Below are 56624 nucleotides of genomic sequence, written 5' to 3' on the forward strand. Positions count from 1 at the left end.
ATCCATCAGGGATTTGTTGTCGCTGGATTCATCCACCTGCGCCCAGGCAAACAGGCCCAGCGCGGAAATCCAGTTGGAAGGCAGATACGAGTTCGCCACCACGCCGCCGTAGCTTGGCATATCGACGGTGGAGCGTTTTTCGATGCGGTTTTGCTGCTTGTCGAGGAAGCGCAGCGGTGCCCAAACCATCAGGCCCGCGAGCAGTACAATCGCCACGCTCTTCACGCGGTGGCCGCGCGTTTGCAGCTGTTTAAGCAGCGTGTAGCGGCAGGTGTTGCTCCAGATAAGCACCAGCGGGATTGCGCTTACCAGCACCATCCACAGCACGAAGTGGTAGCCGACAATCTCTTTTGAGAGGTCGATATCCGTGGTCATTACCGACGCGATGATGCCGTAACCGATAACCACGTTGAGGAATGTCATGTAGTAGCTTGCGCCTACGGAGCACAGCACGACGAAGGTAGTAAGGACTCGCCAGGCCAGGCGGCCAAACAGCGAAAGTACCCGCAGGAGGAAGAAAGTGACTAATACCGTGGCACACATTTCCGCAACGGCGGCAAACGCTTTCCAGGCGTTAAGATCATGCGCTAATCCGTCAAAACGGTGATAAAAAACCGAGATGTTCAAAAACAGGCCGATGTATACCGCTAACAGAAAGCATAATTTCTGCTGGGTCATCGATTTAATGTAATTCATTCAGGGTGTCCTGGCGCAAAAAATAGAAGACGTATAAAACGTTACTCAGACAATCCTTAAGACAATGAGTTCTCTCAGAAAGAAAGCGTTGGTTCGAATCGGGATGATTCTTAGGCCTGGCAGGAGCCACGGCGCGGGCTAGTAGAGCACAGAGGTCATAAAAAGTATCGTCCAAAAACGCGAAATACCCATAAATTTACACATTCCATCGATAATCAGCACGATTAAATAATAAACAACGGCACGCTTACTCGCTTTCCAGAAAAACAGATAAAAAAAACCGCCGGGCGCTAACCCAGCGGCATCTTTACGGTGCTACCTATTTTCAGGCGTGAGCGTGTTCGTGCTGCACGGTTTCACGCGCCGGCTGGCGAATGGTGGTGGACAGCGCGAGGGAGAGAATCAGCAGGGCGAAGATCACGCAGAAGGTGACGTAGAAGCCGCCGAACAGCGAGGCGATAATTGACCCGCAGATGCTGCCGATGCCGAAGCCCAGATAAATCACCCCGTAGTTTTTAGTCAGGTTGTTCAGGCCGAAGAACTCGCTTACCAGCGAAGGATAAACGGTGATGGTGCCGCCGAAGTTAAAGGCGACGCAGGCGATTGCCGCAAAGAAGGTCGCTTCGTTCAGCGGCGCGAACAGCAGTGCTGCCATCCCCACCAGGGAAATGACCTGGCCCAGGGTAATCACGCGGATGCGGGCAATTTTGTCGGACAGGATGCCCAGCACCAGGCGGCCGCTCAGGTTAGCAATCGCAATCACGGTCACGGCGTTCGCGGCGGACTCGGCGGTCAAATGCACCATGCCCTGCGCAATATCCTTCGCCACGCCAATGACGTACAGGCCGCTCATGCAGGCGGTCAGGAACATCACCGCCAGCATCCAGTACTGCGGTTTACGCATAGATTCTGCCAGGGTGTAGTCTTTTTCGGTTACGCCGTTGACGGTCTGCGCTTCGTGAACCGGCGCGTCTTTCATAAGCGTTGCGCCGAACAGAATCATCACCATCGCCAGCGCGCCCCAGATCATAAAGGTGTTTTCCAGGCCGTAGGTCGCCAGAAGATGGGTGTCGATGTATTTAAAGCCGAGGCTGCCAAGGCCGTAAGAGCCAATCGCAAAGGCGGAGATAAGCCCTTTACGCTCCGGGAACCACTTCACGCAGTTGGACAGCGTTAACAGGTAGCCCGCGCCGTCCGCAAGCCCAACCAGCACGCCCGCGCTCAGCCATAGCATAATCAGGTTGTTTGAATGCGCGGTGAGGAAGAAGCCCACGCCCAGCAGCACGCCCGCCGCCATCGTGACCTTACGCACGCCGAAGCGTTCCTGCAACTTACCGGCAACGGATGAAGAGATAGCAAGCCCGAGGCTTAACAGGCCGAAGGAGAAAGCGACCTGGCTAATCGGTTCGTTGAGCTTTTCGGATAACGCGCTGTTGAACAGGCTCCAGGTATAAACGGACCCCAACGCGAACTGGGTAATGATTGTCCCGATAAGGGTTAACCAGCGAGTACGGTTGTATTGAGCAGTATTCATGGCAGATGTCCTGCAAATCTAAGGGAAGTTATCTGCCGACTAGGTTAACGAAGCGCATTTTATTCCAGGAGAAAACGGCATGAAGTGCCCCACACGCGGAATGAAATGCATCCCAGCGGGAATGAATGACCTTAATTCATCATTATGATGAATGTATGTGAGCGATCACTATCAATGAAAGGCGCGCAAATGCTGTATACACAATGTTAAATTATACTGTGACGAGGTTAACAAAATGGGCATTTTGTTGATGGTTAGGGTGGGATGGCGGATTGGGCGGGATGTCGGATGGCGCTGCGCTTATCCGACCTACAGGTCGCCGCCGGTCGAATTCGTAGGCCGGGTAAGCACCTCTGGATGTCGGATGGCGCTGCGCTTATCCGACCTACAGGTCGCCGCCGGTCGAATTCGTAGGCCGGGTAAGCACCTCTGGATGTCGGATAGCGCTGCGCTTATCCGACCTACAGGTCGCCGCCGGTCGAATTCGTAGGCCGGGTAAGCACCTCTGGATGTCGGATGGCGCTGCGTTTATCCGACCTACGGGCCGCCGCCGGTCGAATTCGTAGGCCGGGTAAGCGCAGCGCCACCCGGCGTAATTGCTAATGTGCGACACAAAAAAGTAAGCGAGTACTTACTTTTTTACTACATGAACCCTCAAAACCGCGCGCTGACCCCGAGGTTGTACATATACCCTTCGCCGGTGGAAAGCCCTTCGGCCTGCGACATTGACGCGAACGCCGCGACGTTTTTGCCTATTGGCACGTCGGCCCCGACGGTGACGTCCGTCCAGCTGGTGTCCTGCGCGCTTGCCGCGTTCGGGCGCGACCCCATCTGCGCTTTCCAGATATTGTCGCCATACTGGTGGTTGTAGCTCACCTGCGCCCACGGGCGAAGGTAGCCGACGGAAGAATCCAGCCGCCAGCCGACGGTGGAAACGCTGGCGTGCCAGAGCTGGTCGTTGTAGCGTGAGGCTATCACGCTGTCGCCGTACTCGTTGTAGATGCCGGTTGAGCTGCCGTCCCAGCTGTATTCTGCGGTCGGGCCGGTGGTAATGTTGCCCATTACCGGGAACGTCCAGCCGATGCCGAGGCGTGCATTGTCGCCGAGAGCGCTATCATTACCGGCGGAATAATTAAGGCCCGGCGAGTTGTCCAAAGCCTGCGAAGAATTAATGCGTTCGGCGAGAATATCGTTATAGCTTGGCGCGCGCTCGCTGTCCCAGGTATAACGGTCCTGCCCGTCACCCGTTGATTCATCAGCAATATATTCTTGCTGCCACGCCAGGACGTGGCCAGCATGAAGCAGGCATAAAAAAGCCAGCGCCGTTTCAAGAGCCACACGGCGACCACTGCGTATAGAAGATATAGTCATCAACCGACTCCAGAGAAGAGCCAAATCCGGCGTTATTTTTAGTGTTTTTGACGGGCTTGCGGATACCCCTGAATTAACTATTGTCTCTTTATCAGGCACGTCAAGCTGGCTCACAACTATTTATCAGAGGGAACAGACTATGCAGCGATGCGGATGGGTTACACAGGACCCGCTTTACCTTGAATACCACGATAAGGAATGGGGCGTGCCGGTCACGGACGGGCAAAAACTGTTCGAGATGATCTGCCTGGAAGGCCAGCAGGCGGGGCTGTCGTGGATAACCGTACTGAAGAAGCGCGAAAACTATCGCCGCTGCTTTAAAAACTTCGATCCGCAGGCCGTGGCGCTTTTCCGCCAGGAAGATATCGACGAGCTGGTGCTGGATGCGGGAATTATCCGCCATCGCGGCAAAATCGAGGCGATCGTCAACAACGCCAAAGCGTACCTGGCGATGGAAGCGAACGGCGAGAAATTCCCCGAATTCGTCTGGTCGTTTGTGGATAACAAGCCGCAGGTAACCAACGCCGCTACGATGGCGGAAATCGCCACCACCACCCCCGATTCCGACGCGCTCTCAAAGGCGTTAAAAAAGCGCGGCTTTAAGTTTGTTGGCTCAACCATCTGCTACTCGTTTATGCAGGCGTGCGGGCTGGTGAACGATCACGTCACCGCGTGTTTCTGCCACCCAGACAACCACAAATGATTCGCCCGCTGCTCGCCGGTGAAATGGACGTGCTGATCGCGCTGTGGCTTGCCAGCACTATCCACGCGCACCCGTTTATCGCTGAAACCTACTGGCGGGAAAGCGAGTCGATCGTGCGCAACGTTTATATCCCGCAGTCGCAGACCTGGGTTTACGAAGAGCAGGGGCGCGTCGTCGGGTTTATCAGCATTCTGGACGAACGTTTTGTCGGCGCGCTGTTTGTTGACGAGCGTTACAGCGGCCAAGGCGTCGGCGGCGCGCTTATCGGCCATGTCAAAGCGCGCTTCCCGGAGCTGAGTCTTGAGGTATATCAGAAGAACCAGCGGGCGGTGCATTTCTACCATAAACAGGGCTTTCGCATTGAAGAAAGCGCCTGGCAGGAGGAAACGCGCCACCCGACGTGGATTATGGGCTGGCGGGTGGATCGAATGCCGTAACGGTCGGCACCGGGCCGGTGTATTTTTCGGCCCATACTAAAGACGAGTTTGCCGCACAGCCGTTAGCCAGCCGCGACGTGGGAATATCCAGCGTCAGCACGTTTACCGCGCCGTTTTTACACAGCTTATCGCCGTCCAGATCGGGCCAGGCGCCTTCATGGATGCAGACCACGCCGGGCTTGATGCCGTCGGTGATCAGCGCCCCGACCAGCACCTGGCCGCGGTGGTTCCAGACGCGCACCAGGTCGCCGTCGCTGATCCCGCGGGATTTTGCGTCCTGCGGGTGCAGCGTCAGCGGTTCGCGCCCGGCGATAGCATATTTATCCCGCAGCGCCGCATAGTTGAGCTGGCTGTGCAGACGGTGCGCCGGGTGCGCGGAAAGCAGCTGAAGCTGGTCTTTTTCGGCGTTGCCCTGCCATTCGTCCGGCTCAAGCCAGGTTGGGTGCGGCGGGCAATCGCCGTAGCCGAAAGCGGCGATGCGCTCGGAATAAATTTCGATTTTCCCGCTCGGGGTTTTTAACGGATTAGCTTGCGGATCGGCGCGGAAATCGCTGAAGCGAACAAAATCGTTATTCTTCTCGCTTTCCGGCATTTCTATCAGCCGGTTAGCTTCCCAAAATTCGCTAAAGTTCGGCAGCGTAACCTGCTGCGCCGCGCCCCGGCTTTGCGCCATCTCATAGAAGCTTTCCAGCCACTGCATCTCGCTTTTCTCTTCGGTAAAGCGCGCGCCGCCGCCCTGCTCCCACAGCTCGCTGAGCGCGGCAAAAACGTCAAAATCGTTGCGCGCTTCGCCCTGCGACGCGACAACCTGCTTCATCGGCACCAGATGCTGGTTGCTGTAGTCGCCGGTCATCGTCATGTCGTTGCGCTCAAACGAGGTGGTAATCGGCAGCACGATATCCGCGTGCTTTGCCGCCGCCGTCCAGAAGCATTCGGAAATCACCACCAGCTCCGGCTTTTGCCAGGCCTTAATCAGGCGGTTGGTGTCCTGATGATGGGTAAAGTTACCGCCGCCCGCCCACCACAGCATGCGGATGTCCGGGAAGGTTTTTTCCATGCCGTTGTGCTGATAGCGCGCGCCGGGGTTTTCCAGCGCCTCAACGATGCGCGCGACGGGAATTTTTTCCACCGCGTCCGTGCCGCCCGCGACCATACCCTGGAGGGAACCGGGCACCGCCGCACGCCTCGTCGGGTTGCCGCCGTTGGCAAAGTGGTAGGAAAGCCCGAAGCCCGCGCCGGGCGTGCCAATCTGCCCGAGCATGGCCGCCAGCGTCACCAGCATCCAGTGCTTCTGCTCGCCGTACTGCTGGCGCTGCATTCCCCAGCCCGACATCAGCATGGTGCGGTTGCTGCTAAACAGCTGCGCCAGATATTCGATGGTCTGTACCGGCACGCCGCAGATTTTCGCCGCCCAGTCGGCGTTCTTCGGCTGGCCGTCGGTTTCGCCCATCAGGTAGGCGCAGAATTTATCGAAGCCGTAGGTGCAGCGCTGCAGGAAGTCCGCGTCGTGCCAGCCGTGCCTGACCAGCGTGTGGGCGATGCCGAGCATCAGCGCCACGTCGGTGCCCATATTCGGGGCGATCCACTGGACGCGTTCGCCAAAGAAATCCACCGTTTCCGATCTCATCGGATCGATGGCGATCACCGTTTTGCCGCTGTTTTTCAGCTGCTCGAAATACTTCACGCCCTGCTCGTCGCTGGCGTTCCAGGCAATTTTCAGCGTGTTCAGCGGGTTAGCGCTCCACAGCACCACCACATCGCTGTGTTCCAACACCAGCGGCCAGCTGGTTTGCTGCTGGTAAACCTCATTGGAGCCGACGACATACGGCATGATCACCTGCGCCGCGCCGGTGGAATAATCCCCCAGGTGGCCGGTGTAGCCGCCCGCGAGGCTCATATAACGCTGTAGCAACGTCGCGGCTTTGTGCAGGATCCCGTTCGAACGCCAGCCGTAAGAACCGGCAAAGATAGAGGCCGGACCATAACTTGAGCGAATACGTTGATGCTGCTGATGAATCAGTTTTAAGGCCTCGTCCCAGCTAATGCGCACGTACTCATCCTCGCCGCGCACGCCCTGAGGCGCATCCGGCGACGCCAGAAAACCCTTACGCGCCATCGGAAACTGCACGCGTGCCTTGCTGTGTACCTGATCGGGAACGGCCTGCTGAAGGGAGTTTTCATGAGCGGTTTCCAGCGCGCCTTTCGAACCAAGCACGCGTTCGCCGTCGGTTTCGACCAGCATTGGGCCCCAGTGGGCGGCGGTTAAAACCTGTTTAATTGTCGAGGATGTCTTAGCCAATTCGGGCTCCGGTGTTTGCAGGTGGCGGCCTGTGGCCGCTCAATATTGTTTACAAATTTCAGACGACTCTGGGGAAATTTCTACACATTCACACGGCATAATCAACCGCCGCTTAGACAGCGCGTCACAGCTCTATAATTCACAAAGGAAATGAGATGAAAAATCGCGTCATGATTGCCGCCCTGGTTTGCGGCACGTTAGCAGTTTCTGGCTGTACGACCAACCCCTACACGGGCGAAAGAGAAGCGGGTAAATCCGGAATCGGTGCCGGGCTTGGCTCGCTGGTCGGCGCGGGCGTTGGCGTATTGTCATCCTCTAAAAAAGATCGCGGCAAGGGCGCGCTGATTGGCGCGGCGGCCGGTGCGGCGCTCGGCGGCGGCGTCGGCTATTACATGGACGCGCAGGAAGCCAAACTGCGCGACAAAATGCAGGGAACGGGCGTGAGCGTGACGCGAAACGGCGACAATATCGTGCTGAATATGCCAAACAACGTCACCTTCGACAGCAGCAGCGCAACGCTTAAGCCTGCGGGCGCGAACACCCTGACCGGCGTGGCGATGGTGCTGAAAGAGTATCCAAAAACCGCCGTTAACATTGTGGGCTACACCGACAGCACCGGCAGCCAGGAGCTGAACATGAAGCTCTCCCAGCAGCGTGCCGACGGCGTGGGCAGCGCGCTGATTACCCAGGGCGTGGACGCCAGCCGCGTGCGCACCACCGGCGCAGGCCCGGCGAACCCAATCGCCAGCAACAGCACCGCCGAAGGCAAGGCGCAAAACCGTCGCGTAGAGATTACGCTAAGCCCGCTTTCCTAAAAATCGGCGGATGGCGTTTCACTTATCCGCCCTACGCGTTCCCATAACGTAGGGTGGATAAGCGCAAGCGCCATCCACCAACAGCCGCCAAATTTTATGTTACTCTCCAGAAAGTTACCCCCTCCTGGAGACGGACATGAACGGCAAGGCTGCGCGCCCCACGATAAGCGACGTCGCGAAAGCGGCAAAAACCGGTAAAACCAGCGTTTCCCGCTATCTGAACGGCGAGCAGAGCGTGCTGTCCGACGACCTGCGCACCCGCATCGAAACCGCCATCGCCGACCTCGACTATCGCCCAAACCAGATGGCGCGCGGGCTGAAGCGTGGCCGCACCCGCCTGATTGGCCTGATCATCGCCGACATAACCAACCCCTACTCCGTTGACGTGCTGAGCGGCATCGAGGCCGCCTGCCGTGAAAAGGGCTTTACGCCGTTGGTCTGTAACACCAATAACGAGTTAGACCAGGAGCTGCACTACCTCGATCTGCTGCGCAGCTACCAGGTGGAGGGCATCGTGGTAAACGCCGTCGGCATGCGCGAAGAGGGCTTAAACCGGCTTCAGCAGTCGGCGCTGCCGATGGTGCTAATCGACCGCAAAATCCCGGATTTTGCCTGCGACGTCGTAGGGCTGGATAACATTCAGGCGGCGACAACCGCCACCGAACACCTTGTCGAACAAGGCTTTGAAGCGATTCTGTTTTTAAGCGAGCCGCTCGGCATGGTCAACACCCGCCGCGAGCGTCTGCGCGCCTTTCGCAGCACCCTCGATCGCTACCCCGGCATCGTGGCGGAAAACGCCGAAATCCCGCTGCACGAGGCCGACGCGTTGGACAACACGCTGCGCCAGTTCCACACGCAGCACCGCGGCATGCGCAAAGCGGTGATCTCCGCCAACGGCGCGCTCACTTTGCAGGTTGCCCGCTCCCTGCGCCGCATCGGCCTGCACTGGGGCAGCGATATCGGCCTGCTCGGCTTCGACGAACTCGAATGGGCGGAGCTTGCGGGCGTAGGCATCACCACCCTCAAACAGCCGACGTGGCAGATTGGCTACGCCGCGCTTGAGCAGGTCGTCCGGCGCATTGACGGGGCCGCAGACGGCGTGCGCGAACAGGTCTTTTCCGGCGAGCTCATCATCCGCGGCTCCACCGCCCGCTAAATATTTTCTTCGTGATAGCGATCATAAATTCAGCACGGCTGGCTTCTCTTTGGAACCGGTTCCATCTAGCGTAATAGTTATGTTATGTAGCTGTTACCGTGATGGAGCTTTCCATGTCGCGCAAAATCTTTGTCGTTACCGCCGCCTACGGGCATGACCGCATCGCCGCGCTTGGCGGGCAGCAGGCGCTGCTGCCGATTATCGCCGGGGCCGGGGCAGACGGCGTAGAAATCCGCCGCGAGCTGTTGAGCAATAGCCAGCTGGATGCCCTGCCGGAGCTGGCGCAGCAGATTGCAAACCACGGGCTTGAGGCCTGCTATTCCGCGCCGGAGCCGCTGTTCGCCGAAGACGGCAGGCTCAACCCGTTAATCCCCTCTTTGCTACGTGAAGCAGACCTGCTCAACGCGGGCTGGCTGAAGCTTTCGCTCGGCGAGTTTCGCGGCAGCCAGCAGTTTTCGCTCCTGCAGCAGTGGCTTGCGCAAAGCGACGTCACGCTGGTGGTCGAAAACGATCAGACCGCCTGCGGGAAGCTCGCCCCGATGCAGCGCTTCCAGGCCGCGAGCGGCGCGCTAAATCTGCCCGTGAAGCTAACCTTTGATATGGCCAACTGGCTTTGGGTGGACGACTCGCCCGAAGCGGCGGCCCGCGCGCTGGCCGCAAGCGTCGGCTATGTCCACGTCAAAGCCGCCACGCCGCACCATTATCACTACCGCGCAATCGCGCTGGATGACGCCGAACCGCGCTGGATGGCGCTGTTAAAACTGCTGCCTGGCGACGCGCCGCGCGGCATCGAGTTCCCGCTCGAGGGCCGCGACCTGACGGCCGTCACCCGCCATTACGTTAACCTGTTACGCGAGGAGTAAGGAATGCACAACCCGCTTGATGTCATCACCATCGGCGAAGCGATGGCGATGTTTGTGGCAACCGAAACCGGCGATCTGGCGGCGGCGGAGAAATTCGTTAAGCGCGTCGCGGGCGCGGAGCTGAACGTGGCGACGGGCCTCGCGCGCCTTGGCCTGAAGGTGGGCTGGGTGAGCCGCGTGGGCAACGATTCCTTCGGCCGCTACGTGCTGCAACAGCTCGCCAAAGAGCAGATCGACAGCCGGGGCGTCACGACCGACGAGCGTTTTGCGACCGGCTTTCAGCTCAAATCTAAAGTCGAAGATGGAACCGATCCCATCGTGGAATATTTCCGCAAAGGCTCGGCGGCCAGCCACCTTTCAGTAGAGGATTTCAACGAGGATTACTTCTCTAGCGCACGCCACCTGCACCTGAGCGGCGTGGCGGCAGCGCTGTCGGCGACCTCGCTTGAGCTGCTTAACCACACCGCTAAGGCCATGAAGGCGAAGGGGAAAACCATTTCGTTCGACCCGAACCTGCGCCCGGTGCTGTGGAAAAGCGAGGCCGAAATGGTCAAGCAGCTCAACCAGCTGGCTTTCCAGGCCGACTGGGTGCTGCCGGGCGTCAAAGAAGGGGTGATTCTCACCGGGCAGAAAACCCCGGAGGCGATTGCCGATTTCTATCTCGAGCGCGGCGTGAAAACCGTGGTGTTGAAAACCGGCGCGGACGGCGCGTGGTTTAAAACGTCGGGCGGAGAAAAAGGCGCGGTCCCCGCCGTCAGGGTGGACAACGTGGTTGATACCGTTGGAGCCGGTGACGGCTTTGCGGTCGGGGTGATTAGCGCCCTGCTGGAAGGGAAATCCTTGCAACACGCGGTGAGCCGGGGGAACAAAATCGGCTCGCTGGCGATACAGGTCATCGGCGATAGCGAAGGGTTGCCAACCCGAAGCGCGCTGGGCGAATAAACGAAAACGGCATCGGCTGTACCCTACATGCGGCACGGTGCGACTCTCCTCAACACAGAGGCCAGCCTTATGAAAACCAGTACAATTGCGCCAAAACGTTGGTGGTATATCATGCCGATCGTGTTTATCACGTACAGCCTGGCCTACCTCGACCGTGCCAACTTTAGCTTTGCCTCCGCCGCCGGGATTAACGAAGACCTCGGCATCACCAAAGGCATTTCGTCCCTGCTGGGGGCGCTGTTCTTCCTCGGCTACTTCTTCTTCCAGATCCCCGGCGCGATGTACGCCGAGCGCCGCAGCGTGCGCAAACTTATCTTCGTCTGCCTGATTTTGTGGGGCGGCTGCGCGTCGCTGACCGGCATCGTCAGCAACATCCCCGCGCTTGCGGCGATTCGCTTCGTGCTGGGTGTGGTGGAAGCGGCGGTCATGCCCGCGATGCTGATTTACATCAGCAACTGGTTTACCAAGTCCGAGCGCTCGCGCGCCAACACCTTCCTGATCCTCGGCAACCCGGTCACCGTGCTGTGGATGTCGGTGGTGTCCGGCTACCTGATTCAGGCATTCGGCTGGCGTGAAATGTTTATCTTCGAGGGCATTCCGGCGGTGATCTGGGCGTTTGCCTGGTGGGTGCTGGTGAAGGACAAACCTGCGCAGGTGGGCTGGCTGTCCGCAGCCGAGAAGGCCGCGCTGCAGGCGCAGCTCGAGAAAGAGCAGGAAGGCATCAAGGCGGTGCGCAACTACGGCGAGGCGTTCCGCTCCCGCAACGTGGTGCTGCTGTGCATGCAATATTTCTGCTGGAGCATCGGCGTGTACGGCTTCGTGCTGTGGCTGCCGTCGATTATTCGCGGCGCGGGCACCGCGGGCATGGGCATGGTTGAAGTGGGCTGGCTGTCGTCGGTGCCCTATCTGGCCGCGACTATCGCGATGATCGCCGTGTCCTGGGCCTCGGACAAAATGCAGAACCGCAAGCTATTCGTCTGGCCGCTGCTGCTGATCGGCGCGCTGGCGTTCCTCGGCTCCTGGCTGGTGGGCGCGAACCACTTCTGGGTTTCCTACACCCTGCTGGTGATTGCCGGTGCCGCGATGTACGCGCCGTACGGGCCGTTCTTCGCCATTATCCCGGAAATGCTGCCCAGAAACGTCGCCGGTGGCGCGATGGCGCTGATTAACAGCATGGGCGCGCTCGGCTCGTTTGTCGGCTCGTGGTTTGTCGGCTACCTCAACGGCGCCACCGGCAGCCCGTCCGCGTCCTACATTTTTATGGGGCTGGCGCTGCTCGCCTCGGTGTGGCTAACTCTGATAGTGAAACCGACGGCGAACCAGCAGCTGCCGGTGGGTGCTCGCCATGCCTGAACTCAAACCAGGCGTCGTTATACCCTAAATAATTCGAGTTGTGGGTAGGCGGCAAGGGAGCTTATCCCCAGGAGCTTACTTTAGTAAGTGACTGGGGTGAGCGAGTGCAGCCAACACCCCCACAGCTTGAAGTATGACGGGTATATGCGCCCGGTCAGTCTTTAAATTTATTACGGAGAACACTATGAAGCCGTCCGTCATCCTCTACAAAAAGCTACCTGACGACCTGCTCGCCCGCCTCGAAAGCCACTTCAGCGTCACGCAGCTCGGCGATTTAAGCCCGGAAACCGTAAAACAGAACGCGGACGTTTTTGCCAAAGCGGAAGGGATTCTTGGCTCCAGCGAGAAGGTGGATAAAGCGTTTTTGGAACACACGCCAAAGCTGCGCGCGGCGTCGACCGTTTCCGTTGGCTATGACAATTTTGACGTTGATGCCCTGACCGAGCGCCATATCGCGCTGATGCACACCCCAACGGTGCTGACCGAAACCGTCGCGGACACCATGATGACGCTGGTGCTGGCAACGGCGCGCCGCGCGGTAGAAGTGGCGGAAAGAGTGAAAGCGGGCGAATGGCAGGGCAGCATCGGCGCGGACTGGTTCGGCATCGACGTGCACCACAAAACCCTCGGGATTCTTGGCATGGGCCGCATCGGCCTGGCGCTGGCCCAGCGCGCGCACTTCGGTTTTAGCATGCCGATTCTTTACAACGCCCGCCGCCATCACAAAGAGGCGGAAGAGCGCTTCGACGCCCGCTACTGCGACCTGGACACCTTGCTGGCAGAATCCGATTTCGTCTGCATATCCCTGCCGCTGACGGAAGAAACTCACCATCTGATTGGCGCAGAGCAGCTGGCGAAAATGAAATCGTCGGCGATTCTGATCAACGCGGGACGCGGCCCGGTCGTGGACGAAAAAGCCCTGATTCAGGCGCTAAAAGACGGGAAAATCCACGCCGCGGGTCTCGACGTTTTCGAGCAGGAGCCGCTGCCGGTGGACTCCCCGCTGCTAAAAATGCCAAACGTCGTCGCCCTGCCGCACATCGGCTCCGCCACGCACGAAACGCGTTACAACATGGCGGCCTGCGCGGTGGATAACCTGATTGCCGCACTCGCCGGTGAGGTGAAAGAGAACTGCGTGAATCCGCAGGTGTTGAAGTAGCTTATTGCGGCGGATGGCGCTTTCGCTTATCCGCCCTACGATTCGCAAGTAGGCCGGGTAAGGCGCACGTAGTCATCCAACACAATCACATCCATCGTGTAGGTCAGGTAAGGCGCACGCCGCCACCCGACAACATCACAGCGCGGAAATTAAAACTCGGTGCGGGAAAAACCTGTCATCTCTTCGAGGTCCATTTCGCGGCCTAGCGCCGTCATTGGATGCACCACGACCAGGCCGCGCACGGCTTTCTTTAGCTTGCCGAGGTCGGCCTGCTCTTTCTTGGTGATTGGGCGTTTGTACGGCATCGCCATCAGCTTTTGCGCTTCTTTGCTCAGCTTCTGGTTGCGTACCGCCTGCAGGCGCACGATTTCAATTTCCAGCTTCGCTTTTTCTTTTTCCAGCTCGGCGTATTTTTCCGCTTCGTTGATCAGGTGCAGCTCGGGCATTTCGTGACGGATAGCGTCCAGGCGGTCGCTAAGGCGTTTAATTTCTGCTTTTTCGATTTCTTTCATTTTTGATTAACCGTGAATAAAGTGCTTTGCGGCAAGGATACACCATTCGCGCTAAGAGGGCGAAAAGCGACTGTGCGGGAGATTACTTCTGGAAGGCTTTTTTTAAGCTGATCCGTGAGATCAGCTCGGTGAGGGAAAGTACCATCGTGGAACGAACGATTTGCTGGTAACGCTGCCGCTGCATGGCTTCCAGCTCCGGGTCGCCGCCGTGGGCAATGGTGGGCGCAGGGGGAAAAGCCGCCACGCAGTGCAGTTCACCAAACGGGCCGAGGATTTCGTCGTCGGTGAAATTGTACTCGTTACCGTCGTGGTTTAGCTCTTCGCGCAGCGCCATCAGCAGCTCGCAGTCTTCATACTCGGCGCGATTCATCACCCCAAGCCCGTAGATCAGCTTCATGCGCACGGAGAGATCGCCCAGCGGGCCATCGCCGTCCAGCAGCGGCTCAACGGCGTATTTCACCGCGTAATCATCCTTGCGAAATACCTGTAGCACCAGAATATTGATGGCTTCGGTGAGAAGCTCAACGGCGGCAATCAGCAGACTTCGCACGGTTTTGCCGGCATTCAGACGCTCAAGCACTCGGTTTTCAAAGGCCTGTGTTTCTTCCATCTTTGCCTGCATCACTGAATTTTAGTGTGGGGCGCGGGTAAGCCGCGCCCATTCTCCATTACGCTGTCGCGTTGTAGGCCTCTACCGCCTGAGCGACGACGTCGCTGTTGGCATCAAGTCCAGATACCTGAGCAAGCGCGGCCTGCGGGCCAAGGTCTGCCAGCAGCGCAACCAGCTCCTGCGCCTGCGGGTCCTGCTCGCTGCGATAGTGCATGGCGGCGGCAATCCCTTTGACCAGGTTCGCGTGCGGCAGGCCGTACTCGAGGGTGCCCAGCAGCGGCTTGATCAGACGGTCGCCCGCGCTTAGCTTACGCAGCGGCTGACGGCCCACGCGCTCCACGTCATCTTTCAGATACGGGTTTTCAAAACGGCCAAGGATTTTCTGGATATAGGCCGCGTGTTTGTCGGCATCAAAGCCGTAGCGCTTAATCAGCACCGCGCCGCTCTCGTCCATCGCCCCTTTCACCACGGCGCGGATTTTCTCATCCAGAATCGCATCGCGAATGGTCTGATGGCCGGCCTGCTGGCCGAGGTACGCGGTTATAGCATGCCCGGTGTTAAGCGTGAAGAGCTTGCGTTCCACAAACGCCATAAGGTTATCAGTAAGTTCCATGCCAGGAATGTTCGGCAGCTCACCTTTAAACTGGGTTTTATCAACAATCCACTCGCTGAAGGTTTCAACGGTGACTTCCAGCGGGTCGTTGGTGGCGGATTCTGACGGCGGCACGATGCGGTCAACGGCGGAATCCACGAAGCCGACGTGCTGCTCAACCCACGCCCGATCGTCAGCGGAGAGCGCTTTCATCACGTGAGCCTTAAGCTGGGAGGTGCCGCGCACCATGTTTTCACAGGCGATGATATTGAGCGGATTTTCGTTGCCGTTCGCGCGGCGCAGCACCAGGCCTTTCGCCACGGAAGGGGCGATACGCTCCAGCACAACCGGGCCGACGGCGGTAGTCACCAGTTCCACGTCGGCAATCAGGTCAATCACCTCGTCGCCGATGCTGCTGACGGCATTCACGTTGGAGACGGTATCAACCTGCTCCTGCTCGCCAACCACATGCACCTGATAGCTGTGGCGCGCGTTCAGCGCGTCCAGCACGACCTGGTTTACGTCGGCGAACGTCAGCCCAATGCCCGCATCTGCCAGCAGTTTGCCGATAAAGCCACGTCCGATATTACCTGCGCCAAAATGTAATGCTTTCATGTCGTTAACCTTCTTAAATTTGAATCACCCGAAGGGGCTGGGGTGAGGAGGTTCGTGGTATTAACCACCCTCACCCTAGCCCTCTCCCTGAGGGAGAGGGATAAGTTGGTGGATGGCGCTTCGCTTATCCACCCTACGTAGGGCGGGTAAGCGGGAGCGCCACCCGCCGATTTGAGGTATTACTTCTTACCCGCCAGCAGGTCGAGCACTTCCTGTACGCTTGTGGTATTCGCCAGGCGTTCAATCACCGAGTCGTCGTCCAGCGCGTTGGTCAAGCTGGTGATAACCTGGATGTGTTCGTTATTGCGAGCGGCGATACCGATAACCAAGCGAGCCACGTCTTCCGGCTCTTCGCCGAAGTGAACGCCCGCAGGGTACTGGCAGAACACGATACCGGTTTTCAGCACGCGGTCTTTCGCTTCAACGGTGCCGTGTGGAACCGCAATGCCTTCGCCCAGGTAGGTCGGGGTCAGTTTTTCACGTTCGAACATCGCATCCACGTATTCCGGCTGCACGTAGCCGCCGTTCACCAGCTGCTCGCCGGCAAAGCGAATCGCCTCTTCTTTGGTATTGGCTTTCAGGCCGAGGAAAATATTGCCCGCGCCGAGGCGGAACAGCCCTTCTTCGCTTGGCACAAAGCTGTCTTCCAGGCTGCTCATCACCTTCACTTCTTTCTCGCTCAGGTTTTGGGAAGCGACTAGACGCTCGGTCAGGTTGCTGTACAGGCTGCTGTCGAGGAAGTTAGTCAGGGAGATATGCTGCGCCTGTGGCACCTGGCGCATGGCGCGCTCGGTCAGGTCGCGGTGCGTAATCACCAGGTCAACGTCTTCCGGCAGGCTGTTGATAGCGCAGTTGGTGACGGAGATGTTTTTCAGGCCCGCGTCGCTCACTTTCTTACGCAGCACGCCAGCACCCATCGCGCTTGAACCCATACCGGCGTCGCAGGCAACGATAATTTTACGCACGTGGCTCAGGTCGTTAGACAGACCCGCGCCCACCGCCAGCGGAGCCGCGCCGCCTTTAGATTCCGCTTTCATCTCCTGCATACGGCGAGCCGCTGCTTCGATGTCGTCTTCTTCTTTCACTTTGCTGGTTTTCAGCAGAATCGCAGAAACCACGAAGGAAACGAGGGTTGCCGCAACGATTGCCGCGATGTTCGCGAAGTATGCGCCTTTTGGCGTCATCGCCAGAACGGCCAGGATTGAACCAGGGGAAGCCGGGGAAACCAGGCCACCGTTCAGGATGGTCAGGGTGAACACGCCGGTCATACCGCCGAGGATAACGGCCAGGATCAGACGTGGGTTCATCAGCACGTACGGGAAGTAAATTTCGTGGATACCGCCCAGGAAGTGGATGATTGCCGCGCCGCCCGCAGACTGCTTGGCGTTACCGCGACCGAAGAACATGTACGCCAGCAGCACGCCCATACCCGGGCCTGGGTTGGCTTCAATCAGGAAGAAGATTGATTTGCCCAGCTCGTGGGACTGCTGAATACCCAGCGGCGAGAAGATACCGTGGTTGATGGCGTTGTTAAGGAACAGGATTTTCGCCGGTTCAACGAAGATAGACGCCAGCGGCAGCATGTCATGGACAACCATGAAGTTAACGCCCGCCGCCAGCACTTTGGAGAGCACTTCAACAGCCGGGCCGATACCCATGAACGCCAGAATCGCGAGGATCATACCGATGATGCCCGCGGAGAAGTTATTCACCAGCATTTCAAAGCCGGATTTGATTTTGCCGTCTACCCAGGCGTCGAAATGTTTAATCGCCCAGCCGCCCAGCGGGCCAGCAATCATCGCGCCGAGGAACATCGGCATATCAGCACCGACGATAACGCCCATCGTGGTGATAGCACCGACCACGCCACCGCGATCGCCACCGATTAAGCGACCACCGGTATAACCGATGAGCAGCGGCAGCAGATAGGTGATCATCGGGCCTACCAGCTTCGCCAGCGTCTCGTTTGGCAACCATCCGGTCGGAATAAATAACGCTGTGATAATACCCCAGGCAATAAATGCGCCGATGTTTGGCATGACCATATTGCTGAGGAAACGACCAAAGCTTTGCACCTTGATCTTGATATCGGATGACATACGCACACCCCTTGTTGTGTTTACGCGCTGGAAAGCAGCCCGAGGTTTATTGTTAACGTGGCGACAGGGACTTGCCTGCCAGATGCTCTAAGTGAGGCGAATCTGGCACGTGAGCGGGAAACTGTCCAGTGAGGGGATTTTTATGTGATTCAGATCACCTGAAATCACGTCAAAGGGGGATGCCGCAGGTGATCCGCGTCACAAAACTTCTGTGTAAAAATAATACAGCGATGATTTTTCAGCCGCCAAACGCCGCTATTTGTGACACTAATCACATTTTTAAGGCGGGGCTTTGTTATTTATTTGTGATCTCACTCACAAAGTATTTTCAGCCGTTTTTGGCCAGTGTGATCCAGAACACTCTGTATTATTCCGATTATTTCCGGATGTAAGTTTATTACAGCGAGCCGGGCGGCGGGCTTGACCCAATCTGTTCCCCGGCTATCGGAATGGTAGGGTGGATAAGCGTCAGCGCCATCCACCAGCTGTACGGTCAGGTCACTCGCCGGTCACCGCAGCCCGCGCCTGGGCAAACAGCTTCTGATAATGCTGCTGGCTATCGGTAATGTCCTCCTCCACCCCAATCGTGTTGAAGAGGTAGGTGATTTTGGTCTCGGCAATGCCCAAATAGCCCCCGGCGCTGGTGAGATAGTCGGACATATTCTTTTCCCAACCATACTTCACGTAGCCTTCCTCTGAACCGCCCACCAGCGCGACCCAGTGGACTCGTCTGGCCGGAAAGCCCTTGCCGCCGTAGGCCAGGCCGTGATTCCACACGCGATCAAGATAGCCTTTCAGCATCGCCGGGAAGCTGTACCACCACACCGGGAACACCAGCACCACGGTATCGTTCTGCGCCATCTCGTTGAACAGACGGTGGACTTCCGGCGAGTGCTGCTTGTCCGGGTTGCTCCAGTCAGGCTCGTCCTCCACGCCGAGCGCCGGATTAAAGCCGATGCGGTAAAGGTCGAGGGTGGAAACCTTCGTTCCCTGCTCCTGCGCTTCGCCCTGGATTTCCTTGACCACCTGCGCGGTCAATGAATCAACGCGTGGATGCGCCCATACGATATACATATTCTCTGATTTCATGGAGTTATCTCAATCTAAGTAGAAGTAGCATTCACTTTACGGCCGCGAGATAGTTCTGTAAAACGTATGTATTGAGATGGGTTAATGAAGGATTTTCACTAATGCGGCTGAACTTTTCCGACTTCGCGACGTTCATTGCGGTGGCGCGCCACAAAAGCTTTCGCGCGGCGGGCGACGAACTTGGCCTCTCCCCTTCGGCCATCAGTCACGGCATCAAACAGCTTGAGCAGCGGCTGAAGGTTCGCCTGTTTAACCGCACTACCCGCAGCGTGTCGCTCACCGAGGCGGGGCAAAACCTGTTCGAACGCCTGCGCCCGGCCTTCGACGAAATCAACACCATGCTTGATGAGGTGAACTGCTTTCGCGAAACGCCGATGGGCACGCTGAAAATCAACTCATCCAGGCTCGCCTCGCGCATGGTATTAATGCCGCTGGTTGCCGGATTCACCCGTGAATACCCGGACATCAGGGTGGAAGTCACCACCGACGACAGGCTGGTGGACATCGTGCAGCAGCAGTACGACGCGGGAATTCGCCTGAGCACCACGGTTGAAAAAGATATGATCGCCGTGCCGATTGGCCCGCAGATGAAGCTCGCCGTCGTCGCCACGCCGGAATACTTCGCCCGCCACCCCGCGCCCGCGCACCCGCGTGAGGTGATCAATCACCAGAGCGTGGTTTACCGCTTCCACAGCGGCCGCCGCTACCACTGGGAGTTTGAAGGCCCGGACGGCAAGTTCGAAGTCCTGCCCTCTGGAAACATCCTGGTCGACGACATGGATTCGGAAATGGAAGCGGTGCTGGCCGGCGCGGGGCTGGGCTATCTTTACCACCAGCAGGTCGCCGAGCATCTGGCGAGCGGCAGGCTGGTGGCGGTATTAAACGACTGGCTGCCGGTGCGCCCCAGCCTCCAGCTTTACTACCCTAACCGCCAATACATGACCTGCGGGCTGCGCGCGTTTCTCGACTACATCAAATCGCCGTCGGCGGTAATCTGAACCATACTTAGCTTTTGTTGGCTTAAAACGGACGATGTAATGAAACTTATCGGCAATTACACCAGCCCCTACGTGCGCAAAATTTCGGTCATCCTGCTGGAAAAAGGCATCACCTTCGAGTTTGTGAACGACAATCCGTGGGTCGCCGAAAGCAAGACGCCGCACTACAACCCGCTGGGCAAAGTCCCGGCGCTGGTCACGGCGGATGGCGAGTACTGGTTTGATTCTCCGGTGATTGCGGAATACCTCGAGCTGCTCGACATCGCGCCCGCGCTCATCCCGCGCGAGCCGAAGGACGCGCTGAAAATGCGCCAGGTGGAAGCGCTTGCCGACGGCATCATGGACGCGTCGCTGGCGTCGGTGCGCGAACAGCAGCGCCCGCCAGCCCAGCAGTCCGAAACGGAACTCCTGCGCAGCCGGGAGAAAATCAGCCGCGGGCTGGACATGCTTGAAAAGCTCGCCGCCGATAAAACGCTGGTTGCCGAACCGCTGTCGGTCGCCAGCATCGCCGCCGCCTGCGCCGTGGGCTACATCAACTTCCGCCGCGTCTCGCCCGGCTGGTGCGTTGACCGCCCGCATCTCATCAAGCTGGTCGAAACGCTTTTCCAACGTGAGAGCTTCGCCCGCACCGAACCGCCAACAGCATGATCTCCCTTCATGACAGGGGGTTTACTCCCCCTGTAAACTAACGCCACATTTCCCAACCCGACGGCTTGCCATGACCTCCGATCGTACCTTGTATAGCCAACTTCCGGCGACAGACCGCCTGCTGCGCGACGCCTCCTTCGGCCCCCTGCTGAACGTTTTCGGCCATACCCGCGTGGTCAGCACCCTGCGCGAAATGCTCGACGCCGCGCGTGAACATATCCGCACCCAGGACAGGCTGCCGCCGTGGAACGATGATTGGGCAAGCCAGGCGACGCAAAGACTTGAGGCCAGCCAACGCAGCGCGCTGTTGCCCGTTTTTAACCTGACCGGCACGGTGCTGCACACCAACCTTGGCCGCGCGCTACAGGCCGAAGCCGCCGTTGAGGCGGTGTCGCAGGTGATGCGCTCCCCGATAACCCTGGAATACGATCTCGACGGCGCCGCGCGCGGCCACCGCGACCGGGCGCTGGCAGATTTGCTGTGCGAGCTAACCGGCGCGGAAGACGCCTGCATCGTCAATAACAACGCCGCTGCGGTGCTGCTTATGCTTGCCGCGTGTGCGGACGGCGGCGAAGTCGTGGTGTCCCGTGGCGAACTGGTGGAAATCGGCGGCGCGTTCCGCATTCCGGACGTCATGCGCCAGGCGGGCTGCCGGCTCGTCGAGGTCGGCACCACCAACCGCACGCACCTGAAGGACTATCGCCAGGCCGCCGCCGCGGGCAACACCGCCCTGCTGATGAAGGTGCACACCAGCAACTATCAGATTGAAGGCTTCACCAAAGCGGTCAGCGAGGCCGAGCTTGCGGCGCTGGGCCGCGAGCTGGACATTCCGGTGGTGAGCGATTTGGGCAGCGGCTCGCTGGTCGATCTCAGCCAGTGGGATTTGCCGCCGGAGCCGATGCCGAAGCAGCTAATAGCCGCAGGCGTCAGCCTGGTAAGCTTCTCCGGGGATAAGCTGCTCGGCGGGCCGCAGGCGGGGATTATCGTCGGCAAAAAAGAGCTGATCGCCCGCATTCAGAGCCACCCGCTCAAGCGTGCCCTGCGCGCCGATAAAATGACGCTCGCGGCGCTGGAAGCCACGCTGCGCCTGTACCAGCACCCGGAAACGCTCGTTGAGCGGCTGCCGACGCTGCGCCTGCTCACCCGCAGCGCGGCGTCGATCGGCGAACAGGCGCAACGTCTGCTGCCCGCGCTGCAAACGCATTTTGGCGAACGGTTTGCCGTGCGGGTCGAACCCTGCCTGTCACAGATTGGCAGCGGCTCGCTGCCGGTCGACAGGCTGCCGAGCGCGGCCATCACCCTCACGCCAAAAGACGGGCGCGGCACCACGCTTGCAGAGCTAACGCAGCGGCTGCGCAACCTGCCAAAACCGACGATCGGCCGCATCAGCGACGGTCGCCTGTGGCTGGATTTACGCTGCCTGGAAGATGAAACGGGCTTTATGGAGATGCTAAGCCAATGATTATCGCCACCGCCGGGCACGTCGACCACGGCAAAACCACCCTGCTGCAGGCCTTAACGGGCGTTAACGCCGACCGCCTGCCGGAAGAGAAAAAGCGCGGCATGACCATCGACCTCGGCTACGCCTACTGGCCGCAGCCGGACGGACGCATCATCGGTTTTATCGACGTGCCGGGACACGAAAAATTCCTCGCCAACATGCTGGCGGGCGTCGGCGGCATCGACCGCGCGCTGCTGGTCGTCGCCTGCGATGACGGCGTGATGGCGCAAACCCGCGAGCACCTCGCCATTTTGCAGCTGACCGGCCAACCGGCGATTACCGTGGCGCTGACCAAGGCGGATCGGGTGAGCGAGGAGCGCATAAGCGAAGTCCGCAGCCAGATAAACGCCCTGCTGGGCAACGTGCCGGTGTTTATCACCGCCGCGACGGACGGGCTGGGCATCGACGAGCTGCGCCAGCATATTCAGGCGCTGCCGGAACGCCCGCACCCGCGCCAGCACCGTTTTCGCCTGGCGATTGACCGTGCCTTCACCGTGAAGGGCGCGGGGCTGGTGGTGACCGGCACGTCGCTTGGCGGCGAGGTAAACGTTGGCGATACCCTGTGGCTGACGGGCGCGGATAAACCCATGCGCGTGCGCGGCCTGCACGCGCAAAACCAGCAGACCGAGAGCGCCTATGCCGGGCAGCGCATCGCCCTAAACATCAGCGGTGACGCCCAAAAAGTGGACATCAGCCGCGGCGACTGGCTGCTGGCCGAAAAGCCGTTGCAGGCGGTCGAGCGCGTTATCGTCCAGCTTGAGGCCCACACGGCGCTCAGCCAGTGGCAGCCGCTGCACGTTCACCACGCCGCGAGCCACGTCACCGGGCGCATCTCGCTGCTGGAAGGCGACCTTGCAGAGCTGGTGCTGGACGTGCCGCTGTGGCTGGCGGACAACGACCGGCTGGTGCTGCGCGATATCGCCGCCCGCACCACGCTTGGCGGCGCGCGGGCGCTACGGCTCCATGCGCCACGGCGCGGCAAACGCCAGCCCGCCTTTCTGGAATGGCTGCACCGCCTTAAACACGCCGAAGGCGATCGGCAGGCGCTGGACGTGCTGCTACAGCGCGGGGCCGTTTCCCTGAGCGCCTTCGCCTGGGCGCGGCAGCTCACGCCCGCGGGCCTGCAGGCGTTGCTCAGCCAGCCGGGGTACATTCAGGCGGGCGACAGCCTGCTCAGCGACGAGGTCGCCGCCCGCTGGCAGCAAAAGCTGCTCGACGTGCTCGATCGCTACCACCAGCAGCACGACGATCAGCCGGGGCCGGGGCGCGAACGCCTGCGCCGCATGGCTCTGCCGGCGGAGGACGAACCGCTGGTGCTCGCGCTGATTGAGAAAATGCGCCGCGAGGGCACGATAGTCAGCCGCCAGGGCTGGCTGCACCTGCCGGACCACAACCCCGGCTTTTCAGCCGAGCAGCAGGCGATATGGGAAAAAATCGACGCCCTGTTCGGCGACGACCCGTGGTGGGTGCGCGACCTGGCCGCAGAAATCAGTGAGGATGAACAAAGGGTGCGCCAGCTGCTGCGCTTTGCCGCCCAGCTCGGCCTGGTGACGGCGATCTTAAAAGATCGTTATTACCGCAACGATCGGATTCAGGCGTTTGCCGATTTGATCCGCGAATTGGATCAAACCCAGGGCGCGACCAGCGCGGCGGATTTCCGCGACAGGCTGGGCATCGGCCGCAAGCTGGCGGTGCAAATCCTCGAATATTTCGACCGTATAGGGTTCACCCGCCGCCGTGGCAACGACCATTTATTGCGGGATAAGGCGTTGTTTCAGAGGGAATAGTTTTTCGACCGCGGTGGGTGGCGCTGCGCTTACCCACCCTACAGCCCCAATCCCGTAGGTCGGATAAGCGTCAGCGCCATCCGACTTTTGCACAACACCAATCACTTCTGCTTCGCCAACCAAACCGCGCCTAACATCCCGGCCTTGTTGCCGAGCTTGCACGGCCGAATCGGCACCTTCAGCACGTCCCAGAACTTGAAGCCCTCAAGATGGCGTTCCAGCATCGGATAAAGCATCGGCTGGGTGCTAACGCCGCCGCCGAGCAAAATCGCCTGCGGGTCGAACAGCGACACCACGCTGTAAATGCCGCGCGCCAGGTATTTCACCCAGTTATCAATCACACCCTGAATGTGTAAATCCGTCTCAGCGCGCGCAAAAATATCCTGGCCGTGAATTTTTTCGTCCGCCGGGATATTCATCTCGCGGCGGCAGGCGTCCATCAGCCCTTTGGCCGAGGCGAGCTGGTGCATGTCTTCACCGTACTGGCCGACGGGCAGCACGCCGAACTCCCCGGCGCGGAAGTGCGAGCCGCGCATTAATTCGCGATTAACGATAATGCCGCCGCCGATGCCGGTGCCGATGGTCACGCACACCAGCGAATCGTATTCGTTGCCCGCGCCGAGCCACATCTCACCGAGCGCCGCGCAGTTGGCGTCATTTTCCACGGTGATGGGTAAATCGGTCAGCTCGCCAAACACTTCCAGCAGGTTGCAGCCGTCGAGAAAGGTCAGCGCGCCAGCCTTGGGGACGCTGCCGGTGTGCGGGTTAATGTAGCCAGGAAAACTAATGGCGATACCGGCGATTTCGTTGTGCTGCCGGTAGCCCGCCACCACGCTTTGCCAGGCGTCAAGAAACAGCTGGCGGTCGTAGTGGGTATCGTATTCTTCAGCGATCAGCACCTCCCCCTCTTCTGTGAATAAACCATGTTTTACATGGGTACCGCCTACATCAAAACCAATAAACAGGCGCATGAGCAATCCTTTTGGCGAAACGGGAAAAAGGTAATCCTAAAGTATGTATCAAATCACTCAGGCTGCTGGTCGATTACTCTGAATCGACAAAATTTAATCCGTGAGCCGTGTCGTAAAGCCTTCAAACGCTGGCGAAGAAACCAGCACTGGCGACTAACCTTGAAGGGCAACCACGACAGGAGAACACCATGACAAATAATCCTCCCGATACCCGAATCATTCCCGGCGAGTATGGTTTTCCGCTAAAGCTCAAACCCCGTTACGACAACTACATCGGCGGCCAGTGGGTGCCGCCGGTAGACGGCAAATACTACGAAAACCTCACCCCGGTCACCGGCCAGCCGCTGTGTGAAATCGCCAGCTCCGGCAAGGGCGATATCGATCTGGCGCTGGACGCCGCGCACGAAGCCAAAGCGGCCTGGGGCGGCATGTCCGTGCAGGAGCGCGCCAATATTCTGCTCAAAATTGCCGACCGCATGGAGCAGAATATCGACCTGCTCGCCGCCGCCGAAACCTGGGACAACGGTAAGCCCATCCGCGAAACCAGCGGTGCCGACGTGCCGCTAGCCGTCGACCACTTCCGCTATTTTGCCTCCTGTATCCGCGCACAGGAGGGCGGGATCAGCGAAGTTGACGGCGAAACCGTGGCCTATCACTTCCACGAGCCGCTCGGCGTGGTCGCGCAGATCATCCCGTGGAACTTCCCGCTGCTGATGGCGAGCTGGAAGATGGCCCCTGCGCTGGCCGCGGGCAACTGCATCGTGCTGAAACCGGCGCGCCTGACGCCGCTGTCCGTGCTGCTATTGATGGAGCTGGTGGGCGATTTGCTGCCGCCGGGCGTCATCAACGTGGTCAACGGCGCGGGCGGCGAAATCGGCGAATATCTCGCCACCTCAAAACGCATCGCCAAAGTCGCCTTTACCGGCTCGACCGAGGTCGGCCAGCAGATCATGCAGTACGCCACGCAGAACATCATCCCGGTGACGCTCGAGCTGGGCGGCAAATCGCCGAACATCTTCTTTGCCGACGTGATGGACGAAGAGGACGCCTTCTTCGACAAGGCGCTGGAGGGCTTTGCGCTGTTCGCCTTCAACCAGGGCGAAGTCTGCACCTGCCCGAGCCGCGCGCTGGTGCAGGAATCCATTTACGAACGCTTTATGGAACGCGCCATCCGCCGCGTGGAATCCATCCGCAGTGGCAACCCGCTGGACGCCAGCACGCAAATGGGCGCGCAGGTTTCCCAGGGCCAAATGGAAACCATCCTTAACTACATCGATATCGGCAAAAAAGAGGGCGCGGACGTGCTAACCGGCGGACGCCGCAAAGCGCTGGAAGGTGGCCTGAAAGACGGCTATTACCTGGAGCCAACCATTCTGTTTGGCAAAAACAACATGCGCGTTTTCCAGGAAGAAATCTTCGGCCCGGTGCTGGCGGTCACCACGTTCAAAACCATGGAGGAGGCGCTGGAGCTGGCGAACGACACCGAATACGGCCTCGGCGCGGGCGTCTGGAGCCGCAACGGCAACATCGCCTACAAAATGGGCCGCGGCATCCAGGCGGGCCGAGTGTGGACCAACTGCTACCACGCCTACCCGGCCCACGCGGCGTTTGGCGGCTACAAACAGTCCGGCATCGGGCGAGAAACCCACAAGATGATGCTGGAGCACTATCAGCAGACCAAGTGCCTGCTGGTGAGCTATTCCGATAAACCGTTGGGGCTGTTTTAAGGGTTAGCCGGTGAGTATGTCGAGTGACGGCTTAGGCCTTACCCGAGCCGGCGATGAACTATGCCGGGTGGCGCTAAGCTTACCCGGCCTACCGACGCCGATCTACTAACGCATTGACGTGCAGGTCGGATAAGCGCAGCGCCACTCGACGTTTAAATCTGCTGTTCCTCGCGACTCTCTGTTTTCTCTACGCAACTAAACATTATTTTCTTCGAGCCATCCCGTATTTGGCCCATTCCATCAATGACGCGGCAACGCCATTGCCGTAACGTAACCGCTTCATCAAAGTGTGATGTGTATAGTGTGTACATAACCCAGGGAAGGGAGTAGAGTGAAAAGTGCCGAGCTGATTGCATTGTTGAAGAAAAACGGCTGGATACCGGTACGCGTGAAAGGTAGCCATTATCAATTTCGGCATCCAGATTTTGCCGGGATTGTGACCGTGCCACATCCGCGTCAGGATCTTAAGCCAGGTACGCTGCATCAAATTCTGAAGCACGCTCGCCTCAAATAGCCTATCTGTTAAGGAGAAAGTATGTTTTATCCCGCTTATGTACATTCTGATGCGGACGGTAGCGCCAGCGGCTTTTTCCCGGATGTGCCGGGCTGCTTTTTTGCTGGGCGTTCACTGGATGATGCCTTTCGCGATGCTCACGGCGCGCTAAATGCCCATTTTGAACTGCTGTGCGAGATGGACCAGCCGATTCCAGATACACTTGCCGTTGAGCAGCATGTGCAGAATACGCCGGAAGAGTTTGTCGGCGGGAGCTGGCTGCTGGTTGATATCAATCTGGATAAATTTGATAGCCGTGCAGAACGCATCAATATCACCCTGCCGCACCGTCTTCTGACCCTGATTGATGGCTACGTGAAAAAAAATGCGGACTTCGCCAGCCGCAGCGCTTTTCTCGCTGAGGCCGCGCGGCGTGTCCTGAAAAGCGGTAAATAGCCAAAAACGTCCGCTCATCCTTCCTTTATATAGTCACTAATTATCTCCAGCATCTGATCGAGAATATACTGCACGCGGTAAGGCTGATATTCTCGCTTTTTAAAGATAACAATGAGTTCAAGTTGCCACTGTATATTATTTTCAAAACACGGAATTAATATCCCCGCATCCAAATCTTTCTTAACGCTTTGCCGTGGAGCGAAAACTATCCCCAGCCCGTGGCGGGCTAATTCAATGGCCGTATTGGTATTATCGCAAATATATTTACCGGTGACGCTATAATCTTTTTCCGCGCAATCTGCCTGCTGGCTAAATTTCCAGATATTGGTGTCATTAATTAACATCGACTGCATCAAAATACATGAATGATTGGCCAACTCTTCCGGGCTGTAAATGGGATTTTGTTGGAGATAATCCGGGCTTGCAAAACCGGTCACCGAAAATGAAGTCAGCGTTGTGGCAACGAGCGATTCGTCTTTTGGCATGGCGTAGGTCAGCATAATATCCGCGTCGGGGGGGAAGTTTAATCCGTCATAAAACTCATTGCGCTCGAGATTATAGGTTCTCAGCGCCAGCGTAATATCGCCCGTATCGCTTAACGCCGGGAGCACCTTTTGCGACATAAAATTGACGATGCCTGTTGGGGCGAAGATGGTGACCTTGCCGATTTTTTCTCTTTTGTAATCAGTAATAAATCTTTCAAGCTCGTGTGTTTGCGCCAAATAGCCGTCCACTTTCACCAGCAGTGATTCGCCAAACGGCGTAAGGGATATTCGCCGGGTTGAGCGCTCGAAAATTTTCAGGCCAATCCGCGCTTCAAAATCGCTAATGGATTTACTGATATTCGCCTGCGCCACGCCTAAAATGACGGCGGCCTGGCTCAGGCTGCCGCAGGAAGCAACCACCGAAACGATCTTTAGCTCATTCAATTTAAATCGAATATTGCCCATTATGCTGTTTGCCTCATTTTCCGTATTTATATATTTTTCATATATTACTATATAAATATACGCATTGCGTAACCCATTGCCGCGCAAATAGAATACGCGACAACTTCTTGATCTGGCAAATGGAACGATCGCATGAATCTCAGAGCATATCTTTTACTGGCGCTTGCGGGGCTAACCATAAATACTGCGCGCGCCAATGAACTCACTCTGGGAGCTGGCGGAATATATCACCAGACACCCTATAAAGAATATAATGATGATGTAAAAGCCATTCCTTTTGCCCATTATGAAAGCAATAAAATATATATCCGTGAAACGTCGCTAGGTTATATTCTGGCAAAAGATCGAAAAAACGAATTCAGCGCCATACTTTCTTATTTACCGTACGCGTTCGATCCGAGCGATAGTGACAATAAAGCGCTGCAGAAGCTGGATAAACGCGAAGCCACCGCGCTTGCGGGCCTGGCGTTTTATCACCATGAAACCTGGGGCACGCTGAAAGCCAGCCTGTCCGGGGATATTCTGGACAAAAGCAACGGCCTTATCGGCGAGCTGTCCTATCTGCGGGTAATAAAACTCGGCGCGATAAGGATTATTCCTTCCGCCGGGGTCACCTGGTACGACGATAAATTAACCCAATATTACTATGGCGTGTCGGATGACGAGGCTAAGCGCAGCGGTTTATCAAGCTATCAGCCGGGCGCAAGCTGGAACCCGTTTCTTGGCCTAAGCCTGAGCTACAGCCTCACGCCGCAGCTAACCCTGCTGACCAGCGCCCGCTACACGTTGATGGATAGCCAAATCGCAGACAGTCCGATGGCCGATAAAGACCATGACGCAAGCGTAATGGGCGGAGTTTCCTGGGCGTTCTGATTAGATACCCTCTCCGTTTGGAGAGGGTATAACAACACCTAACCCTTCTTATTCAACATCGCCTTCAAATCAGCAAACGGGTTGTATGTCGCTTCGCCGACGTCCTTCTGCGCGTCTTCGCCGGCGATAACCGTTGAGCCGTACTGATCCGCTTCGGTGTATTTTGAGTGCTCGTGGTCGTGGCAATAAAGGCACAAAAGCTCCCAGTTGCTGCCGTCTTCCGGGTTATTGGTGTGGTCGTGATCCATGTGGTGGACGGTTAGCTCGCGCAGATTCGAATAGACGAACTCGCGGGAACAGCGCCCGCAGACCCACGGGAAGAGCTTGAGCGCTTTTTCACGGTAGCCGCTTTCCAGCCGCGTGTAGTTTTTCGGGATAATTGCCATGTGTGATACCTGGTAAAAAATGTAGGGTTATAGCAAGTTTCAGGCTAAATCCCCTCTTTATCAATCCCCAAACGCTTCATGCGTGACAGCAGCGTTGTGCGTTTCAGCCCCAATCGCTGCGCCGCGCCGCGCGGGCCCGCCACTACGCCGTTGGTTTCCTTCAATACGCGCAAGATGCGCGCGGCCTCGTCTTCCCCTTCGCGGATTTCTTCATTCACGACAAGCGGCACGGTTTTTTCTTCCGGCGGACGGTAGTCCATTTCCGGCAGTGACAGGTGCAGCACGTTGCCGCGCGTCAGCAGCACCGCGCGTTCAACCACGTTTTCCAGCTCGCGCACGTTGCCCGGCCACTCCATGCGGCTTAAGGCGCGCAGGGTTTCCGCCGGGATGCTGTCGATATTGCGGTTCATGCGGTGGGCGATTTTAAAGGTGAAGGATTTCACCAGCAGCGGGATATCCTCCGGGCGCTCGCGCAGCGGCGGCAAAGTTATCGGGAAGACGTTCAGGCGATAGTAGAGGTCGCTGCGAAATTCCCTTTCGGCCACCATTTCCTTCAGGTTGCGGTTGGTGGCGGCAATCAGACGCACGTCCACCTGCTGGATTTTGTTGCTGCCGAGGCGCTCAAACTCCTGCTCCTGAAGGACGCGCAGCAGCTTCGGCTGGAGTTCCAGCGGCATATCGCCCACCTCATCGAGGAACAGCGAGCTTTTGTCCGCCAGCTCGAAGCGCCCGATGCGCTGGGTATTCGCGCCGGTAAACGCGCCGCGCTCGTGGCCGAACAGGTCGCTTTCCAGCAGCCCGGCGGGCATGGCGGCGCAGTTAATTTTCACCATCCGGCGGCTGTTGCGTTCGCTGAGGTTGTGAATCGCGCGGGCGATAAGCTCTTTGCCCGTCCCCGTTTCGCCGAGGATCAGCACCGTACTGTCGCTTTTCGCGACCATCTCCACCTGTTTGAGTACGTTCGACATCACTTCGCTGCGGCCAATAATCTCGCCAAAATCGCTGGCGACGTTATTGATCTGCTCGGTGAGATAGAGGTTCTCATCGACAAGATTTTCTTTTAAGCGATTGATTTCCTGATAGGCGAGCGCGTTATCCACCGCGATGGCGATACGTTCGGCAATCTGGCGCAGCAGCTTGAGGTTCGCCGGGGTAAACACGCCCGCCTCGCACTGGGCAAGCTTCAGCACGCCGAGCATGTTGTTGCCGAAATTGAGCGGCAGCAAGCACAGCGTCTGGATCTGGTTGCCCCACATTTCGAACAGCATCCGTTCATATGGCGCGAGCTGGTCGCCCTGATGCAGGTTAAGCAGCAGCATTTCGCCGCTTTTAAACACGCGTTCGGACAGCGTGCCCGGCTCGGCGACGTCGCTCTGGTCGTGGATGGGCGAGCGCTCATCGACAAAGTGGGTGGAGTAAATCGTCAGGCGATCTTTGCGGTTGCCGCGCAGGACGATGCTGATCGAATCGATCGAAAAGTAGTGGTGGATCTCACGAGCGATTTCGCTGATCAGTTCGTCAAGATCGAGCTTCGACAGCACGGCGTTGGTGACCGCCACCAGAATGCGGAAGTCATCGCGCTCGCGGCACAGCAGGTTGTAGTCCTGGTTCGAGCTAATGCGGCTCTGGATTTGTTCTGCCACCAGCCCCACAACCTGGGCCAGCGTGTGCAGGCGGTCCAGCTCTTTGTCGGTCCAGGCGGCGTCGTTATTGCGGATAAACTCGCAGCCGCCGAAAATTTTGCCTTCCGCCGCCAGCGGCAGCAGGCAGTAGCGGCCAAAGGGCGCATACAGTTCGAGGTTCATCACCTGCGGCCAGGTTTCGTTAAACTCTTCCTGGGTGCAGATTAGCGCTTCCGGGCGCGACAGCACGCGGCGCACCGGGCCGTTCGCCAGCACCATTTCATCTTCGTAGTGCAGCCCCTGGCCATGTTTGTCCATGCCATAAAAACCCACGCGCTGGTGCAGCGGGTGATAAAGCAGCACGTTAACCCGATCCGCAAGCGCGCCCTGCCTGGCTAACTGAGTCAGACAGTAAGCGAGCGCCGGAAGATCGGGCTGTTGCAGCAGAGTCCGCGTGATGTCGAATAGCCCCTGCTGCCCGAGATCGCTCATCGGTGTGTATGGCATTTTGCATATCCATAAAAGAGACCCGCGAGGGTGCGGGTCAACAAAGTATTTGTCATATAAATCGCGCTTAAGTGTAGCCAGGGGATCGCGGGCGGTTCCTGGCTTACGTCAACAAATGCGCGGGAGAGGTTCCGAGTGCGGCAGATCCAGCGTGCGTTTCACGCCGTACAGGCCCGCCACGCGCACGCCCTTGCGCTCGACAACCTCACCAATAATGGCTGCATTTTGTCCAAGCGGGTGCGCTTGTAAAGCAGCGAGTACGTTTTGTGCGGCATGCCTCGCAACGGCAATAATAAGTTTGCCTTCATTGGCAAAATTCAGCGCGTCCAGGCCGAGCAGTTCGCAAACGCCGCGTACCGCCGGGTTAAGCGGCAGCTGGCTTTCGCTGATTTCCATGCCGCAGCCGCTTGAGGCGGCAAACTCGTGGAGCACCGCATTCACGCCGCCGCGCGTTGCATCGCGCAGTGCCTTCACGCCGGGGATATTCACCAGCGGCGCAATTAACGGAGCCAGCACCGCACAGTCGCTGACCAGCGCGCCTTCCATTCCTAATGATTCCCGCAGGTTAAGAATAGTCGCTCCGTGGTCGCCCAACGTGCCGCTGACCAGCAAAACGTCACCCACGCCTATCTGCGATGCACCCCAGTTAAGGCCCGCAGGGATGGCGCCGATGCCCGCCGTATTGATGAAAATCTTGTCCGCCGCGCCGCGCTGCACGACCTTGGTGTCGCCGGTGACGACGGTGACGCCCGCTTCTTTTGCCGTGGCCGCCATGCTGGTCACCACGTGCTCCAGGGTTTCCAGCGGCAGCCCTTCTTCAAGGATAAATCCGCAGGAGAGCCAGCGCGGGGTGGCGCCGCTCACCGCCACGTCGTTCGCCGTGCCGCACACGGCAATTTTGCCGATGTCACCGCCGGGGAAGAACAGCGGGTCGATGACGTAGCTGTCGGTTGAGAATGCGAGCCGGTCGCCGCCTGCGGTGAGTTCGGCCAGCGGCAGGCGCGCCTGGTCTTCCTGTTCGGCGAGGTAAGGGTTATCAAACGCCAGCATAAAGAGATCGGCGATGAGTTTTTGCATTGCCTGGCCGCCGCTGCCGTGGGCGAGTTCGATGGTTTTCATATATTTACCTGTGTCGGGAAGCACGTCGTTTACCCGACCTACATGCGGATCGTAGGGTGGATAAGCATTAGCGCCATCCACCAAATCTTGTCGGGTGGCACTTCGTTTACCCGACCTACATGCGGATCGTAGGGGGGATAAGCGTTAGCGCCATCCACCAAATCTTGTCGGGGAGCACTTCGTTTACCCGACCTACATGCGGATCGTAGGGTGGATAAGCGTTAGCGCCATCCACCGTTTTTAGGCTTCACATTCCTGGGAACGGTATTGATACCACGCCGCGCAGGCCCCTTCGGAGGAGACCATCAGCGCGCCAAAGGCGTTTTGCGGATTGCAGGTTTTGCCGAACATCGGACACTGATGCGGCTTGCATCGCCCGGTTAACACGTCGCCACAGCGGGCGCGCGGATCGTCATAAACCTGCTGCGGCGCGGGTTTAAAATGTTCTTCCGCGTCGAACTGGCGATAGCCTTCGGTAAGGCGCACGCCGGATTCGCTTATCGTCCCCAGGCCCCGCCATTCTGAATCGCCGCGCACGGCAAACACTTCCGCAATCGCCCGCTGGGCGAGCGCGTTGCCTTCATCCGGCACCACGCGCCTGTACTGGTTTTCCACCGCGCTTTGCTGGCGGATTTTTTGCTCCACCAGCATCACCACGCCCTGCAGGAGATCCAGCGGCTCAAAGCCCGCCACCACCAGCGGGCGCTGATGTTGGGTGGCGATAAAATCATACGCCGCCGTGCCGATCACCATGCTGACGTGGCCGGGGGCGAGGAACGCGTCGATGCCGTTATCCGGCTGTTCGAGCAGGCTGCGCAGGGTCGGGATCAGCGTGATGTGCTGGCAGAAAAAGTAGAAGTTGTTCACGCCCTGCGCCTTCGCCTGCTGTAGCAGAATGGCGGTGGCGGGCATGGTGGTTTCGAAGCCGAGGCCAAAGAACACCACCTTGCGCGCCGGGTTTTCTTTCGCCAGCGCCAGCGCGTCCAGCGGCGAATAGACCACGCGTACGTCCGCGCCGCGGGCTTTGGCCTGCATCAGCGATCCGCTTTTACCCGGTACGCGCATCGCGTCGCCAAAGGTGCAGAAAATCACCTCCGGGTGGCTTGCGATCTCAATGCAGGTATCGATGCGGCCCATCGGCAGCACGCACACCGGGCAGCCAGGCCCATGAATAAACTCGATATTTTCCGGCAGCAGCTGGTCGAGGCCGAACTTGAAGATGGCGTGGGTATGGCCGCCGCAGACTTCCATAATGCGCAGCGGGCGCTCGGCGGTGTAGCCCAGCTTCGGCGCGCGTTCGCGCAGCACGTCAATAAGCTGCATGACTTTTTCGGGGGCGCGGTATTCATCGACAAAACGCATCAGCCGCGCTCCTCGCCGAACAGCAGGCCGCCAACGTCCGGCTCTACTTCGAACATGTTTTGCAGCGCGTCCAGCGTGTCGCGGGCCTCCTGCTCGTCGATTATCGCCATCGCAAAACCTACGTGTACCAGCACCCACTGGCCGATTTGTGCGTCGCCCACCAGCATCAGGTTTACATCGCGCTTGATGCCGCAGACGTCCACCTTCGCGCTGCCGTCGGCCAGACGTTCAACGATTTGACCGGGGATGCCTATGCACATCGCTGCGCCTCCAGCCAGGCCAGCCACTTGTCCATGCCTTCGCCGCTGGTGGCGGACACCAGCAGGATTTCGATGTTCGGGTTCACCTGGCGGGCGTAATCGAGACATTTTTCTACGTCGAACTGCAAATAGGGCAGCAGGTCGATTTTGTTGAGCAGCATCAGCGAGGCGGCGGCGAACATATGCGGATATTTCAGCGGTTTGTCCTCGCCCTCGGTCACCGACAGCACCGCAACCTTATGGCGTTCGCCAAGGTCAAAGCTCGCCGGGCAAACGAGGTTGCCGACGTTTTCGATAAACAGAATGCCGCTGCGTTCGAGCGGCAGGCGCTGCACGGCGTCGCGGATCATCTGCGCGTCGAGGTGGCAGCCTTTGCCGGTGTTCACCTGAATGGCGGGCGTGCCGGTGGCGCGGATGCGCGCGGCGTCGTTAACGGTCTGCTGATCGCCTTCGATAACCGCGCAGGGCACGTTACCGTGCAGGCGTTTCAGGGTTTCGGTCAGCAGGGTGGTTTTACCGGAGCCGGGGCTGGAAACGAGGTTCAGCACCAGCTGCTGGCGTTTCGCAAACTGCTCGCGGTTGTAGACGGCGAGCTGGTTGTTTTTATCCAGCACGTTGAGTTCGATTTCCAGCATGCGGCGCTGGGTTATGCCCGGCGCGTGGGTGCCCGCCGCGCCGTGGCCGTAATGCAGGTCGCCCTGCTCGTCGGCGGTGGGCGCAAACTTCACGCCGGTGATTTGCATGGCCGGACGCGTTGCCGGGGCGAAAGGCGCGCTGCGGAATCCGGAATGCGGGTTACGCTCGTCGCCTTCTATATACAGGTTGCCTTCGGCGCAACCGCAGGTGCTACACATGGTTTGTCTCCTCTACTTCCAAACGCTTGATCTGCACGCCGTCATCCGCCACTACGCGCAGGTTGCTCCCCTCACACAGCGGGCAGCGCCGCACCAGCGAGGACAAAAGCTGGACGTGCTGCTGGCAGTCGTGGCACCAGCATTCCGCTTCCTGTTGATGAATGTGAAGCTGGCAGCCTTCGGCGAGCGTGTCGCGGCAAACCAGTTCGAAACAGAACTCCAGCGCGCTTTTCTCGACGCAGGAGAAAGCGCCAACTTCCAGCCACACGCCGGTCACGCGCAGCGCGCCGTGCCGTTTTGCCTGAGCTTCGATGAGTTCCAGTGCGCGTTGGCAGAGGGTGATTTCGTGCATAGTGCCTCCGGGGTATCTGGCGGAGGTAATGCAAGGAAGATGCCAGGTCGGGAGGATGGGTGATTGGGGTGGGATTGGGACGCCCTCAGGCCACTCCGATCGGCTCCCTCTCATGCGGAGAGGGTTAGGGAGAGGGCGTCCAATGCCGCTGTCGCCCGGTGGCAAAGATGTCGAAATGACATGTCATGCCCACCGTCACTTCCGCATCGAAAACCATAAAATCCAATAAAAACATCATATTAAAAAATTGGCACGAAACATGCTCTGTGGGGGTATCAGCACAAACAGAGTGATTTAAAGATGAACATTTGGGAACTGAGCGAAAAAGCCGACTACATCGCCGACAAACACCAGCGCCTGCTCGCGCAGTGGCAGAACTACTGTAACACCCTGATTCAGGGCATCACCCTCTCGAAAGCCAAGCTGCATCACGCGGTGGGCTGCAATCCGGACGACTCCCTGCGCTTCTTTTTATTCGACCACTTCGTTATCCACATCGCGCTTGCGGAAGGCTTTAACAGCCACACCATCGAGTACTACGTCGAAAAGCGTGACGGTCAAGACAAAGTACTGATTGCTAAAGCCATTCTTGATGACGATGGCCGCGTGGACGCCAGCATCAGCAACCGTAATCGTGAGCAGGTGCTTGAACACTATCTCGAAAAAATCCGCCCGGTTTACGAATGCCTGTATCGCGCCGTGCATGACGATGCGCCCGTATCGCTGGTGCCGCTCCAGAGTCAGGCGCGGGCCTAGCGCCTGCCGGGTGTCGAAAACTGTCGAAATGGCAGGCTTCGGCACGGTTTCGTCAAAAATGATGATATGCCCCAAGGAACGATAGTGAACCGTTTTGTAATCGCAGATTCCAAACTTTGTATGGGCTGCCACACCTGTGAGGCGGCCTGTTCGGAGATCCACCGCCTGCACGGCCTGCAGTCCATGCCGCGCCTGAAACTCATGCGCAACGCCGCCGAATCGGCACCGCAGATGTGCCACCACTGTGAAGACGCCCCGTGCGCCGGGGTGTGCCCGGTTAACGCCATCACCCGCGTAGACGGCGCGGTGCAGCTTAACGAAAGCCTGTGCGTCAGCTGCAAGCTGTGCGGCATCGCCTGCCCGTTCGGCGCGATTGAGTTTTCCGGCAGCCGTCCGATTCATATTCCCGCTAACGCCAACAGCCCGAAGGCGCCGCCTGCGCCACCGGCACCGGCCCGCGTGAGCACCCTGCTCGACTGGGTTCCCGGCGTTCGCGCAATCGCGGTGAAATGCGATTTATGCAGCTTTGACGAAGGCGGCCCGGCCTGCGTCCGCACCTGCCCGACCAAAGCGCTGCGCGTGGTTGATAACAAAGATCTCAGCGCCGCCAACAGGCGCAAACGTCAGTTAACGCTTGGCGTTTCCCTTGGCGATCTCACTTCGTTTACCCAGCCTGAGGCAAAAAAATGAGTGCTTTTATTCTGATTCATTGGGCGCTGCTGGGCTTTGTGGCAAGCGCCGTTCTTGCCGCCGCAACCCGCTTCCATAAGCCGCTGAGCGGCGTAATTGCCGGTCTTGGCGGCGCGGGCAGTTCGCTGCTGACGCTGCTGGCGGGCGTTATCGCCCTCGGCGGGCTAAACGGCGAGGCGCAAATCTGGCACTGGCAGATTGAACTGAACGCCTTCAACGGCGTGTGGCTCGCCACCGTCGGCCTGTCGGGGCTGTTTATCTCGCTGTTTAACATCGACTGGCACCGCCATCACGCGGTGCGCGCCAACGGCTTCCTGCTTAACGTGGTGATGGCCGCATCGGTGACCGCGCTGGTGGCGACCAATTTCGTGACGCTGGTGGCGATGGCGGAGATCGTCTGTCTTGCCGGGTACTTCCTGACCGGCTGCCAGCAGTCCGGCAAGCTGTGGTTCGCCCTTGGCCGCCTCGGCACCGTGCTGCTGGCGATTGCCTGCTGGCTGCTGTGGCAGCAGTACGGCACGCTGAACTTCGGCGAGCTGCACCGGCAGGCATTCACCGTTCCGGTTAGCTCAACCATCTGGCTGCTTGGCCTGGTGGGCTTCGGCTTTATGTCGGGGATTATTCCGCTGCACGGCTGGGTGCCTCAGGCGCACGCCAACGCTTCTGCTCCCGCCGCCGCCGCGTTCTCGGCGGTGGTGATGAAAATCGGCCTGTACGGCATTATGTGCTTCTCGCTTATCGGCAACGTGATGCCGCTGTGGTGGGGCGTGCTGGTAGTGGTGCTCGGCATGGTCACCGCGTTTATCGGCGGGCTGTACGCGCTGATGGAACACAACATCAACCGCCTGCTGGCTTACCACACTCTGGAAAACATCGGCATTATTCTGCTCGGCCTCGGCTGTAGCCTGATTGGCTTTGCGCTCCGCGAACCGACGCTTATCGCGCTCGGCATGGTGGGCGGCCTGTATCACCTGTTCAACCATAGCCTGTTCAAAACCACGCTGTTGCTCGGCGCGGGGGCGGTATGGTTCCGTACCGGGCATCGCGATATCGAGAAGCTCGGCGGTATCGGCAAACGTATGCCGCTGATTTCTTTGGCGATGCTGGTTGGCCTGATGGCGATGGCCGCCCTGCCGCCGCTGAACGGCTTTGCCGGTGAATGGCTGATTTACCAGTCGTTCTTCCACCTTGGCACCCTGCCGTCGTTCGTCGCCCGCTTCCTCGGGCCGCTGCTGGCGATGGGGCTTGCGATTACCGGCGCGCTGGCCGTGATGTGCGTGGCGAAAGTTTATGGCGTGACCTTCCTCGGCGCGCCGCGCACCCCGGAAGCGGAAAGCGCAACCTCCGCGCCGTGGCTGATGAACCTGAGCGTTGCCGCAATGGCGCTGTGCTGCGTGGCGGCGGGCGTTGCCGCACCGTGGTTTATCCCGCTAGTGCAGAACGCAATCCCGCTTCCGCTGCAAACCGCCAACACCACCGTATCGCAGCCGATGATCGCCCTGCTGCTGATCGCCTGCCCGCTTCTGCCGTTCATTCTGATGGTGGCGTTTCGCGGCGACCGTCTGCCCAACCGCACGCGCGGCGCGGCGTGGGTTTGCGGTTACGATCACGAACAGGCAATGGTGATTACCGCCACCGGTTTCGCCCAGCCCGTCAAAGCGGCGTTCGCTCCGCTTATCAAGCTGCGTAAAACCCTTAACCCGGTGAAATGGGTGCCTGGCTGGCAGTGCGACTGTCTCGCCGGCACGTTCCGTAAGCTGGCCATCATCGAACTGGCCGTGCTGCTGGTTGCGGTCATCGCCTGAGGAGCCTGACATGAACACAATTTTCTTCTCGTTGATTCAGGCGCTGGTGCTGTTCGCCGTCGCGCCTTTGCTGTCCGGTATCACCCGCGTCACCCGCGCCCGCATGCACAACCGCCGTGGGCCGGGCGTGATGCAGGAATACCGCGACCTGTTCAAACTGCTGGGCCGCCAGAGCGTGGCCCCCGCCGCCTCCGGCTGGGTGTTCCGCCTGATGCCGTTCGTGATGGTGGGCGTGATGCTGACCATCGCCACCGCGCTGCCGGTGGTGACGCTCTCTTCACCGCTGCCGTGGCTTGGCGATCTCATCACCCTGATTTACCTGTTTGCCATCGCCCGCTTCTTCTTTGCCATCGCAGGCCTGGATACCGGTAGCCCGTTTACCGCCATCGGCGCGAGCCGCGAAGCGATGCTGGGCGTGCTGGTGGAGCCGATTCTGCTGCTCGGCCTGTGGGTTGCCGCCCAGGTGGCGGGCAGCACGCATATCAGCAATATCACCGCCACGATTTACCACTGGCCCGTCGCGCAGTCGTTAACCCTGCTGCTGGCGTTTGCCGCCTGCGCGTTCGCCACCTTTATCGAAATGGGCAAGCTGCCGTTCGATTTGGCCGAAGCCGAGCAGGAGCTGCAGGAAGGCCCGCTGACCGAATACAGCGGCGCGGGTTTCGCGGTGCTGAAATGGGGGATTTCCCTCAAGCAGCTGGTGGTTCTGCAAATGTTTGTCGGCGTTTTCCTGCCGTGGGGCCAGATGAGCGCCTTTAGCTGGGGCGGGCTGGCTATCGCCGTCGTGCTGGCGGCCGTAAAGCTGGTTGCCGGCGTACTGATTATCGCGCTGTTCGAAAACAGCATGGCGCGCCTGCGGATGCTTGAAACCTCGCGCATTACCTGGGCCGGTTTTGGCTTTGCCTTTTTAGCCTTCGTCTCCTTGCTGGCGGCGTGATTTAAGAGAATTTAACAATGTCTGAAGAAAAGATTGGTCAACATTATCTCGCCGCGCTGCATAAGCAGTTCCCCCATGCGGTGATTGACGAAGCGTGGCAGACCAAAGATCAAATCACCGTCACCGTGAAGCTGAATATGCTACCGGAAGTGGTGGAATGGCTGTATTACCAGCAGGGCGGCTGGCTGTCGGTGCTGTTCGGCAACGATGAGCGCCAGCTGTGCGGCAGCTATGCGGTTTACTACGTGCTGTCGATGGAAACCGGCGTGAAGTGCTGGATCACCGTGCGTGTGGAAGTGGACGCCGATAAGCCAGAATTCCCGTCCGTCACGCCGCGCGTGCCTGCCGCCGTGTGGGGCGAGCGCGAGGTGCGCGATATGTACGGCCTCCAGCCCGTTGGCCTGCCGGACGAGCGCCGCCTGGTGCTGCCGGACGACTGGCCGGACGATCTCTACCCGCTGCGCAAAGACAGCATGGACTACCGCCAGCGCCCTGCGCCAACCGGCGACCAGGAAACCTACGAGTTCATCAACGAGCTGGGCAGTAAGAAAAACAACGTGGTGCCGATTGGCCCGCTGCACGTCACATCTGATGAACCGGGCCACTTCCGCCTGTTCGTCGACGGCGAGAACATTATCGACGCCGATTACCGCCTGTTCTACGTCCATCGCGGCATGGAAAAGCTGGCGGAAACCCGCATGGGCTACAACGAAGTCACCTTCCTGTCTGACCGCGTGTGCGGCATCTGCGGCTTCGCCCACAGCACCGCCTACACCACGTCGGTTGAAAACGCGATGGGCATCGTGGTGCCGGAACGCGCGCAGATGATCCGCGCGATTTTGCTGGAAGTTGAGCGCCTGCACAGCCACCTGCTGAACCTCGGCCTCGCCTGCCACTTCGTCGGCTTCGACTCCGGGTTTATGCAGTTCTTCCGCGTGCGCGAAATGTCGATGAAGATGGCGGAAATCCTCACCGGGGCGCGCAAAACCTACGGCCTGAACCTGATCGGCGGGATTCGTCGCGATCTGCTGAAAGACGACATGATCCAGACCCGCCAGCTCGCCCAACAGATGCGCCGCGAGGTGAAAGACCTGGTGGATATTCTGCTGAGTACGCCAAACATCGAACAGCGCACCGTGGGCATCGGCCGCCTCGACCCGCAGATCGCCCGCGATTTCAGCAACGTCGGCCCGATGGTGCGCGCCAGCGGCCACGCCCGCGATACCCGCGCCGACCACCCGTTTGTCGGCTACGGCCTGCTGCCAATGGAAGTGCACAGCCTCGACGGTTGCGACGTGCTATCGCGACTCAAAGTGCGCATTAACGAGGTCTACACCGCGCTGAACATGATCGACTTCGGGCTGGATAACCTCCCCGGCGGCCCGCTTGCGGTGGAAGGCTTTACCTATATTCCAAACCGCTTCGCGCTCGGCTTCTCGGAAGCGCCGCGCGGCGACGATATCCACTGGAGCATGACCGGCGACAACCAGAAGCTCTACCGCTGGCGCTGCCGTGCCGCGACCTACGCCAACTGGCCGACCCTGCGCTACATGCTGCGTGGCAATACGGTTTCCGACGCGCCGCTGATTATCGGCAGCCTCGACCCTTGCTACTCGTGCACCGACCGCATGACGGTGGTGGACGTGCGCAAGCGCAAAACCAAAGTGGTGCCGTACAAAGAGCTTGAGCGCTACAGCATCGAGCGTACCAATTCGCCGCTGAAATGATTTTGATGCCTTCCCGCGAGCTTTTGTCGGATGGCGCAGGGCTTACCCGACCTACAAATTTTACGCGTAGGTCGGATAAGCGCAGCGCCATCCGACGCGAAAACCCCGGGAAGGCAAAGCAAAGGAACGACCATGTTTAACTTCATCAAAAAAGCCATTAAGGGCGGCGTCGCCACCGAGTCGTACCCGCTGCAGCCCATCGCCGTGGACCCGAACTTTCGCGGCAAGCCGGAGCACAACCCGCAGCAATGCATCGGCTGCGCGGCGTGCGTGAACGCCTGCCCGTCGAACGCGCTGAGCGTGGAAACCGACCTGGTGAACGGCCAGCTGGCGTGGAGCTTTAACCTCGGGCGCTGCATTTTCTGCGCGCGCTGCGAAGAGGTTTGCCCGACCGCCGCCATCACCCTGTCCCAGCAGTACGAGCTGGCGGTGTGGAACAAAGCGGATTTCCTGCAGCAGGCGCGCTTCGACCTGTGTAACTGCCGCGAATGCGGCAGGCCGTACGCGGTGCAAAAAGAGATCGATTACGCCATCGCGCTGCTAGCCCACAACGGCGACAAGCGCGCCGAATCGCATCGCGCGTCGTTTGAAACCTGCCCGGACTGCAAGCGCCAACAGGGGCTGGCTTCATCCGACCAAATTAACTTTAGCCGCCAGATGAGAGAGGCCAGCTAATGAGCAATCTACTTGGCCCACGCGACGATAAAGGCATGCCGGTGCCAATGACGGTGGACGAATCCATCGCCGCCATGAAGGCGTCGCTGCTGAAAAACATCAAACGTTCCGCCTACGTTTACCGCGTGGACTGCGGCGGCTGCAACGGCTGCGAAATTGAAATTTTCGCCACGCTTTCACCACTTTTCGACGCAGAACGCTTCGGGATTAAAGTTGTCCCGTCGCCGCGACATGCCGATATCCTGCTGTTTACCGGGGCGGTTACCCGCGCCATGCGCTCGCCCGCGCTGCGCGCCTGGGAATCCGCACCCGACCCGAAAATCTGTATTTCCTACGGGGCCTGCGGCAACAGCGGCGGCATCTTCCACGATCTGTACTGCGTGTGGGGCGGCACCGACAAAATCGTGCCGGTTGACGTGTATATCCCCGGCTGCCCGCCGACGCCTGCCGCCACGCTGTACGGCTTCGCGATGGCGCTGGGCCTGCTGGAGCAGAAAATCCACGCCCGCGATGCCAGCGAGCTGGACGCCCAGCCCGCGCAAATTCTGCACCCGGACATGGTTCAGCCGCTGCGCGTGCGCATCGACCGCGCCGCTCGCCGCCTGGCGGGCTATCGCTACGGCCGTCAGATTGCCGACAGCTATATGAACAACCTCACCGCGGGCGGCGACGCCGTGCAGCAGTGGCTGGCGACGGAGAACGATCCGCGCCTGAACGAGATCGTCGCAAACCTTGAGGCCGTCGTGCAGCAGGAGCGTGCGTAATGAGCGAATCGGTGGTGTTTTGCCAGCTCAGCCGCAAGTTTGTCGACGAGAACGACAATACCCCGGCGGACGCGCAGCAGGTGGTCTATTACAGCCTGGCCATCGGCCACCATCTGGGCGTAATCGACTGCCTGAAAGAGAATCTGGTCTGTCCGTTTGAAGCCTACCGGGCGTGGATTGCCACGCTCGAAGAGGGGAGCGAAGCGCGGCGAAAAATGGAAGGCGTGCCGCGCTACGGCGAAATCGTTATCGACCAGAGCCACGTCGTTTTGCTAGCCAAAGCCTTTGACGCGGCCAAAACAACCCAAACGCCGGAGCAGCAGAAATGGAGCCAGGAGTTGCTCGACATGCTGCAGGCGATACAACTGGAACCCGCCGTCTATCTGATGGTTCGGAGGCGCTATGACTAACGTTTTACTTTGTGTCGGCAACAGCATGATGGGCGACGACGGCGCGGGCCCGCTGCTCGCGGAAATGTGCCAGGCCGCCCCGCAGGGCGACTGGGTGGTGATAGACGGCGGCACGGCCCCTGAAAACGACGTGGTGGCGATTCGCGAGCTGCGTCCGGATCGCCTGTTGCTGGTCGACGCCACGGACATGGGCCTCAACTCCGGCGAGATCCGCATTATCGACCCGGACGACATCGCCGAGATGTTTATGATGACGACCCACAATATGCCGCTGAACTACCTGATCGATCGGCTTAAAGAGGATGTTGGAGAAGTGATTTTCCTCGGCATTCAGCCGGATATCGTCGGGTTTTATTACCCGATGACCGAAGCGGTGAAAGAAGCGGTAAAAACGGTGCATCAACGGCTGGCAGGTTGGGAAGGTAACGGCGGCTTCGCCGAGCTGGAAGCGCCCGAGTTTTGTTGAGCGGCTTTGGCGGGGAACGGGTGGATGGCGCTGCGGTTATCTATCCTGCGATTTATGTCCAACAATTCGGTGGATGGCGCATTCGCTTATCCACCCTACGGTTCGCGTGTCGCGTGTAGGTCGGATAAACGACGTGCCATCCGACAATTTCAATTCACGTGTCGGTCGGGTAAACGGCGCGCCACCCGACAATTTCAATTCACGTGTAGGTCGGATAAGCGTTAGCGCCATCCGACAATTTCGCTAAACATAGCGGATATTTAATGAAATTTTTGCGCCGCAGGCCGAAGCATAGCGTTCAAGCGTTTTCATGCTCACGCTGAAAGGGTTTTTCTCAAGGCGATTAATACTGGATGAATTTATACCTAACTTATCGGCAAGCTCGCTTTTAGTCAGCCCCGAGCGTTCACGCATCTCATACAGAGCCTGAATCAAAGCAAGCTCCCGATCGGCATCGTCATAGGCCTGAAGGGACTCATCGTCAGAGAGCATTCTGGTTTTCAGTTCATCAAGAGACACTGGTTTCACTTTAAAAACTCCTTCAGTCTTAACCGCGCGATTTCAATGGCACCTGCCGGTGTTTTGGCCGTCTTTTTCGTGAAGGCATGCAGAATAAAGATGGTTTGCACATGACTAAAAGCATAGACCGTACGAGCGATATCTTTATCCCCGACGCGTAGCTCAAAAAGCCCGTTACCGATGACCCGACTATGGGGAATCCTGAGCTGGTTTCCTTCCAACGCCAGCCGCTCAATCAAACGAAACATACGGCCTCGCAGCTGCGAGGGTAGAGCACTTAATTCAACTGCTGCCGCTTCATGCGTCAAAATTGTATACATTCTAACCCCTCCGTTGGCTAAAACATATCAACCTTCATTACTTTCCCTAACCTGAATCTGCGTTGACGAAAAGGAATTGCGAGATGCTTTCCAACTCCTCGTTATTTGCTGAATTACGGTGGATGGCGCTTGCGCTTATCTACCCTGCGATTTATGTCCGACAATTCGGTGGATGGCGCTAACGCTTATCCACCCTACGGTTCGCGTGTAGCGTGTAGGTCGGGTAAACGACGTGCCACCCGACAATTTCAGTTCGCGTGTCGGTCGGGTAAACGACGTGCCACCCGACAATTTCACTTCACGTGTAGGTCGGGTAAACGACGTGCCACCCGACAATTTCAGTTCACGTGTAGGTCGGGTAAACGAAGTGCCATCCGACAATTTCAATTCACGTGTAGGTCGGATAAGCGTTAGCGCCATCCGACATGATTCCACGTCCTCTGTCATTTGCCCAAATGACATCGTCATAAGTGTCGATGTCACTGTCATCCCGCCCCGGATCAATGCTCAACCCCTTGAATAGCGCTAGCTTCAAACCTGGCACGCTTTATGTATATCAATGCCCACAATAACAATCTCACCAGGAGCTTATGATGAACCGCTTCATCATTGCTGATTCGAGCAAATGTATCGGCTGCCGCACTTGTGAAGTCGCCTGCGTCGTCTCCCATCAGGAAGATCAGGACTGCGCGTCGTTAACGCCGCAGGCCTTCCTTCCGCGTATTCACGTCGTAAAAGGCATGAATATTTCTACCGCCATGATGTGCCGCCAGTGCGAAGACGCACCCTGTGCGAACGTCTGCCCGAACGGGGCCATCAGCCGCGAACACGGCTTTGTGAACGTGATGCAGGAACGCTGCATCGGCTGCAAAACCTGCGTTGTCGCCTGCCCTTACGGGGCGATGGAAGTGGTCGTTCGCCCGGTGGTGCGCAACAGCGGCGCGGGCCTGAACGTGCTGGCTGAAAAAGCCGAAGCGAACAAGTGCGACCTCTGCCACCACCGCGAAACGGGCCCCGCCTGCATGGAAGCCTGCCCGACCAACGCCATCCTGCTGGTCGATCGCAATAAACTCGAACAGATGAGTGCCGAAAAACGCCGCCGTGCCGCTTTCGATGCCACTTCGTCTTTGATTTTTTAATCCCTTATCTTCAGCTTTTAACAGGTCTGTTACTGATGAAAAAAATTACCAGCGTCTGCCCATACTGCGGTGCGGGCTGCAAACTGAAACTCGTTGTCGACAATAACAAAATTATCCGTGCCGAAGCCGCCGAAGGCGTGACCAACCAGAACGAACTTTGCCTGAAAGGCTATTACGGCTGGGATTTCCTCAACGACACCAAGCTGCTGACGCCGCGCCTGACGCAGCCGATGATCCGCTATGAAAAAGGCGGCAAGCTCCAGCCGGCGAGCTGGGAAGAAGCTATTCGCTACACCGCAAAACGCCTCAAGGACATCAAAGAGCAGTTTGGCCCACGTGCGATCATGACCACCGGTTCGTCACGCGGGACGGGCAACGAAACCAACTACGTGATGCAGAAATTTGCGCGCGGCGTGCTGAACACCAACAACGTGGACTGCTGCGCTCGCGTGTGTCACGGGCCGTCGGTAGCCGGTTTGCAGGTGACGCTGGGCAACGGCGCAATGAGCAACTCCATCGGCGATATCGAAAACTCAAAATGCCTGCTGGTCTTTGGCTATAACTGCGCCGATTCACACCCGATCGTGGCGCGTCGCGTCATTAAAGCGAAGGAAAACGGCGCAAAAATCATCGTTTGCGATCCGCGTCGCATCGAAACGGCGCGCATTGCCGATCAGCATTTGCAGCTGAAAAATGGCTGCAATATGGCGCTGGTCAACGCCTTTGCGTACGTGCTGCTCGAAGAGAATCTCTACGATAAAGAGTACGTCGCGAAATTTACCGAAGGGCTGGACGCCTACCGCGAAATCGTTAAGGGCTACGCGCCGGAAGACGTGGAACACCTGACCGGCGTTCCGGCCCAGCAGGTTCGTCAGGCGATGCGCACCTTCGCCGCCGCGCCTTCCGCCACCATCATGTGGGGCATGGGCGTCACCCAGTTTGGCCAGGCGGTGGACGTGGTGAAAGGGCTTTCGAGCCTCGCGCTGCTGACCGGCAACCTGGGGCGCGAAAACGTCGGCGTCGGCCCGGTTCGCGGGCAGAATAACGTGCAGGGCGCCTGCGACATGGGCGTGCTGCCAAACCAGTTCCCCGGCTATCAGGACGTGGTTAACCCGGAGGTGAGGGCTAAGTTCGCCAACGCCTGGGGCATTAACGCCGCAGATATGGACGCCGAAGTGGGCGTGCGTATTACCGAGGTACCGCACCTGGCGCTGGAAGGCAAAATCAAGGCCTATTACATCATGGGCGAAGACCCTTTGCAGACCGAAGCGGACCTGGGCCTGGTGCGCAGCGGCTTCGAGGCGCTCGACTTCGTGGTGGTACAGGACATCTTCATGACCAAAACCGCCGAGGTGGCCGACGTGCTGCTGCCCGCCACCTCCTGGGGCGAGCACGGCGGCGTGTTCACCTGCGCGGATCGCGGCTTCCAGCGTTTTGAAAAGGCCATCGAGCCGAAGTACAACGTCAAGCGCGACTGGGAAATCATCAGCCTGCTCGCCACCGAAATGGGCTACCCGATGCGCTACGACAGCAACCAGAAAATCTGGGACGAGATGCGCGAACTGTGCCCGCTGTTCTACGGCGTGACCTACGAAAAAATGGGCGATATGGGCCACGTGCAGTGGCCTTGCCCAACGCTTGACCATCCCGGCACGCCTTATCTCTACAAGGACAGCAGGTTCGATACGCCAACCGGCAAAGGCCAGCTGTTTGCCGCCGAGTGGCGCGCGCCTGCGGAAGTGCCGGACGAGGATTATCCGCTGGTGCTCTGTACCGTGCGCGAAGTGGGCCATTACTCCTGCCGTTCGATGACCGGCAACTGCGCCGCGCTGCAAACCCTCGCCGACGAACCGGGCTTCGTGCAGATGCACCCGGAAGACGCGATGCGCCTCGGCGTGAAGGACAAACAGCTGGTGTGGGTCAGCTCCCGGCGCGGCAAGGTGATCAGCCGCGCGGACGTGAACGAGCGCATCAACAAAGGCTCGGTGTACATGACCTATCAGTGGTGGATCGGCGCGTGCAACGAGCTGACGCAGGATAATCTCGACCCGATTTCCAAAACGCCGGAAACCAAATATTGCGCGGTGAACGTCAGCCATATTGCCGACCAGCAGTGGGCCGAAACGTACGCGCAGACGACGTACAGCGATATGAAGGCGAGGTTGCGCCAGGCGGTTGAGGCGTAATTTCATCCTGGTAAGCGGTGGATGGCGCTGGCGCTTATCCACCCTACGAAGGTTGAGCGGATGTAGGTCGGATAAGCGTTAGCGCCATCCGACGTCCGCCACTTGAATTTTCAACATCTTACAGGATAAAACGTGAATTTTAACGGCGTGATGCTGCGCATTCGCGGCAAAGTGCAGGGCGTTGGCTTCCGGCCTTTTGTCTGGCAGCTGGCCCAGCGGCTCAAGCTCTGCGGCGACGTCTGCAACGACGGCGCGGGGGTTATCGTGCGCCTCGCGGCAGATGCACACGAGTTTGTCGCCCAGCTTCACGCCCACTGCCCGCCGCTGGCGCGTATTGACGACATTTCGTCATCGGCCATGCGCTGGGAAACCCTGCCGCAGGATTTCACTATTCGCCACAGCGATACCGGCACGATGGATACGCAGATCGTTCCGGATGCCGCTACGTGCCCGGACTGCCTGCGCGAGCTAAACGACCCTGCCGACCGCCGCTATCGCTACCCGTTTATCAACTGCACCCACTGCGGGCCGCGCTTTACGATAATCCACAGCATGCCGTATGACCGGCCTAAAACGGCGATGGCGGCTTTTCCCCTCTGCCCGGCCTGCGACGCCGAATATCGTCATCCGATGGACCGACGCTTTCACGCCCAGCCGGTGGCCTGCCCCGACTGCGGGCCGCAGCTTTTCTGGCAAAGCGGCGAGCAGCATCTGGCGCGCGGGCTGGCGTTGCAGGAAGCGGTTTCGGCCCTTAAGGCCGGGCAAATAGTCGCGGTTAAGGGCCTCGGCGGTTTTCATCTCGCCGTGGATGCGCGCAACGGCGCGGCGGTACGGCGGCTGCGCGAGCGCAAGCGTCGCCCTACCAAGCCGCTGGCGGTGATGCTGGCGAACGGCAACGGCCTGCCTGCCGACGTCATGGCGCTGCTCAACGCTCCCGCCGCGCCCATCGTTCTGCTGGATAAATCATCGTTGAGCGAGTTAAGCGACGCTATCGCGCCGGGCCTGACGGAAGTCGGTGTGATGCTGCCCGCGAACCCGCTACAACACCTGCTGATGCAGGACTTTGGCGGGCCGCTGGTGATGACCTCCGGCAACCTGAACGGCAGGCCGCCCGCGCTGACCAACGAGCAGGCGCTGGCCGATCTGGCAGATATCGCCGACGGCTGGCTGCTGCATAATCGCGATATCGTTCAGCGCATGGACGACTCGGTAGTGCGCGCCAGCGGTGAAATGCTGCGCCGCGCGCGGGGCTTTGTGCCGGACGCCCTGCCGCTGCCGCCGGGCTTTAACGATCTGCCGCCGATACTGGCGACGGGTTCGGATCTGAAAAACACGTTCTGCCTGCTGCGCGGCGGCCAGGCGGTGCTCAGCCAGCATCTTGGCGATCTCGCCGAAGAGGGCGTTGCGCAGCACTGGCAGCGGGCGCGGGCGCTGATGTGTCAAACCTATGATTTCACCCCGCAGCACGTGGCCGTTGACGCGCATCCCGGCTATCACAGCGCCAGACTGGGCCGCGAGCTGGGCGCGCCCGTTAGCGAAGTTTTGCATCATCACGCCCATGCCGCCGCCTGCCTTGCGGAACACGACTGGCCGCTGGACGGCCCGGAGGTGATTGCGCTGACGCTGGACGGCATCGGCATGGGGGCGAATAACGCGCTGTGGGGCGGCGAATGCCTGCGGGTGAGCTATCGGCGGTGTGAGCATCTCGGCGGTCTGCCCGCCGTCGCGCTGCCGGGCGGCGATCTGGCGGCGCGCCAGCCGTGGCGCAATCTGCTCGCGCACTGTCTGGACTTCGTTCCGGACTGGCAGCAGCGGTCAGAAACGGCGGCGGTTCGCGAGCAAAACTGGCAGCCGCTGGCGAACGCCGTGGGTCGTGGCATCAATTCGCCACCGGCTTCCTCTACGGGACGATTGTTTGACGCGGCGGCCTGCGCGCTGAACTGCACGCCGCAAAGCCTTAGCTACGAAGGGGAAGCGGCCTGCGCACTTGAAGCGCTGGCATCGCAAAGCGCCGAGTGCCTGCATCCCGTCACCCTGCCGCTTCTCGACGCCAGGCTAGATTTAGCGACCTTCTGGCAGCAGTGGCTCAGCTGGTGCGAACCGGCCCCGGTGCGCGCCTGGGCTTTTCACGATGCGCTGGCGAAAGGTTTTGCCGATCTCGCCCGCCTGCATGCCGAAAAGCTGGGCATTAAAACGATTATTTTTAGCGGCGGCGTGCTGCATAACCGCCTGATGCGCGAGCGTTTTAGCCATCATCTCGCCGATTTCACGCTGCTTTTCCCAAGCCTGCTGCCCGCGGGCGACGGTGCCCTCTCATTCGGCCAGGCCGTCATTGCCGCCGCCCGTTTAACCCCCGCTTCTCAAGGATAAAAAGATGTTCGTGCGTGTACTTCGCAATAATCCCCGCGCCGCTGCGCTGCTGGCGGTGCTTGCCGCCGCCAATCTTGCCGCCTGGGCATGGGCGCTGGCATCGTTTCACCACAGTACGGCGCTGATGGCCGCGAGCCTGCTGGCCTGGTGCTACGGCCTGCGCCACGCCGTGGATGCCGACCACATTGCCGCGATCGATAACGTGACGCGCAAGATGATGCAGCAGGGCAAGCGTCCGTTCGGCGTTGGCGCGTGGTTCTCGCTCGGCCATTCGAGCATTGTGGTGCTGGCCTCGATCGCCATTGCCGCCACCGCTGCCGCATTCCAGAGCAAAATGGACTGGTTCCACGACGTTGGCGGCGCGATCGGCACGGCGGTTTCCGCCTGTTTTCTGCTGGCGATGGCGCTGGTGAATCTGGTGATTCTGCGCGGCGTGTGGCGCAGTTTTCGCAGGCTCAAGCGCGGCAAACCGCTGGCGGAAGCGGAAACGGATTTCAACGGCGGCGGCATGATGAGCTGGCTGTTCCGCTCCACCTTCCGGCTTATCGGCAAAAGCTGGCATATGTATCTGGTGGGCTTTCTGTTTGGCCTCGGCTTCGATACCGCTACCGAAATTGGCGTGCTGGGAATTTCGGCCGCCAGCGCGTCGAGCGGCATGTCGATCTGGTCGATTTTGGTCTTTCCGGCGCTGTTTGCCAGCGGCATGGCGCTGGTGGACACGCTCGATAACGTGATCATGGTCGGCGCTTACGGCTGGGCGTTCAACAAACCGCAGCGCAAAATCTATTACAACATGACGATCACCGGCACCTCCGTCGTCGTAGCGCTGTTTATCGGCGGCCTGGAAGCGCTGGGGCTGCTGGCGGACAGGTTCGATCTGCATACCGGCGCTTGGCGCTGGGTGAACATGCTTAACGATAACCTCGGCAACGCGGGCTTCGCGGTGGTTGGGCTGTTTATCGTCTGCTGGGGTATTTCGATGCTTAATTATCGCCTGAAAGGGTACGACGCTTTGCCCGTTATTCACTGATCGAGGGGCAAGATATTTTCTTGCCCAAAACCGCTTAATAGATTCCAGATTATTGTCAGAATTAACTTAAACACGTTATTCCCTATTGCTGAGATTAATGTCCATATAAATACATAGATTGTTCACCCTCTCTATATTGATTAGATTGTGAAAGCCGGATTTTCCGGCTTCATGCGTTTTATTTGAATTAACTATTTATATTATCAATTATATTGAGGATATGTATGAATATACGTAATTGCGTTATTTCATCTATTATATTGGCCTCACCAATATATTCATGGGCACACGGTTATATCTCATCGCCGGAAAGCCGTGTTTATAGCTGTAGCCTGAACCACAATTCCGGCTGCGGCTCCGCGCAGTATGAACCACAGAGTATGGAAGCGCCGAGCGGGTTCCCGGCAAGCGGCCCCGCTGACGGCAGCCTCGCCAGCGCCGGGCACAGCAACTTTTCTGACGTAGACGAGCAAACCGCAGGCCGCTGGGCAAAACAGCCGATGAGCGCGGGCCAGCATAACTTTGTCTGGACCCACACCGCCCCGCATCGCACCGCAAACTGGCGCTATTACATCACTAAACAGGACTGGTCCCCTAACCAGCCGCTGTCCCGCGCGGCCTTTGAAAGCAAGCCGTTCTGCCAGTACGAAGGCTACGGCGACGCGCCTAATTCCACGGTCACCCACAGCTGTAACGTCCCTTCGCGCACCGGCTATCAGGTCATTTATGGCGTATGGGAAATCGCGGATACCTCCAACAGCTTCTATCAGGTTATTGACGTTGATTTCGGCGGCGGAAGCACGGTAGTGGATCAGTGGAGTAAACAGATTGGCCAGATTCAGCCGCGTGAAGATCTGAATACCGGCGATAAGGTGATTGCCCGTTTATTCGATAATACTTCTGAACTTACCGCTCAGAATATTACCTGGACGGTGCCAAACGCCACGCAGGGAAAAGCCAGCAGCTGGGGTTATAATTTCGCCAGCCAAATAAATAAATCGAGCAATACTTTACGCGCGGGCGTGAAAGACGGTGCTGGAAATATTTCTCCAACTTATGGAGATAACAATATTTATACAGCTGCAAACGGTAATCTGAGCCGGGTTGAAATTGAGATCCAGCCGCAGGCACCGGTTAATGTGAACAGCTTCACGCTGTCTAATCTCAACCAGGATTACGACGCGGCACGTAAAACGCTCAGCCTGAAATATGACGTGGCGGTGAAGGGCTCTTTAGATTTGACGATGAGCGTTTTTGGCGCGGATAACAGCCAAAAAGCGCAGCAGAAGGCCGCGGTGACCAACAACACCGTGACCTACACGCTTCCTGTCAGCAATGTCTCGCCGGGCAATTATACGCTGGTGGTGGTAGCAAAAGACGCGGCCGGCACGCTGTCGCAGCAAAGCCAGGCCTTTAGCCTGACGGACAGCGCCGCAGGCGGAAAATACGACTACGTGTTCCCGCAGGGCCTGTCGAGCTACAAAGCCGGTACCCGCGTTCTGCAGCCTAAGGACAATAAGGTTTATCAGTGCCGTCCGCTGCCTTATGCAGGCTACTGCAAGCAGTGGTCGAAAAGCGCGTTTGGCTATGAGCCTGGCTACGGTTTCGCCTGGCAACAGGCCTGGACGCTAGCGAAGTAACAAAAAAAGCGGGAGCATCCTCCCGCTTTTTTTATGGTTCATTTCCTGCTGCGGGCGGCGGCGACGCCTTACCCGCCCTACTCAATTCCCTTGGTCCGCTTCGGCCCAGGCTCGTTCGATTTCTTCCGCCAGAATCTTCACGCCCGCCTCTATCTTTTCTGGATCCGGCACGTAGTTCATGCGCATGCACTGGTGCGTGTGCGGCCACGGCTTATCCAGACCAGGGAAGAAGTAATCCCCCGGCACCATCAGCACGCCGCGCTTTTTCAGGCGCTGGTAGAGCAGTTCGGTGGTGATCGGCAAATCCTTAAACCACAGCCAAAGGAAAATCGCCCCTTCTGGCTTGTGGATCAGGCAGCGTTCCGGGGACAGGTAGCGGCGAATAACGGCGATAGTTTCCTGAACGCGCTGATAATAGAAGGGTTTGATGACGTTTTCGGAAAGGTGTAGCAGATCGTTACGCTTGATCATCTCGGTTGCCATCGCGGGGCCAATGCCGCCCGGCGCCAGGCTGATGATGCCGTTCATGTTGCTGACGGCGGAGATGATTTTTTCGTTGGCGATGATGATACCGCAGCGGGTGCCCGGCAGGCCTAGCTTCGACAGGCTCATGCACAGCACGATATTCGGATTCCACAGCGGGCGGGCTTCCGTAAAGATAATGCCGGGGAAAGGCACGCCGTAAGCGTTGTCGATAACCAGTGGGATCCCGTGCTGATGGGCCAGCGCGTCGAGCTTAATCAGCTCTTCGTCGGTGATGACGTTGCCCGTCGGGTTGGTCGGACGCGAGACGCAGATCATGCCGGTGTCTTCGCCGATGTGCAGATGCTCGAAATCGACGTGGTATTTAAACTGGCCTTCCGGCAGCAGTTCGATGTTAGGACGCGCCGAGACAAACAGGTCCTCCTCAAGGCCCGAATCACCGTAACCAATGTATTCAGGCGCAAGCGGGAAGAGCACTTTTTTAGTGCTGCCATCCGCATGGCGACCGGCAAACAGGTTAAACAAGTAGAAAAATGCGCTTTGGCTGCCGTTTGTCAGTGCAATATTCTGTGGTTCGATATCCCAGCCTAATTCGCTGCGCAGCATCGCGGCAAGCGCGTTCAGAAGCTCACTTTTCCCCTGCGGACCGTCGTAGTTGCATAGCGCGTCGGTCATTTTCCCGCTCGCCAGCATGTCTGCCAGCAGGTTTTGAAAATAATCGTTCATCGCTGGAATCTGTGCCGGGTTACCCCCGCCGAGCATGATCGCGCCCGGCGTACGTAAACCGTCGTTGAGGTCCTCCATCAGGCGCGTGATGCCTGCGTGGCGGGTAAATTTGTCGCCGAAAAGTGAAAACGTCATAACGTAAATCTGTCGCTTGCTGTCGAAAAGAGGCTAACCATAACGCCGTGAAAGACGCGGTGCAAACTTAGCAGACGCGGCCTCAACCGTCGCAATCTCTAATAAAGTGGGTTTAGTCAGCGAAATATGCTGAAAAGAAAGTTTCAATGGCAGCCCTTGAGCCGGGCGGAAATTGCATAACGTTAAGCAGAAGTGAATCTTTTATTTACTGTATCTAGCTGACTGTCTGGACTAACCTTGTCCGCTCTTGAGTATAGCAGCCGCGTTTTACGCCGCTTTTTAACACGCACGGAGCGTCCACACCATAAGGCACCTTCATGGATGAAAAAGTCAACGTTACTCATGCTGGCGTTACTGCTAACGCCCGCAGTGCAGGCCAAATGTTACGATCGCGCAGGAAAAGCCTTTAACATCGAACCCGATCTCCTTCGCGCGATTTCGTTTCGCGAATCCTCCTGGCGAGCCGACGCGCTAAACGTTATTTCCCCCACCGAATACGCCGTGGGGTATATGCAAATCCATTCGCAAAACTTTAAGCATCTGGAAAAGCTCGGCATCACGCCGGAAGATTTGCGCACGGATGCCTGCCTGAATATCCATGCCGGAGCCTATTATCTCGCGCTGGCGTTTAAGCGCTGGGGCGTGAGCTGGCGAGCCGTAGGTGCCTATAACGCAGGCTTCCGCGAGACGGCTAAGCAGGAAGCCAAACGCCGTAAATACGCCCGTGAAGTTCAGGCTATTTACAAAGAGATCCGTAAATCTAACCCGCTTCAAAGCGCCAAGCGCTGAGGCTTTTACGGGTTGCCCGCCCAAACCACCATGATTTTGTCATCGCCCGCCTGGCGGCTAAACCCGTATCCCTCTTTCATGCTGAGGGTGTTTTGTTTACCGGACCCCACCGCCGGGTGACGCGCGCGGAACTGGCTGATTTTCTCCCAGTGCGCGAGCGTGGCGGCATTTTTCCCCCAGTTCATATCGGAACGCGTGCCCTGTAGCGGGTCGGATCCCGTTGGGCCAAACGGCCGCTCGGTTTCGTCGCCATAGAAGATCTGCACCGCGCCCGGAGCCAGCAGCAGCAGTTCTGCCGCCCGCTGGCCGCCTTCGCGGAACAGGCGGGTATCGTGCGAGGAAAGGTAGCTAAGTACGTTGAAATCCTGCAGTTTGTCGGCCATCTGCTGCCATGTGAGATCGATGTTCGACAGGCAGTCGACAGCTTTTGCCGCCTGCTCCTGATAGTCAAAGTTGATCATCGCGTCGAAGCCGCTGTTGTAATAGTCGCTTCGCATGACGCCGTGGCCCCAGGATTCGCCCGTCATCCAGAACGGCGAGTCGTCCATCGCCTTGTCCGGGTTGGCTTTCTTCCACGCCCCTAGCGCCTCAACCGACTGCGCTTTCAGCTGCTTCCACGCCTCTTTTTCCACGTGTTTTGCCGTATCAACCCGGAAGCCGTCGATGCCGTAGTCGCGCACCCACTGGCTGAGCCAGTGCGTCATGTAATCGCGCACCGTGTACCCCGCAATCTCTTTAGCGTTGGTGTCCGGCTTGTGGCGGTAAAACACCGGCAGCCCGGCGACCTTCGTGGACTCGGTTTTTATATCCGGCAGGAATGCGAGGGACATGGTGATGTCGTCAAAACCGGGGTTGTCGTAATCGCCGATGTCGGTGCGTATCCAGTTCTTGCCCCACCAGTCTTGCCAGGCGGTTTTGTCGCTGAAATTGATGTAATCATTGAAGGTGTGCCAGCTTTGGCCCGGGCCGGGCTGCCAGTCGGTCCAGCGTTTGCCGAGGGTTTTAGTTATTTCATCGCCCTTGAGATACAGCGCGCCGAACTGATACTCCTGCATGTCGGCAAGCGTGGCATAGCCGGTGTGGTTCATGACGATATCAAACAGGATGCGAATGCCGCGCCTGTGGGCTTCGTCCACCAGCTTGCGCAGGTCGTCTGCGGTGCCCATGTTGGCGTCGAGCTTCGTCCAGTCCATCGTGTAGTAGCCGTGATAGGCGTAATGCGGGAAGTCGCCTTTGGTGCCGCCACCGACCCAGCCGTGAATCTGCTCAAGCGGCGAACTTATCCACAGCGCGTTCACGCCGAGATTTTGCAGGTAGTCTAGCCTGCTGGTTAGGCCCGCCAGGTC

At 58.7% G+C, this 56624-nt stretch carries 53 protein-coding genes (2 of these 53 only partly in view); 31 read left to right on the plus strand and 22 right to left on the minus strand.

Annotated features, from left to right (window positions below):
* The 3 genes from eptB to ACSPHG_RS22930 form a co-directional block, all read right to left on the minus strand.
* Nucleotides 1–696 carry the start of a kdo(2)-lipid A phosphoethanolamine 7''-transferase gene (gene eptB, locus ACSPHG_RS22920; protein ID WP_435955768.1) on the minus strand. 987 nt of this gene lie to the left of the window's left edge, so 696 of the gene's 1683 nt are visible here — the first part of the coding sequence; the start codon lies at nt 694–696; the stop codon falls past the left edge of the window.
* Nucleotides 697–1021: 325 nt separating this feature from the next.
* Complete coding sequence (locus ACSPHG_RS22925; RefSeq protein WP_435955769.1) at nt 1022–2230, minus strand: L-lactate MFS transporter; 1209 nt, start codon at nt 2228–2230, stop codon at nt 1022–1024.
* Nucleotides 2231–2884: 654 nt separating this feature from the next.
* Nucleotides 2885–3601 (minus strand): autotransporter domain-containing protein, encoded by a 717-nt coding sequence (locus tag ACSPHG_RS22930; protein ID WP_435955770.1) that lies wholly within the window; start codon nt 3599–3601, stop codon nt 2885–2887.
* Nucleotides 3602–3740: 139 nt separating this feature from the next.
* Between ACSPHG_RS22930 and tag the strand changes: the two genes are divergently transcribed.
* Nucleotides 3741–4304 (plus strand): DNA-3-methyladenine glycosylase I, encoded by a 564-nt coding sequence (gene tag, locus ACSPHG_RS22935; RefSeq protein ID WP_435955771.1) that lies wholly within the window; start codon nt 3741–3743, stop codon nt 4302–4304.
* Nucleotides 4301–4741, plus strand: coding sequence for an N-acetyltransferase (locus ACSPHG_RS22940; RefSeq protein ID WP_435955772.1), 441 nt, complete (start codon nt 4301–4303; stop codon nt 4739–4741). Before tag ends, ACSPHG_RS22940 begins: the two co-directional genes overlap by 4 nt.
* On the opposite strand, the gene ACSPHG_RS22945 is transcribed toward ACSPHG_RS22940, so the two are convergent.
* Nucleotides 4710–7040: a molybdopterin guanine dinucleotide-containing S/N-oxide reductase gene (locus ACSPHG_RS22945; protein ID WP_435955773.1), complete on the minus strand. Its 2331-nt coding sequence runs from the start codon at nt 7038–7040 to the stop codon at nt 4710–4712. The genes ACSPHG_RS22940 and ACSPHG_RS22945 overlap by 32 nt on opposite strands.
* Nucleotides 7041–7195: 155 nt before the next feature.
* Between ACSPHG_RS22945 and ACSPHG_RS22950 the strand changes: the two genes are divergently transcribed.
* The 6 genes from ACSPHG_RS22950 (at nt 7196) to ghrB (ending at nt 13328) form a co-directional block, all read left to right on the plus strand.
* Entirely contained in the window at nt 7196–7855 is a 660-nt protein-coding gene (locus ACSPHG_RS22950) for an OmpA family lipoprotein (RefSeq protein WP_435955774.1), read from the plus strand.
* Nucleotides 7856–7991: 136 nt separating this feature from the next.
* Nucleotides 7992–9011 (plus strand): LacI family DNA-binding transcriptional regulator, encoded by a 1020-nt coding sequence (locus tag ACSPHG_RS22955; protein ID WP_435955775.1) that lies wholly within the window; start codon nt 7992–7994, stop codon nt 9009–9011.
* A 113-nt stretch (nt 9012–9124) separates the two neighbouring features.
* Complete coding sequence (locus ACSPHG_RS22960) at nt 9125–9874, plus strand: sugar phosphate isomerase/epimerase family protein (protein WP_435955776.1); 750 nt, start codon at nt 9125–9127, stop codon at nt 9872–9874.
* A 3-nt stretch (nt 9875–9877) separates the two neighbouring features.
* Complete coding sequence (locus ACSPHG_RS22965) at nt 9878–10816, plus strand: sugar kinase (protein WP_435955777.1); 939 nt, start codon at nt 9878–9880, stop codon at nt 10814–10816.
* Nucleotides 10817–10885: 69 nt separating this feature from the next.
* Complete coding sequence (locus ACSPHG_RS22970; RefSeq protein ID WP_435955778.1) at nt 10886–12169, plus strand: MFS transporter; 1284 nt, start codon at nt 10886–10888, stop codon at nt 12167–12169.
* Between the two features lie 184 nt (nt 12170–12353).
* Nucleotides 12354–13328 carry a glyoxylate/hydroxypyruvate reductase GhrB gene (gene ghrB / locus ACSPHG_RS22975; RefSeq protein ID WP_435955779.1) on the plus strand — a complete coding sequence of 325 codons (975 nt, stop codon included), beginning with the start codon at nt 12354–12356 and terminating at the stop codon, nt 13326–13328.
* 149 nt (nt 13329–13477) lie between these two features.
* Here ghrB and ACSPHG_RS22980 read toward each other — a convergent pair whose 3' ends face one another.
* From ACSPHG_RS22980 to ACSPHG_RS23000, 5 genes are all read right to left on the minus strand, one after another.
* The gene (locus ACSPHG_RS22980) at nt 13478–13840 is read right to left on the minus strand and encodes a YibL family ribosome-associated protein (RefSeq protein ID WP_435955780.1); all 363 of its coding nucleotides are present in this window, start codon (nt 13838–13840) and stop codon (nt 13478–13480) included.
* Between the two features lie 82 nt (nt 13841–13922).
* Nucleotides 13923–14462: a mannitol operon repressor MtlR gene (gene mtlR / locus ACSPHG_RS22985; protein ID WP_435956081.1), complete on the minus strand. Its 540-nt coding sequence runs from the start codon at nt 14460–14462 to the stop codon at nt 13923–13925.
* Nucleotides 14463–14508: 46 nt separating this feature from the next.
* Nucleotides 14509–15657 (minus strand): mannitol-1-phosphate 5-dehydrogenase, encoded by a 1149-nt coding sequence (mtlD, locus tag ACSPHG_RS22990; RefSeq protein ID WP_435955781.1) that lies wholly within the window; start codon nt 15655–15657, stop codon nt 14509–14511.
* A 179-nt stretch (nt 15658–15836) separates the two neighbouring features.
* Nucleotides 15837–17756 (minus strand): PTS mannitol transporter subunit IICBA, encoded by a 1920-nt coding sequence (locus tag ACSPHG_RS22995; protein WP_435955782.1) that lies wholly within the window; start codon nt 17754–17756, stop codon nt 15837–15839.
* Between the two features lie 498 nt (nt 17757–18254).
* The gene (locus ACSPHG_RS23000) at nt 18255–18845 is read right to left on the minus strand and encodes an NAD(P)H oxidoreductase (protein WP_435955783.1); all 591 of its coding nucleotides are present in this window, start codon (nt 18843–18845) and stop codon (nt 18255–18257) included.
* A 101-nt stretch (nt 18846–18946) separates the two neighbouring features.
* Between ACSPHG_RS23000 and ACSPHG_RS23005 the strand changes: the two genes are divergently transcribed.
* The 4 genes from ACSPHG_RS23005 (at nt 18947) to selB (ending at nt 23779) form a co-directional block, all read left to right on the plus strand.
* Nucleotides 18947–19843 carry a LysR family transcriptional regulator gene (locus ACSPHG_RS23005; protein ID WP_435955784.1) on the plus strand — a complete coding sequence of 299 codons (897 nt, stop codon included), beginning with the start codon at nt 18947–18949 and terminating at the stop codon, nt 19841–19843.
* Nucleotides 19844–19882: 39 nt separating this feature from the next.
* Complete coding sequence (locus ACSPHG_RS23010; protein ID WP_435955785.1) at nt 19883–20491, plus strand: glutathione S-transferase; 609 nt, start codon at nt 19883–19885, stop codon at nt 20489–20491.
* 70 nt (nt 20492–20561) lie between these two features.
* The gene (gene selA, locus ACSPHG_RS23015; protein WP_435955786.1) at nt 20562–21953 is read left to right on the plus strand and encodes an L-seryl-tRNA(Sec) selenium transferase; all 1392 of its coding nucleotides are present in this window, start codon (nt 20562–20564) and stop codon (nt 21951–21953) included.
* A complete protein-coding gene (gene selB, locus ACSPHG_RS23020) occupies nt 21950–23779 on the plus strand; it encodes a selenocysteine-specific translation elongation factor (RefSeq protein ID WP_435955787.1) in 1830 nt (609 codons plus the stop codon). The genes selA and selB overlap by 4 nt, the downstream gene beginning before the upstream one ends.
* Before the next feature lie 101 nt (nt 23780–23880).
* Here selB and ACSPHG_RS23025 read toward each other — a convergent pair whose 3' ends face one another.
* Entirely contained in the window at nt 23881–24750 is an 870-nt protein-coding gene (locus tag ACSPHG_RS23025) for an ROK family protein (protein ID WP_435955788.1), read from the minus strand.
* Nucleotides 24751–24938: 188 nt separating this feature from the next.
* Between ACSPHG_RS23025 and exaC the strand changes: the two genes are divergently transcribed.
* From exaC to ACSPHG_RS23040, 3 genes are all read left to right on the plus strand, one after another.
* A complete protein-coding gene (gene exaC / locus ACSPHG_RS23030) occupies nt 24939–26477 on the plus strand; it encodes an acetaldehyde dehydrogenase ExaC (protein WP_435955789.1) in 1539 nt (512 codons plus the stop codon).
* 331 nt (nt 26478–26808) lie between these two features.
* The gene (locus ACSPHG_RS23035) at nt 26809–26991 is read left to right on the plus strand and encodes a type II toxin-antitoxin system HicA family toxin (protein ID WP_435955790.1); all 183 of its coding nucleotides are present in this window, start codon (nt 26809–26811) and stop codon (nt 26989–26991) included.
* A gap of 21 nt (nt 26992–27012) precedes the next feature.
* Complete coding sequence (locus tag ACSPHG_RS23040; RefSeq protein WP_435955791.1) at nt 27013–27426, plus strand: type II toxin-antitoxin system HicB family antitoxin; 414 nt, start codon at nt 27013–27015, stop codon at nt 27424–27426.
* Nucleotides 27427–27440: 14 nt separating this feature from the next.
* Here the strand turns inward: ACSPHG_RS23040 and ACSPHG_RS23045 are convergent, their stop codons facing one another.
* Complete coding sequence (locus ACSPHG_RS23045) at nt 27441–28376, minus strand: LysR family transcriptional regulator (protein ID WP_435955792.1); 936 nt, start codon at nt 28374–28376, stop codon at nt 27441–27443.
* Between the two features lie 132 nt (nt 28377–28508).
* Between ACSPHG_RS23045 and ACSPHG_RS23050 the strand changes: the two genes are divergently transcribed.
* Nucleotides 28509–29249 carry a MipA/OmpV family protein gene (locus ACSPHG_RS23050; protein ID WP_435955793.1) on the plus strand — a complete coding sequence of 247 codons (741 nt, stop codon included), beginning with the start codon at nt 28509–28511 and terminating at the stop codon, nt 29247–29249.
* Nucleotides 29250–29287: 38 nt separating this feature from the next.
* On the opposite strand, the gene yajD is transcribed toward ACSPHG_RS23050, so the two are convergent.
* The 7 genes from yajD to hypA form a co-directional block, all read right to left on the minus strand.
* On the minus strand, nt 29288–29635 hold the full coding sequence (yajD, locus tag ACSPHG_RS23055; protein ID WP_121264885.1) for an HNH nuclease YajD: 348 nt from the start codon (nt 29633–29635) through the stop codon (nt 29288–29290).
* 44 nt (nt 29636–29679) lie between these two features.
* On the minus strand, nt 29680–31764 hold the full coding sequence (gene flhA / locus ACSPHG_RS23060; protein ID WP_435955794.1) for a formate hydrogenlyase transcriptional activator FlhA: 2085 nt from the start codon (nt 31762–31764) through the stop codon (nt 29680–29682).
* 108 nt (nt 31765–31872) lie between these two features.
* Entirely contained in the window at nt 31873–32883 is a 1011-nt protein-coding gene (gene hypE, locus ACSPHG_RS23065; RefSeq protein WP_435955795.1) for a hydrogenase expression/formation protein HypE, read from the minus strand.
* 240 nt (nt 32884–33123) lie between these two features.
* On the minus strand, nt 33124–34245 hold the full coding sequence (gene hypD / locus ACSPHG_RS23070; protein ID WP_435955796.1) for a hydrogenase formation protein HypD: 1122 nt from the start codon (nt 34243–34245) through the stop codon (nt 33124–33126).
* Nucleotides 34245–34505 carry a HypC/HybG/HupF family hydrogenase formation chaperone gene (locus ACSPHG_RS23075; RefSeq protein ID WP_435955797.1) on the minus strand — a complete coding sequence of 87 codons (261 nt, stop codon included), beginning with the start codon at nt 34503–34505 and terminating at the stop codon, nt 34245–34247. Before ACSPHG_RS23075 ends, hypD begins: the two co-directional genes overlap by 1 nt.
* On the minus strand, nt 34496–35359 hold the full coding sequence (gene hypB, locus ACSPHG_RS23080; RefSeq protein WP_435955798.1) for a hydrogenase nickel incorporation protein HypB: 864 nt from the start codon (nt 35357–35359) through the stop codon (nt 34496–34498). The genes ACSPHG_RS23075 and hypB overlap by 10 nt, the downstream gene beginning before the upstream one ends.
* Nucleotides 35352–35711, minus strand: coding sequence for a hydrogenase maturation nickel metallochaperone HypA (gene hypA, locus ACSPHG_RS23085; protein WP_435955799.1), 360 nt, complete (start codon nt 35709–35711; stop codon nt 35352–35354). Before hypA ends, hypB begins: the two co-directional genes overlap by 8 nt.
* 300 nt (nt 35712–36011) lie before the next feature.
* On the opposite strand from hypA, the gene hycA reads away from it, so the two are divergent.
* From hycA to hycI, 9 genes are all read left to right on the plus strand, one after another.
* The gene (gene hycA, locus ACSPHG_RS23090; RefSeq protein WP_435955800.1) at nt 36012–36467 is read left to right on the plus strand and encodes a formate hydrogenlyase regulator HycA; all 456 of its coding nucleotides are present in this window, start codon (nt 36012–36014) and stop codon (nt 36465–36467) included.
* 84 nt (nt 36468–36551) lie between these two features.
* Nucleotides 36552–37157, plus strand: a complete 606-nt coding sequence (locus ACSPHG_RS23095; protein WP_435955801.1) for a 4Fe-4S dicluster domain-containing protein — start codon at nt 36552–36554, stop codon at nt 37155–37157.
* Nucleotides 37154–38962, plus strand: a complete 1809-nt coding sequence (gene hycC / locus ACSPHG_RS23100; RefSeq protein ID WP_435955802.1) for a formate hydrogenlyase subunit 3 — start codon at nt 37154–37156, stop codon at nt 38960–38962. The genes ACSPHG_RS23095 and hycC overlap by 4 nt, the downstream gene beginning before the upstream one ends.
* Before the next feature lie 10 nt (nt 38963–38972).
* A complete protein-coding gene (locus ACSPHG_RS23105; RefSeq protein WP_435955803.1) occupies nt 38973–39899 on the plus strand; it encodes a respiratory chain complex I subunit 1 family protein in 927 nt (308 codons plus the stop codon).
* A gap of 17 nt (nt 39900–39916) precedes the next feature.
* Entirely contained in the window at nt 39917–41626 is a 1710-nt protein-coding gene (locus ACSPHG_RS23110; RefSeq protein ID WP_435955804.1) for a hydrogenase large subunit, read from the plus strand.
* 132 nt (nt 41627–41758) lie between these two features.
* On the plus strand, nt 41759–42301 hold the full coding sequence (locus tag ACSPHG_RS23115) for a formate hydrogenlyase complex iron-sulfur subunit (RefSeq protein ID WP_435955805.1): 543 nt from the start codon (nt 41759–41761) through the stop codon (nt 42299–42301).
* On the plus strand, nt 42301–43065 hold the full coding sequence (locus tag ACSPHG_RS23120) for an NADH-quinone oxidoreductase subunit B family protein (RefSeq protein WP_435955806.1): 765 nt from the start codon (nt 42301–42303) through the stop codon (nt 43063–43065). Before ACSPHG_RS23115 ends, ACSPHG_RS23120 begins: the two co-directional genes overlap by 1 nt.
* The gene (locus ACSPHG_RS23125; RefSeq protein WP_435955807.1) at nt 43065–43475 is read left to right on the plus strand and encodes a formate hydrogenlyase maturation HycH family protein; all 411 of its coding nucleotides are present in this window, start codon (nt 43065–43067) and stop codon (nt 43473–43475) included. Before ACSPHG_RS23120 ends, ACSPHG_RS23125 begins: the two co-directional genes overlap by 1 nt.
* The gene (gene hycI / locus ACSPHG_RS23130; RefSeq protein ID WP_435955808.1) at nt 43468–43941 is read left to right on the plus strand and encodes a hydrogenase maturation peptidase HycI; all 474 of its coding nucleotides are present in this window, start codon (nt 43468–43470) and stop codon (nt 43939–43941) included. The genes ACSPHG_RS23125 and hycI overlap by 8 nt, the downstream gene beginning before the upstream one ends.
* A gap of 243 nt (nt 43942–44184) precedes the next feature.
* Here the strand turns inward: hycI and ACSPHG_RS23135 are convergent, their stop codons facing one another.
* Entirely contained in the window at nt 44185–44469 is a 285-nt protein-coding gene (locus tag ACSPHG_RS23135) for a helix-turn-helix domain-containing protein (RefSeq protein ID WP_435955809.1), read from the minus strand.
* Complete coding sequence (locus ACSPHG_RS23140) at nt 44466–44780, minus strand: type II toxin-antitoxin system RelE/ParE family toxin (RefSeq protein WP_435955810.1); 315 nt, start codon at nt 44778–44780, stop codon at nt 44466–44468. Before ACSPHG_RS23140 ends, ACSPHG_RS23135 begins: the two co-directional genes overlap by 4 nt.
* Nucleotides 44781–45373: 593 nt before the next feature.
* Here ACSPHG_RS23140 and hydN point away from each other — a divergent pair.
* From hydN to gbpA, 5 genes are all read left to right on the plus strand, one after another.
* Nucleotides 45374–45919, plus strand: coding sequence for an electron transport protein HydN (gene hydN, locus ACSPHG_RS23145; protein WP_435955811.1), 546 nt, complete (start codon nt 45374–45376; stop codon nt 45917–45919).
* Between the two features lie 35 nt (nt 45920–45954).
* Complete coding sequence (fdhF, locus tag ACSPHG_RS23150; protein WP_435955812.1) at nt 45955–48105, plus strand: formate dehydrogenase subunit alpha; 2151 nt, start codon at nt 45955–45957, stop codon at nt 48103–48105.
* Between the two features lie 150 nt (nt 48106–48255).
* Nucleotides 48256–50475 carry a carbamoyltransferase HypF gene (gene hypF / locus ACSPHG_RS23155; RefSeq protein ID WP_435956082.1) on the plus strand — a complete coding sequence of 740 codons (2220 nt, stop codon included), beginning with the start codon at nt 48256–48258 and terminating at the stop codon, nt 50473–50475.
* Between the two features lie 4 nt (nt 50476–50479).
* Nucleotides 50480–51505 (plus strand): HoxN/HupN/NixA family nickel/cobalt transporter, encoded by a 1026-nt coding sequence (locus tag ACSPHG_RS23160; RefSeq protein WP_435955813.1) that lies wholly within the window; start codon nt 50480–50482, stop codon nt 51503–51505.
* Between the two features lie 224 nt (nt 51506–51729).
* Nucleotides 51730–53145, plus strand: coding sequence for an N-acetylglucosamine-binding protein GbpA (gbpA, locus tag ACSPHG_RS23165; RefSeq protein ID WP_435955814.1), 1416 nt, complete (start codon nt 51730–51732; stop codon nt 53143–53145).
* Between the two features lie 81 nt (nt 53146–53226).
* Here the strand turns inward: gbpA and avtA are convergent, their stop codons facing one another.
* Nucleotides 53227–54489: a valine--pyruvate transaminase gene (gene avtA / locus ACSPHG_RS23170; RefSeq protein ID WP_435955815.1), complete on the minus strand. Its 1263-nt coding sequence runs from the start codon at nt 54487–54489 to the stop codon at nt 53227–53229.
* Nucleotides 54490–54810: 321 nt separating this feature from the next.
* On the opposite strand from avtA, the gene ACSPHG_RS23175 reads away from it, so the two are divergent.
* A complete protein-coding gene (locus tag ACSPHG_RS23175) occupies nt 54811–55278 on the plus strand; it encodes a transglycosylase SLT domain-containing protein (RefSeq protein ID WP_435955816.1) in 468 nt (155 codons plus the stop codon).
* 5 nt (nt 55279–55283) lie between these two features.
* Here ACSPHG_RS23175 and ACSPHG_RS23180 read toward each other — a convergent pair whose 3' ends face one another.
* Nucleotides 55284–56624: the 3' portion of an alpha-amylase gene (locus ACSPHG_RS23180; RefSeq protein WP_435955817.1), read on the minus strand. Its footprint extends 678 nt past the window's final position; the window shows 1341 of its 2019 coding nt (coding positions 679–2019); its start codon lies off the right edge, out of view; the stop codon is at nt 55284–55286.

Source organism: Dryocola baronae (assembly GCF_051297175.1).
Classification (GTDB): domain Bacteria; phylum Pseudomonadota; class Gammaproteobacteria; order Enterobacterales; family Enterobacteriaceae; genus Dryocola.

Coding starts and splice junctions, on each gene's coding strand:
- ACSPHG_RS22925 (WP_435955769.1), bottom strand. CDS start 2,230: ATGAATACTGCTCAATACAACCGTACTCGCTGGTTAACCCTTATCGGG.
- ACSPHG_RS22930 (WP_435955770.1), bottom strand. CDS start 3,601: ATGACTATATCTTCTATACGCAGTGGTCGCCGTGTGGCTCTTGAAACG.
- tag (WP_435955771.1), top strand. CDS start 3,741: ATGCAGCGATGCGGATGGGTTACACAGGACCCGCTTTACCTTGAATAC.
- ACSPHG_RS22940 (WP_435955772.1), top strand. CDS start 4,301: ATGATTCGCCCGCTGCTCGCCGGTGAAATGGACGTGCTGATCGCGCTG.
- ACSPHG_RS22950 (WP_435955774.1), top strand. CDS start 7,196: ATGAAAAATCGCGTCATGATTGCCGCCCTGGTTTGCGGCACGTTAGCA.
- ACSPHG_RS22955 (WP_435955775.1), top strand. CDS start 7,992: ATGAACGGCAAGGCTGCGCGCCCCACGATAAGCGACGTCGCGAAAGCG.
- ACSPHG_RS22960 (WP_435955776.1), top strand. CDS start 9,125: ATGTCGCGCAAAATCTTTGTCGTTACCGCCGCCTACGGGCATGACCGC.
- ACSPHG_RS22965 (WP_435955777.1), top strand. CDS start 9,878: ATGCACAACCCGCTTGATGTCATCACCATCGGCGAAGCGATGGCGATG.
- ACSPHG_RS22970 (WP_435955778.1), top strand. CDS start 10,886: ATGAAAACCAGTACAATTGCGCCAAAACGTTGGTGGTATATCATGCCG.
- ghrB (WP_435955779.1), top strand. CDS start 12,354: ATGAAGCCGTCCGTCATCCTCTACAAAAAGCTACCTGACGACCTGCTC.
- ACSPHG_RS22980 (WP_435955780.1), bottom strand. CDS start 13,840: ATGAAAGAAATCGAAAAAGCAGAAATTAAACGCCTTAGCGACCGCCTG.
- mtlR (WP_435956081.1), bottom strand. CDS start 14,462: ATGCAGGCAAAGATGGAAGAAACACAGGCCTTTGAAAACCGAGTGCTT.
- mtlD (WP_435955781.1), bottom strand. CDS start 15,657: ATGAAAGCATTACATTTTGGCGCAGGTAATATCGGACGTGGCTTTATC.
- ACSPHG_RS22995 (WP_435955782.1), bottom strand. CDS start 17,756: ATGTCATCCGATATCAAGATCAAGGTGCAAAGCTTTGGTCGTTTCCTC.
- ACSPHG_RS23000 (WP_435955783.1), bottom strand. CDS start 18,845: ATGAAATCAGAGAATATGTATATCGTATGGGCGCATCCACGCGTTGAT.
- ACSPHG_RS23005 (WP_435955784.1), top strand. CDS start 18,947: ATGCGGCTGAACTTTTCCGACTTCGCGACGTTCATTGCGGTGGCGCGC.
- ACSPHG_RS23010 (WP_435955785.1), top strand. CDS start 19,883: ATGAAACTTATCGGCAATTACACCAGCCCCTACGTGCGCAAAATTTCG.
- selA (WP_435955786.1), top strand. CDS start 20,562: ATGACCTCCGATCGTACCTTGTATAGCCAACTTCCGGCGACAGACCGC.
- selB (WP_435955787.1), top strand. CDS start 21,950: ATGATTATCGCCACCGCCGGGCACGTCGACCACGGCAAAACCACCCTG.
- ACSPHG_RS23025 (WP_435955788.1), bottom strand. CDS start 24,750: ATGCGCCTGTTTATTGGTTTTGATGTAGGCGGTACCCATGTAAAACAT.
- exaC (WP_435955789.1), top strand. CDS start 24,939: ATGACAAATAATCCTCCCGATACCCGAATCATTCCCGGCGAGTATGGT.
- ACSPHG_RS23040 (WP_435955791.1), top strand. CDS start 27,013: ATGTTTTATCCCGCTTATGTACATTCTGATGCGGACGGTAGCGCCAGC.
- ACSPHG_RS23045 (WP_435955792.1), bottom strand. CDS start 28,376: ATGGGCAATATTCGATTTAAATTGAATGAGCTAAAGATCGTTTCGGTG.
- ACSPHG_RS23050 (WP_435955793.1), top strand. CDS start 28,509: ATGAATCTCAGAGCATATCTTTTACTGGCGCTTGCGGGGCTAACCATA.
- yajD (WP_121264885.1), bottom strand. CDS start 29,635: ATGGCAATTATCCCGAAAAACTACACGCGGCTGGAAAGCGGCTACCGT.
- flhA (WP_435955794.1), bottom strand. CDS start 31,764: ATGCCATACACACCGATGAGCGATCTCGGGCAGCAGGGGCTATTCGAC.
- hypE (WP_435955795.1), bottom strand. CDS start 32,883: ATGAAAACCATCGAACTCGCCCACGGCAGCGGCGGCCAGGCAATGCAA.
- hypD (WP_435955796.1), bottom strand. CDS start 34,245: ATGCGTTTTGTCGATGAATACCGCGCCCCCGAAAAAGTCATGCAGCTT.
- ACSPHG_RS23075 (WP_435955797.1), bottom strand. CDS start 34,505: ATGTGCATAGGCATCCCCGGTCAAATCGTTGAACGTCTGGCCGACGGC.
- hypB (WP_435955798.1), bottom strand. CDS start 35,359: ATGTGTAGCACCTGCGGTTGCGCCGAAGGCAACCTGTATATAGAAGGC.
- hypA (WP_435955799.1), bottom strand. CDS start 35,711: ATGCACGAAATCACCCTCTGCCAACGCGCACTGGAACTCATCGAAGCT.
- hycA (WP_435955800.1), top strand. CDS start 36,012: ATGAACATTTGGGAACTGAGCGAAAAAGCCGACTACATCGCCGACAAA.
- hycC (WP_435955802.1), top strand. CDS start 37,154: ATGAGTGCTTTTATTCTGATTCATTGGGCGCTGCTGGGCTTTGTGGCA.
- ACSPHG_RS23105 (WP_435955803.1), top strand. CDS start 38,973: ATGAACACAATTTTCTTCTCGTTGATTCAGGCGCTGGTGCTGTTCGCC.
- ACSPHG_RS23110 (WP_435955804.1), top strand. CDS start 39,917: ATGTCTGAAGAAAAGATTGGTCAACATTATCTCGCCGCGCTGCATAAG.
- ACSPHG_RS23115 (WP_435955805.1), top strand. CDS start 41,759: ATGTTTAACTTCATCAAAAAAGCCATTAAGGGCGGCGTCGCCACCGAG.
- ACSPHG_RS23120 (WP_435955806.1), top strand. CDS start 42,301: ATGAGCAATCTACTTGGCCCACGCGACGATAAAGGCATGCCGGTGCCA.
- ACSPHG_RS23125 (WP_435955807.1), top strand. CDS start 43,065: ATGAGCGAATCGGTGGTGTTTTGCCAGCTCAGCCGCAAGTTTGTCGAC.
- hycI (WP_435955808.1), top strand. CDS start 43,468: ATGACTAACGTTTTACTTTGTGTCGGCAACAGCATGATGGGCGACGAC.
- ACSPHG_RS23140 (WP_435955810.1), bottom strand. CDS start 44,780: ATGTATACAATTTTGACGCATGAAGCGGCAGCAGTTGAATTAAGTGCT.
- hydN (WP_435955811.1), top strand. CDS start 45,374: ATGAACCGCTTCATCATTGCTGATTCGAGCAAATGTATCGGCTGCCGC.
- fdhF (WP_435955812.1), top strand. CDS start 45,955: ATGAAAAAAATTACCAGCGTCTGCCCATACTGCGGTGCGGGCTGCAAA.
- hypF (WP_435956082.1), top strand. CDS start 48,256: ATGCTGCGCATTCGCGGCAAAGTGCAGGGCGTTGGCTTCCGGCCTTTT.
- ACSPHG_RS23160 (WP_435955813.1), top strand. CDS start 50,480: ATGTTCGTGCGTGTACTTCGCAATAATCCCCGCGCCGCTGCGCTGCTG.
- gbpA (WP_435955814.1), top strand. CDS start 51,730: ATGAATATACGTAATTGCGTTATTTCATCTATTATATTGGCCTCACCA.
- avtA (WP_435955815.1), bottom strand. CDS start 54,489: ATGACGTTTTCACTTTTCGGCGACAAATTTACCCGCCACGCAGGCATC.
- ACSPHG_RS23175 (WP_435955816.1), top strand. CDS start 54,811: ATGAAAAAGTCAACGTTACTCATGCTGGCGTTACTGCTAACGCCCGCA.